Origin of the sequence: Enterococcus sp. AZ089 (assembly GCF_050547225.1) — a bacterium.
Lineage (GTDB): Bacteria > Bacillota > Bacilli > Lactobacillales > Enterococcaceae > Enterococcus_D > Enterococcus_D entomosocium.
The window spans coordinates 1-57671 of the sequence record NZ_CP172954.1 but is presented as its reverse complement, the minus strand read 5'-3'; the positions used below and the strand labels follow the sequence as shown (position 1 = coordinate 57671).

The 57671-nt window shown below is 44.1% G+C and carries 53 protein-coding genes and 1 other annotated feature (1 of these 54 running past the window's edge); of the genes, 14 read left to right on the top strand and 39 right to left on the bottom strand.

Annotation, left to right across the window (positions count from 1 at the left end):
* On the bottom strand, positions 1 to 816 hold the 5' portion of the coding sequence (locus IGJ01_RS00265) for an extracellular solute-binding protein (protein ID WP_430601281.1). Its footprint begins 855 nt before the window's first position; 816 of the gene's 1671 nt are visible here — the first part of the coding sequence; its start codon is at positions 814 to 816; its stop codon lies beyond the left edge, outside the window.
* Positions 817 to 1021: 205 nt separating this feature from the next.
* Between IGJ01_RS00265 and IGJ01_RS00260 the strand changes: the two genes are divergently transcribed.
* Both IGJ01_RS00260 and IGJ01_RS00255 read left to right on the top strand, forming a co-directional pair.
* Positions 1022 to 2527, top strand: coding sequence for a response regulator transcription factor (locus IGJ01_RS00260; protein WP_430601280.1), 1506 nt, complete (start codon positions 1022 to 1024; stop codon positions 2525 to 2527).
* A complete protein-coding gene (locus IGJ01_RS00255; protein WP_430601279.1) occupies positions 2521 to 4224 on the top strand; it encodes a sensor histidine kinase in 1704 nt (567 codons plus the stop codon). The genes IGJ01_RS00260 and IGJ01_RS00255 overlap by 7 nt, the downstream gene beginning before the upstream one ends.
* A 74-nt stretch (positions 4225 to 4298) precedes the next feature.
* On the opposite strand, the gene IGJ01_RS00250 is transcribed toward IGJ01_RS00255, so the two are convergent.
* The gene (locus tag IGJ01_RS00250) at positions 4299 to 5000 is read right to left on the bottom strand and encodes a TetR/AcrR family transcriptional regulator (RefSeq protein WP_430601278.1); all 702 of its coding nucleotides are present in this window, start codon (positions 4998 to 5000) and stop codon (positions 4299 to 4301) included.
* A 225-nt stretch (positions 5001 to 5225) separates the two neighbouring features.
* Here IGJ01_RS00250 and IGJ01_RS00245 point away from each other — a divergent pair, with 225 nt between their 5' ends.
* Genes IGJ01_RS00245 through IGJ01_RS00235 form a run of 3 tightly spaced genes read left to right on the top strand, consistent with a single transcriptional unit; the run spans position 5226 to position 6290 of the window.
* Positions 5226 to 5552 (top strand): PadR family transcriptional regulator, encoded by a 327-nt coding sequence (locus IGJ01_RS00245; RefSeq protein WP_005232883.1) that lies wholly within the window; start codon positions 5226 to 5228, stop codon positions 5550 to 5552.
* Positions 5539 to 6129 carry a DUF1700 domain-containing protein gene (locus IGJ01_RS00240; protein WP_005232884.1) on the top strand — a complete coding sequence of 197 codons (591 nt, stop codon included), beginning with the start codon at positions 5539 to 5541 and terminating at the stop codon, positions 6127 to 6129. The genes IGJ01_RS00245 and IGJ01_RS00240 overlap by 14 nt, the downstream gene beginning before the upstream one ends.
* The gene (locus IGJ01_RS00235) at positions 6126 to 6290 is read left to right on the top strand and encodes a hypothetical protein (RefSeq protein WP_005232885.1); all 165 of its coding nucleotides are present in this window, start codon (positions 6126 to 6128) and stop codon (positions 6288 to 6290) included. The genes IGJ01_RS00240 and IGJ01_RS00235 overlap by 4 nt, the downstream gene beginning before the upstream one ends.
* 292 nt (positions 6291 to 6582) lie before the next feature.
* On the opposite strand, the gene IGJ01_RS00230 is transcribed toward IGJ01_RS00235, so the two are convergent.
* Entirely contained in the window at positions 6583 to 7068 is a 486-nt protein-coding gene (locus IGJ01_RS00230) for a hypothetical protein (protein WP_005226468.1), read from the bottom strand.
* 259 nt (positions 7069 to 7327) lie between these two features.
* On the opposite strand from IGJ01_RS00230, the gene IGJ01_RS00225 reads away from it, so the two are divergent.
* Positions 7328 to 8701: an MFS transporter gene (locus IGJ01_RS00225; protein ID WP_008376728.1), complete on the top strand. Its 1374-nt coding sequence runs from the start codon at positions 7328 to 7330 to the stop codon at positions 8699 to 8701.
* A gap of 124 nt (positions 8702 to 8825) precedes the next feature.
* Here IGJ01_RS00225 and treP read toward each other — a convergent pair whose 3' ends face one another.
* Complete coding sequence (treP, locus tag IGJ01_RS00220; RefSeq protein ID WP_008376729.1) at positions 8826 to 10805, bottom strand: PTS system trehalose-specific EIIBC component; 1980 nt, start codon at positions 10803 to 10805, stop codon at positions 8826 to 8828.
* Positions 10806 to 11141: 336 nt separating this feature from the next.
* On the opposite strand from treP, the gene IGJ01_RS00215 reads away from it, so the two are divergent.
* The 3 genes from IGJ01_RS00215 to treR are packed head-to-tail and all read left to right on the top strand — an operon-like array spanning position 11142 to position 15205.
* Positions 11142 to 13769: a glycoside hydrolase family 65 protein gene (locus IGJ01_RS00215; protein WP_430601277.1), complete on the top strand. Its 2628-nt coding sequence runs from the start codon at positions 11142 to 11144 to the stop codon at positions 13767 to 13769.
* Between the two features lie 14 nt (positions 13770 to 13783).
* Positions 13784 to 14434: a beta-phosphoglucomutase gene (pgmB, locus tag IGJ01_RS00210; RefSeq protein ID WP_005232889.1), complete on the top strand. Its 651-nt coding sequence runs from the start codon at positions 13784 to 13786 to the stop codon at positions 14432 to 14434.
* A 54-nt stretch (positions 14435 to 14488) separates the two neighbouring features.
* Complete coding sequence (treR, locus tag IGJ01_RS00205) at positions 14489 to 15205, top strand: trehalose operon repressor (protein ID WP_005226457.1); 717 nt, start codon at positions 14489 to 14491, stop codon at positions 15203 to 15205.
* Between the two features lie 301 nt (positions 15206 to 15506).
* On the opposite strand, the gene rny is transcribed toward treR, so the two are convergent.
* The 7 genes from rny to yfmF all read right to left on the bottom strand — a co-directional run bounded on the left by rny (position 15507) and on the right by yfmF (position 24476).
* Complete coding sequence (rny, locus tag IGJ01_RS00200; protein WP_005232891.1) at positions 15507 to 17081, bottom strand: ribonuclease Y; 1575 nt, start codon at positions 17079 to 17081, stop codon at positions 15507 to 15509.
* Positions 17082 to 17323: 242 nt separating this feature from the next.
* Positions 17324 to 18367 carry a recombinase RecA gene (recA, locus tag IGJ01_RS00195; RefSeq protein ID WP_008376737.1) on the bottom strand — a complete coding sequence of 348 codons (1044 nt, stop codon included), beginning with the start codon at positions 18365 to 18367 and terminating at the stop codon, positions 17324 to 17326.
* 102 nt (positions 18368 to 18469) lie between these two features.
* Positions 18470 to 19708: a competence/damage-inducible protein A gene (locus IGJ01_RS00190; protein WP_016611658.1), complete on the bottom strand. Its 1239-nt coding sequence runs from the start codon at positions 19706 to 19708 to the stop codon at positions 18470 to 18472.
* A gap of 127 nt (positions 19709 to 19835) precedes the next feature.
* Entirely contained in the window at positions 19836 to 20417 is a 582-nt protein-coding gene (pgsA, locus tag IGJ01_RS00185) for a CDP-diacylglycerol--glycerol-3-phosphate 3-phosphatidyltransferase (protein ID WP_005232894.1), read from the bottom strand.
* A 132-nt stretch (positions 20418 to 20549) separates the two neighbouring features.
* Positions 20550 to 21452: a helix-turn-helix domain-containing protein gene (locus IGJ01_RS00180; RefSeq protein ID WP_005232895.1), complete on the bottom strand. Its 903-nt coding sequence runs from the start codon at positions 21450 to 21452 to the stop codon at positions 20550 to 20552.
* A gap of 464 nt (positions 21453 to 21916) precedes the next feature.
* The gene (gene yfmH / locus IGJ01_RS00175; protein WP_005232896.1) at positions 21917 to 23215 is read right to left on the bottom strand and encodes an EF-P 5-aminopentanol modification-associated protein YfmH; all 1299 of its coding nucleotides are present in this window, start codon (positions 23213 to 23215) and stop codon (positions 21917 to 21919) included.
* Positions 23208 to 24476, bottom strand: coding sequence for an EF-P 5-aminopentanol modification-associated protein YfmF (yfmF, locus tag IGJ01_RS00170; protein ID WP_016611660.1), 1269 nt, complete (start codon positions 24474 to 24476; stop codon positions 23208 to 23210). The genes yfmH and yfmF overlap by 8 nt, the downstream gene beginning before the upstream one ends.
* A gap of 161 nt (positions 24477 to 24637) precedes the next feature.
* Here yfmF and mscL point away from each other — a divergent pair, with 161 nt between their 5' ends.
* Positions 24638 to 25084 (top strand): large conductance mechanosensitive channel protein MscL, encoded by a 447-nt coding sequence (gene mscL, locus IGJ01_RS00165; RefSeq protein WP_005232898.1) that lies wholly within the window; start codon positions 24638 to 24640, stop codon positions 25082 to 25084.
* A gap of 96 nt (positions 25085 to 25180) precedes the next feature.
* Here mscL and IGJ01_RS00160 read toward each other — a convergent pair whose 3' ends face one another.
* The 12 genes from IGJ01_RS00160 to IGJ01_RS00105 form a co-directional block, all read right to left on the bottom strand.
* Entirely contained in the window at positions 25181 to 25633 is a 453-nt protein-coding gene (locus IGJ01_RS00160) for a GNAT family N-acetyltransferase (RefSeq protein ID WP_016611661.1), read from the bottom strand.
* A 61-nt stretch (positions 25634 to 25694) separates the two neighbouring features.
* Positions 25695 to 25940, bottom strand: a complete 246-nt coding sequence (locus tag IGJ01_RS00155; RefSeq protein WP_005226417.1) for a Veg family protein — start codon at positions 25938 to 25940, stop codon at positions 25695 to 25697.
* Between the two features lie 87 nt (positions 25941 to 26027).
* Positions 26028 to 26591 (bottom strand): sigma-70 family RNA polymerase sigma factor, encoded by a 564-nt coding sequence (locus tag IGJ01_RS00150; RefSeq protein ID WP_005232901.1) that lies wholly within the window; start codon positions 26589 to 26591, stop codon positions 26028 to 26030.
* 95 nt (positions 26592 to 26686) lie between these two features.
* The gene (locus tag IGJ01_RS00145; RefSeq protein WP_005232902.1) at positions 26687 to 27205 is read right to left on the bottom strand and encodes an NYN domain-containing protein; all 519 of its coding nucleotides are present in this window, start codon (positions 27203 to 27205) and stop codon (positions 26687 to 26689) included.
* Positions 27202 to 28041 (bottom strand): 23S rRNA (guanosine(2251)-2'-O)-methyltransferase RlmB, encoded by an 840-nt coding sequence (gene rlmB / locus IGJ01_RS00140; protein ID WP_005232903.1) that lies wholly within the window; start codon positions 28039 to 28041, stop codon positions 27202 to 27204. The genes IGJ01_RS00145 and rlmB overlap by 4 nt, the downstream gene beginning before the upstream one ends.
* Positions 28007 to 28429, bottom strand: a complete 423-nt coding sequence (locus IGJ01_RS00135; RefSeq protein WP_005232904.1) for a Mini-ribonuclease 3 — start codon at positions 28427 to 28429, stop codon at positions 28007 to 28009. Before IGJ01_RS00135 ends, rlmB begins: the two co-directional genes overlap by 35 nt.
* Complete coding sequence (gene cysS / locus IGJ01_RS00130; RefSeq protein ID WP_005232905.1) at positions 28426 to 29838, bottom strand: cysteine--tRNA ligase; 1413 nt, start codon at positions 29836 to 29838, stop codon at positions 28426 to 28428. Before cysS ends, IGJ01_RS00135 begins: the two co-directional genes overlap by 4 nt.
* Entirely contained in the window at positions 29831 to 30367 is a 537-nt protein-coding gene (gene epsC / locus IGJ01_RS00125; RefSeq protein WP_034872105.1) for a serine O-acetyltransferase EpsC, read from the bottom strand. Before epsC ends, cysS begins: the two co-directional genes overlap by 8 nt.
* Before the next feature lie 65 nt (positions 30368 to 30432).
* Positions 30433 to 30631 (bottom strand) — a binding site (T-box leader).
* Positions 30628 to 32085, bottom strand: coding sequence for a glutamate--tRNA ligase (gene gltX, locus IGJ01_RS00120; protein WP_005232907.1), 1458 nt, complete (start codon positions 32083 to 32085; stop codon positions 30628 to 30630). Its footprint overlaps the feature before it by 4 nt.
* A gap of 169 nt (positions 32086 to 32254) precedes the next feature.
* A complete protein-coding gene (locus IGJ01_RS00115) occupies positions 32255 to 33394 on the bottom strand; it encodes a PIN/TRAM domain-containing protein (protein ID WP_005232908.1) in 1140 nt (379 codons plus the stop codon).
* Positions 33395 to 33557: 163 nt separating this feature from the next.
* Positions 33558 to 34928 carry a DNA repair protein RadA gene (gene radA, locus IGJ01_RS00110; RefSeq protein WP_005226394.1) on the bottom strand — a complete coding sequence of 457 codons (1371 nt, stop codon included), beginning with the start codon at positions 34926 to 34928 and terminating at the stop codon, positions 33558 to 33560.
* A gap of 44 nt (positions 34929 to 34972) precedes the next feature.
* Positions 34973 to 35482 carry a dUTP diphosphatase gene (locus IGJ01_RS00105; RefSeq protein WP_005232909.1) on the bottom strand — a complete coding sequence of 170 codons (510 nt, stop codon included), beginning with the start codon at positions 35480 to 35482 and terminating at the stop codon, positions 34973 to 34975.
* 188 nt (positions 35483 to 35670) lie between these two features.
* Between IGJ01_RS00105 and proB the strand changes: the two genes are divergently transcribed.
* Positions 35671 to 36486: a glutamate 5-kinase gene (gene proB / locus IGJ01_RS00100; RefSeq protein ID WP_008376761.1), complete on the top strand. Its 816-nt coding sequence runs from the start codon at positions 35671 to 35673 to the stop codon at positions 36484 to 36486.
* Positions 36483 to 37727: a glutamate-5-semialdehyde dehydrogenase gene (locus IGJ01_RS00095; RefSeq protein WP_430601276.1), complete on the top strand. Its 1245-nt coding sequence runs from the start codon at positions 36483 to 36485 to the stop codon at positions 37725 to 37727. The genes proB and IGJ01_RS00095 overlap by 4 nt, the downstream gene beginning before the upstream one ends.
* Before the next feature lie 106 nt (positions 37728 to 37833).
* On the opposite strand, the gene IGJ01_RS00090 is transcribed toward IGJ01_RS00095, so the two are convergent.
* Positions 37834 to 38235 carry a DUF4809 family protein gene (locus IGJ01_RS00090; protein ID WP_016611671.1) on the bottom strand — a complete coding sequence of 134 codons (402 nt, stop codon included), beginning with the start codon at positions 38233 to 38235 and terminating at the stop codon, positions 37834 to 37836.
* 151 nt (positions 38236 to 38386) lie between these two features.
* Here IGJ01_RS00090 and IGJ01_RS00085 point away from each other — a divergent pair, with 151 nt between their 5' ends.
* Positions 38387 to 38590, top strand: coding sequence for a hypothetical protein (locus IGJ01_RS00085; RefSeq protein WP_008376766.1), 204 nt, complete (start codon positions 38387 to 38389; stop codon positions 38588 to 38590).
* Positions 38591 to 38647: 57 nt separating this feature from the next.
* Here IGJ01_RS00085 and IGJ01_RS00080 read toward each other — a convergent pair whose 3' ends face one another.
* Complete coding sequence (locus tag IGJ01_RS00080; protein WP_005232914.1) at positions 38648 to 39466, bottom strand: ZIP family metal transporter; 819 nt, start codon at positions 39464 to 39466, stop codon at positions 38648 to 38650.
* 208 nt (positions 39467 to 39674) lie between these two features.
* On the opposite strand from IGJ01_RS00080, the gene IGJ01_RS00075 reads away from it, so the two are divergent.
* Positions 39675 to 41297: an ABC-F family ATP-binding cassette domain-containing protein gene (locus IGJ01_RS00075; protein ID WP_005226380.1), complete on the top strand. Its 1623-nt coding sequence runs from the start codon at positions 39675 to 39677 to the stop codon at positions 41295 to 41297.
* 99 nt (positions 41298 to 41396) lie between these two features.
* Here IGJ01_RS00075 and IGJ01_RS00070 read toward each other — a convergent pair whose 3' ends face one another.
* From IGJ01_RS00070 to dnaA, 14 genes are all read right to left on the bottom strand, one after another.
* A complete protein-coding gene (locus IGJ01_RS00070; RefSeq protein ID WP_008376769.1) occupies positions 41397 to 42272 on the bottom strand; it encodes a DegV family protein in 876 nt (291 codons plus the stop codon).
* A 140-nt stretch (positions 42273 to 42412) separates the two neighbouring features.
* Positions 42413 to 43705, bottom strand: coding sequence for an adenylosuccinate synthase (locus IGJ01_RS00065; RefSeq protein WP_005232916.1), 1293 nt, complete (start codon positions 43703 to 43705; stop codon positions 42413 to 42415).
* 247 nt (positions 43706 to 43952) lie between these two features.
* Positions 43953 to 45323, bottom strand: coding sequence for a replicative DNA helicase (gene dnaB, locus IGJ01_RS00060; protein ID WP_005226374.1), 1371 nt, complete (start codon positions 45321 to 45323; stop codon positions 43953 to 43955).
* A 108-nt stretch (positions 45324 to 45431) separates the two neighbouring features.
* Positions 45432 to 45884, bottom strand: a complete 453-nt coding sequence (rplI, locus tag IGJ01_RS00055; protein ID WP_005226371.1) for a 50S ribosomal protein L9 — start codon at positions 45882 to 45884, stop codon at positions 45432 to 45434.
* A 15-nt stretch (positions 45885 to 45899) separates the two neighbouring features.
* Entirely contained in the window at positions 45900 to 47348 is a 1449-nt protein-coding gene (locus tag IGJ01_RS00050) for a DHH family phosphoesterase (RefSeq protein ID WP_430601275.1), read from the bottom strand.
* 239 nt (positions 47349 to 47587) lie between these two features.
* Positions 47588 to 47824, bottom strand: coding sequence for a 30S ribosomal protein S18 (gene rpsR / locus IGJ01_RS00045; RefSeq protein WP_005226367.1), 237 nt, complete (start codon positions 47822 to 47824; stop codon positions 47588 to 47590).
* Positions 47825 to 47847: 23 nt separating this feature from the next.
* Entirely contained in the window at positions 47848 to 48372 is a 525-nt protein-coding gene (gene ssb / locus IGJ01_RS00040; protein WP_005232920.1) for a single-stranded DNA-binding protein, read from the bottom strand.
* A gap of 43 nt (positions 48373 to 48415) precedes the next feature.
* A complete protein-coding gene (rpsF, locus tag IGJ01_RS00035) occupies positions 48416 to 48715 on the bottom strand; it encodes a 30S ribosomal protein S6 (protein WP_005226363.1) in 300 nt (99 codons plus the stop codon).
* A gap of 263 nt (positions 48716 to 48978) precedes the next feature.
* Complete coding sequence (gyrA, locus tag IGJ01_RS00030) at positions 48979 to 51504, bottom strand: DNA gyrase subunit A (protein WP_008376777.1); 2526 nt, start codon at positions 51502 to 51504, stop codon at positions 48979 to 48981.
* 23 nt (positions 51505 to 51527) lie between these two features.
* On the bottom strand, positions 51528 to 53477 hold the full coding sequence (gyrB, locus tag IGJ01_RS00025) for a DNA topoisomerase (ATP-hydrolyzing) subunit B (RefSeq protein ID WP_005232922.1): 1950 nt from the start codon (positions 53475 to 53477) through the stop codon (positions 51528 to 51530).
* A 5-nt stretch (positions 53478 to 53482) separates the two neighbouring features.
* Complete coding sequence (gene recF, locus IGJ01_RS00020; protein WP_005232923.1) at positions 53483 to 54595, bottom strand: DNA replication/repair protein RecF; 1113 nt, start codon at positions 54593 to 54595, stop codon at positions 53483 to 53485.
* A complete protein-coding gene (yaaA, locus tag IGJ01_RS00015) occupies positions 54582 to 54821 on the bottom strand; it encodes a S4 domain-containing protein YaaA (protein WP_008376781.1) in 240 nt (79 codons plus the stop codon). The genes recF and yaaA overlap by 14 nt, the downstream gene beginning before the upstream one ends.
* 222 nt (positions 54822 to 55043) lie before the next feature.
* Positions 55044 to 56174, bottom strand: coding sequence for a DNA polymerase III subunit beta (gene dnaN, locus IGJ01_RS00010; RefSeq protein ID WP_194187794.1), 1131 nt, complete (start codon positions 56172 to 56174; stop codon positions 55044 to 55046).
* A gap of 159 nt (positions 56175 to 56333) precedes the next feature.
* Positions 56334 to 57671, bottom strand: coding sequence for a chromosomal replication initiator protein DnaA (gene dnaA / locus IGJ01_RS00005; RefSeq protein ID WP_005232925.1), 1338 nt, complete (start codon positions 57669 to 57671; stop codon positions 56334 to 56336).

Sequence of the window (57671 nt, the reverse complement as noted above, 5' to 3'; positions counted from 1 at the left end):
CAGTAGCGTTAGTGCTTCTTTCATTTCTGGCGTATTGGATCCATAAAACATCTGCCCATTCTCATCTTGGAGATACGATTTTGGGTAGGCTCCAAACGCATTCATGATGGCTGTTCCGGTATATGCCGTGCCGCCATGATTTGGCGAAGACAACCAGAAGGCCAATGGCAAACCAACTGCTTTTCCGGTATTGGCTAAATCATTTTCTTGAAAAGCAATCGCTGTTTCCTTCAACTCATCCAATGTAATTGAGCGATTGCCATCTTTATCCAGTTCAATACCTAGCTCATCTAGCCAGTCCTGGCGCAACCAGACAAGATTGGGCCCGAAGTCATCGCTAGTAGATGGGATCGCCATCAAGCGATCATCAAACGTGGCTGCTTCTAACTGAATCCCATCAAACGAATCATAGATGTCTTTTAGAAAATCGTTGGCATGCTCCTCAAATACTTCGGTTAAGTCTTCCACTAAATCATTGTTAACTAATTCTTCCAATTCATCTCTTGATCCGACGATCATCGTATCCGGTAGTTCCCCTGAAGCGATCGCTAGCGATACTTGACGATCATAGTCTTCCCCATGGGCTTCAAAGGCACTCTCCAGCTCGATGCCCAAGCGTTCTTGAATCAATCGAGTATATGCGTTATTGCTGTAAGAATCCCCCTCAGGCAGTTTCGAGTTCGGTGCGGTCTGGCGTCCGATCGTAATCACGGTATCCCCATTTTCATTGGTCTTTGCTTCTTCTGAACTGCATCCTGTCATAATAAGTGCTGAAGCAACTGCTGTTAACATTGCTGTCCCCCGCCTAAATTTCATTGTTTTCCTCCTCAAACTTTTTTGATATCCTTATTATACGCAATCGCTTCCACAGAAAATATAGCACTTTTTTCAGATTCATAGCACGATTTCCAGAAAAATAAAACGTTTACAAATTCGCTCTGTTGCTTTTTTTGTTTATCGCTTACTATAGAAAGAAGAAGCGACTGCGTAATTTTCTCTATACGAAAGGACGGCGAAAACCATGTACCGACTGCTGCTTGCTGATGACAGCTACGATCAAAGAGAAGTGATCAAATACTTCTTGAGTCAGCATGAAAAAGAATGGCTGATCGAAGAAGCCAAAAATGGCCGCGAAGCCTGGCAACTTTTTCAGAAACAGCCCTTTGACTTGATAATTACCGACGTAAAGATGCCCTTTATGGATGGACATGCCCTCGTAGCGAGAATCAAAGAAGCAGTTCCTGAAATTCCTGTGATGTTTATCAGCGGCTTTGAAGATTTTCATTATGTAAAAAAAGCCATACAGTTACAAGCGGTTGACTACCTCTTAAAACCAATCGACCCTGATGATTTTTATGAACAAATAAATAAAATCATTCTTTTTATTGATCAACAAAAGCAGCGCGCTTACACAAAAACAATCGCACAAACCCATTACTTGAAAGAGATTTTGAGTAAACTTTTTTATGGCTATCCTTGGCATTCACTGCCGAAGGAAGAGCAATCGATTGCACAAGATTTTTTTAAGACTCATCCCTCTTTTTTTCTCGTTACTTGGCCGCTGGATTCTTGGAATGCGCCGGATTTTGTCCCTTCGCTATCTGCTGCATTTCCTGAAATGTTCAGTTTGTTTTTAGCTCCAGCACAACTGCTCTTTTTTAACGAACCTTTGCCAAAAAGGGAAATCGAAGAGCGAAAAAACAACTTAACTACCTATTTTTCCAAACAGTTTCAGCAAAAAATAACACTTTTTGACAGCGGACCAGTTCCCCACCATTCAGGGGTGTATGGCACCTATCATGACTTACTGAGAACCAGTCAGCGGTCTTTTTATCAGCAAAACAAAGGGAAAATCTGCCAGCTGCTTCCGGGAGATCACTACATCGTCAAGAAAGCGCTTTTTGAAAAAACCGTTTCGTATGTGAATCAATACGAAAGTAAAAAAGCCCACGCGCTTGTGAAAACAGTTTTCGACTGCTTTGAAACAAATGGACGTGAGGAACCAACCAATGCCAAGTTTTATTTTGCGACCTTTTATCAAACAATCCTCGATCAGTGCACGATCACTTTTGATGCGGAGTATGGCGCTAATCAGATTGGAAAAATACTGGAAGCGCCAAGTCTGCAACTAATTGCGGATATTTTTGATGCCCTCTTCCATTATATCTATGATGCCTTGCTTCAAATCAACGGGAGCCAGTCAAATGACTATGTGCGCCAAGTAAAATCCTATATATTCGCTCATTTTCACCAAGAGTTGAGCTTGGAGCGGTTAGCAAAGGAAGTCAATATCAATCCTAACTACCTAAGCGAATTATTCAGTACTTCTGAAGGCATGGGTATCACCAAATACATCAAGTCTTACCGTATCAAACAGGCTCAGAAGCGTTTAAAGAACTCGAACTGCAGCATTCGAACTATCTCCAAACAAGTTGGCTTTAATCATTATTCCTATTTTTGCAAAACGTTCCGAGAAATTGTCGGAATGACGCCGGATGCGTATAGAAAGAGAGGTCCCTCTTGTTAAGAAAAGTCCACGATTGTTTTAAAAATTTTCGTTTTCAAAAAAAGATCGTCCTTATTTCAATTCTTTCAAGCATTGTTCCTCTGATCGTTTTGACCTTTGTCGGGGTATCTATCATCCGAGCCTTTATCCAACAGCAGGAAAAAAGTGCTTACTCCGATAATCTCAAAAGTATCAGCTATCAGTTAGAAAGCAAGATCCACACCTATCGGGACAGCCTGCTCTTTTTAGCCAACAATACCGCCTTGACGCAAGAGCTTTCTAGTCAACGCTTCTCAAACTTTGATCAATACAATCTCTTTCAAAATACGATCGTGCCTTTGTTTCACAGTGTTCGTTTTCCGCAAGCAGATATTAAAGGCATCACGCTATACACCACGATCGATCTTTATGATCATGGGCAATACGTCAAAAAAATCACGGCTGATACAGCACTGCCTTTTCTAAAAGAAAAACCTTCGACCGAGATTCGAACGTATTTTGACAAAGAACGGGAGGAACTTTCTTTTTATACCAACCTTTTTTTAAAAGGCCATACCGCAGATTCCTTAAACTACATCGTTTTAACCATCGATCGAGCAGCATTGTTCACGAATCTTGATGCAGTCACTGAGGAACCTTACGATTTGACGATCCAGTCAGAGACCGGGCAGACGCTTTACCGTATTGATTATTTGACGAAGCAGCAGCGTACTCAAAAACAGTGGTTGGTTGGAAGCGCAGTTATTGAAGAAGCCCCTGTACTGCTGGATAATCATTGGCAAATCGTTTTTGTTAAAACCGCACAGTCATTTTTCAGCAGTCTACTGTATCTAGTTGGTGCGGCATTCATTATCTTTGGTTTTGTATTAGTGATATTGGTTTTATCCAGCTGGTGGCTAGCAAAAACCGTGGTACAGCCGATCAATTCTTTGGCCCAGCAAATGGCTTCTTTATCAATGGATCAATTCAAAATCCAGCACACATATTCTTCAAAAGATGAAGTCGGACAGTTATACACCAATTTTCAAAAAATGCTAGATAAAATCGCTGAGCTGATCAATGAAGTATATGAAGCCGAATTGAAACAAAAAGAATACGAATTGCGGGCTCTGCAAGCCCAGATCAATCCGCATTTCTTTTATAATTCCTTAGCACTGATCAGCAATACTGCCACACTAAACGGCAATCACGAGATCCGTGAGATGGCTCAGCTGCTGTCTCGATTCTACCGTCTCAGCCTAAACCAAGGATCCAACCGGCTATCCGTCAGCAAAGAACTCGATCTGACGATCACCTATGCTAAAATTCAGCAAAAAATGCATCACCATTCCTTTGATTTAGTCCTCGAAATTGACTCAAATATCGATGAATATCCGATGATCAATCTACTCTTGCAGCCGTTTGTCGAAAATGCCGTCTTTCATGGGCTTGATCATATTGAAGATGACCGCAGAGGGGTATTGACGATCCGCTGCCTCAAAGAAGGACAATGGCTACGGTTTGAGATTCAAGACAATGGTCCCGGGATTGATCCTGAACAGCTAAAACAACTGGAGGAACCTTCTGATCAACATTATGGTATCAACAATGTACGCCAGCGGCTAGCATTGTACTATGGCACGCAAGCTTCCTTATCGATTCAATCAGTAAAAGGTGAAAACACCACAATTGTTCTACTCATACCGCAAGACTTACCTCCTCAAAAAAACCGTCAGTGAAGAATGTTTAATCACTAACGGTTTTTTGGTGTCAAAATATTCAGATATTTATTTTAATGCTTGATTTCAAGTACCTATTCCTCTACAGCAAACGCACCAACCTCTAATAATCCTTGCCGACCCTGGTCTCGCGTCACGCCTTTTGCTTTCTTTAACATTCGTTCCCAATACTCCATGGTATCTTTTATAAAATCCTTGTTGCCGTCAGTACACCCTTCACGAATAAACAGCAATACCAACCCACTAAAAAAAATCAAGGCTTCTTCATGGTATTTCCTCAGATCGTTTTCTTGCTCACATTGAAAAACAGTTGATTCAGCGATTGCTTCTTGAAAATATGCAAAAGAACACTCTTTTATGTAGGGACCACAACCAATATCATTTAAAAATAATGCAAAAAAGAGGGCTCGATTGCGACTGGCGAACACGTAATAGTCATGCCAAAAACAGTATAGAGGATCCAGTGTCATCACCGTCTCTTTTTTTGCTTCATGAATGTCATGGAAGACATCATCGACCATTGCCTGTTTATAATTTTGCATGTTTGAAAAATTCAAATAGATTGGTTGGGTCGATGTTCGTGCATATTTAGCAATGTCGCGGACAGTGATTGGCCGATAAAGATATTCCACCAGATATTTTTTTAAACAGTTGATCAAATATTTTTTCGTAATCGTTGCTTTTCTCATAATACCCCTTCCTTTCTTGAGGCGATCAGCTCTCGCTAACGCTCCTCTACTCTCACTTGCTTTCTTCCAGTGAAACACCACCAACACCCAATTTTCTTACTGAAAGTAATCTGCATACTTCTACTTTAACAAAAAAGAGAACGTTAACATATACTTTCTGCCGAATTTCTTAATTTTGTTTTATATTTTTGACCATTTTTCTGAAAAACTTCCCTGTTTTCCTCGGCTAAGTCTTAAGACTGATTTTTTTGATACTACTTGTGAAATGATACTATGTAATGTATAGTATGGATATGAACAGGAGGAGAGCCTTTGGATGCCCAATTAAAAAAAGGATTATTGGAAATTTGTGTTTTAGCCTATTTGCAGCACGGGGACTCTTATGGCTATGAATTAGTCAAAAATATTTCTCCTTTACTACCAATCTCAGAATCCACCCTCTACCCTATCTTGAAGCGCTTAGAAGCCAGCCGAGCGGTTGAGACTTACAACAAGAGTCATCAAGGACGGACCCGAAAATATTACCGCTTGACCAAACTTGGCAAACAGCGGATCGACGATTTTTTAACCAACGACTGGCCCCAATTGACATTGATCCAGCGATTTATTAAAGGAGGAACACTAGATGAACAGAGTTGATTTTATCAAGGCATTGGCTGCAGAATTATCTGAAAAAGTCAGACCTAGCGAGATTCATCAGCTGATCAACTATTATGACGAGATGATCGAAGATTTGATGGAAGAAGGATACACTGAAGAAGAAGCCGTGGCACGCCTTGGCTCCCCAAAAGAACTGATCCAAACAGTCACAGAAACAGAAGAGGTCGTGGTAGAGATTCCCCGCCGCTTTCATCCCTTTTTGCTCTTGATCTTAGTGCTAGGCTTTCCATTGTGGGGTAGCTTATTGTTAAGTGCCGCTTTGCTGATCCTAAGCTTTTTAATAATCATCTGGTGTGTGCCTTTCACCACTGGCATGATTGGTGTCACTACGTTTATCGGTGGGATTGCTAGCGTTGTCTTAAGTCCAATGCTGATGGCGGATGGTTTCTATCTCTTTTTAAGTCAGTTAGGCGTGGGGATTTTCTTATTTGGTTTAGGGCTTCTTTGTCTGATCGCCACTTATAGTATGAGCCGACCTTTTTCACGTCTTACCCACTCCCTTGTCGTTTGGCCAAAATCATTTGTTCAAAACTATCGAAAGAAGGCAGTCCTATGATCAAAATCAATAAGCGCTTTTTCGTTTTTCTCAGTCTGTTGTTTATTATTCTCGGACTGGTCATCACCTTTATCGGTTTTTCAATGTCAGGGTACTCACCTGATGCCTACCATATTGAGCATCGTCGTTGGTATCAACTGATTGGTTTCTACACAGACTAATCGGCAAAAACAATTATAAGTTGTTTTTTTCGTCAGAAAAACTAGCAATTTGCATTAATTTCATGTATTGATGAAAAAATTGAACTTTCCTTTTTAACCTCACCATATTACTATATAGGTACATCCTGTATCCTATTTCATAGGGTAACCAGAAAAACCCATACCATCCTATGGGTTTTTTTGTTGTTTATAAAAGCAAAAAAGCGTGCCGCAAGTCCAGTTATCGCCAAGCCAGCTATTTTTAGCTAACCTTGGTAGAGCCTGTCTGCAGTACGTTTTTTCTACTGATCGATTATTCCCCTAGTACTGGCTGTTCTTGCACAGTGCCAATAGGAAACAAGGCGCGAAACACCCGGCGAACGATTGGGCCTGCAATGAACAATTGCAATGGCAATGCGACAATCACATTTTTCCCAATGTTGCTTAGCCAATTGACGAACACCGAGTGATCAGGGTTTGGATGCATCAACGCACCAAAGAGTGACATACAGATCACCATGCCGGCGATCATCAATGAAGAAATCAAACCGATTTTTTTCCAAGTAGCTGATTGATGGTCCAAAAATCGAAATGCCAAACCTTTTGCTGGACCCGAAACAATGAACCAATCCAAAATAAAGGCGACACAAAGAGCTAATGGCAATTCATTCCACGCCAATTGGAATGCCAATGCAGAAACACCGACTTGGAACATGAGGTTGTAAACACTCATAAAATACACCATGAAAATACACATAAGTGTCGTATAGATCAAACTTTCTTTTTTGTTGATGGGCATGTAACAACTTCCTTTCTCTTTTTCGTACTCGACTATTCTAGCAGAAGAAAATTTTTCGTGTAAGTAAAAGTTTGAAAACTTTCAAAAAAGTTTTTTGCTATTTTTTTATCCACTTCTCTTGACACTTTCTTATGAAGTCAGTAGAATAGCGATAGATTAAATCGTACAGATAACAAGCGGGTTCGCTTGTCGAGAGAGAGGCGGTTTCTATGAGAATAGAAACGGTCTCTTTTTTTGCGAATTTTTTAGAGGTGAGAATATGGAAAACAACAAAAAACTCGTGGGGGCGATCCTCGCAACCGGATTGATGTCATTTGCAGGCGTGCTGATTGAAACAGCCATGAATGTAACGTTTCCGACATTGATCGATCAATTTACGCTTTCAACATCCGATGTTCAATGGGTGACGACCATCTACTTACTGGTCATCTCCATCATTGTCCCAATATCGACCTACCTTTTGAAACGCTTCTCATTGAGAACCTTGTTTCTAGCTGCCAACGCCTTTTTCCTTGTTGGCTTGGTGATCGACTTTTTATCGCCGACGTTTGCCATTTTGCTGATTGGCCGCTTTTTCCAAGGTGCCAGCACAGGGATCGCACTGCCTTTGATGTTCCACATCATTTTGACTTACTCCCCCTTTGAAAAACGGGGAGCGGCAATCGGCTTAGGGAATTTGACCACTTCCATCGCTCCAGCGATCGGACCGACATATGGGGGCTTATTGACCGCCCATTGGTCTTGGAATGCGATCTTTCTTTTCTTGATCCCAGTCTTGCTGATCTCCCTAGTACTCGGCCTTTACTCGATCCCTAAAACGGCTGGGGCAAAAGACACTTCCCTGGATTTACTGAGTGTATTAGGAATCGTCTTGATGTTCAGCGGCTTCTTATTGTTCTTGAATCAAGTAGGCACCTTAGCGAGTCTACTGCCGCTGCTTTTCGGTTTCATTGGTGCTGGCTTGTTTTATCAACGCTCAAAAGGCCCGAACCCTTTGATTCGTTTGGCTGTTTTGAAAAACCGTAGCTTCAGTTTGTTTCTGTTTGGCTTTCTTGTTTGTCAGTTCCTTTTACTGGGCATTTCCTTTGTCTTGCCGAACTTTGTCCAACTCGCTTTGGGAAAAGATGCCTTTACTGCAGGATTAGTTATGCTGCCCGGGGCGGCCATCGGGGCGATCCTTGCGCCGATCTCTGGTCGGTTGCTGGATAAAGTTGGACCGAAAAAACCGATCCTGTCTGGTTTGACGTTGATTGCCATCGGTTGGCTTGCCTTAGCCCTCGTTTTGCGTTCGCCTTTCATTTGGAGCCTAGTTGCTGGACATGTCTTTTACATGATCGGGATCGGCTTAGCCTACAGCAATATGATGACCACCGGCTTAAACAAGCTGACTCCTGCGTTGTACGCGGACGGTAATGCGATCTTTAATACGCTACAGCAATTTTCTGGTGCAGTGGCGACGGCTGTGGTGGCGACCATTATCAATTTGGCACAAAATGCGGCGACCGATTACACCCAAGGGACGGTCATCGGCTCTCAAATCGCCTTATTCTTTTTGTGGGCCTTGGTCTTACTGACTTTCCTATTAACGATTAACTACTTCCGCAAAAACACCGACAAAAAAGCTGTCAGCTAACTGCGGCTTTGCCAATTGAAAAACAACGAAAAAAAGCCGCCCTCCCTTGAGGACGGCCCATAAAAAAATCCGCTTCCGATTCCCCTTCTTAGTCAAAGGGCGCTCTCGGAAACGGATTATTTTTTTAGTTTAATTCAGCTGAACCAACCGCTGTTTTGGCTGTCACTGTGCCTGTAGTCGTCAATGAAAGCTGACGCACTTTTTCGGCATTCGTGATGACCGTCAAAACATCTGTCTGTTTGCCAGCTGCGATAACGGCATCTAGATCCATCACTGCAAGCTTCGTTTCTGGTGTGACCGTATCACCTTCAGAAACAAGAACCTCAAATGGCGCACCTTTTAGTTCTACAGTATCCAAGCCCATGTGGACGAGAACTTCCGCGCCACCAGGCGTTAAAATCCCGATTGCATGTTTCGTTTCAAAAATGCTAGAGATCGTACCTGCAACAGGAGCATAAATCGTTCCGTTCGTTGGCTGAACAGCAAAGCCGTCACCCATCATTTTTTGAGAAAAGACAGGGTCAGAAACTTCAGTGATGGCAACTACTTTCCCATCAGCTGGAGCATAAAGGGTTTCTTCTGAAACTTGTGTTGCTTCTGGTGCTGCAGTTGTCGGTGCAGCAGTCGTTGGTGCAACAGCCGCTGCTGCAGCTGTATCAGCAGCCAATTGCGGTTCTAATTTATTTAAGAAGGTAACTTTTCTAAAGACGATAGTGCAAACAAAAGTGATCGCAATCGTCACCGCCATTGAGATGAAGACCATTGGATAGTTTTCAATTTTAAATGATAAGAAGCCAGGCAGTCCCCCTACACCAATACCTAATGCACGGGTATTCGTTGCAGTGATCAGCATTCCACCGAAGGCAGAACCTACCATTGCTGCGACAAATGGGTAAACATATTTCAAATTGATCCCGAACATCGCTGGTTCAGTAACCCCCATGTAAGCAGAAATCGTTGCTGGAACAGAGACTTGTTCTTCTTTTTTATTGCCACGGTGAAGGAACCAAATCGCCAATACTGCCGTACCTTGCGCAATATTTGACAGCATGATCATTGGCCAAAGGTTTGTTGTCCCAAAATCCGCTACTAATTGAGAGTCGATCGCTAGCGTTGTATGATGCAATCCGGTAATAACCAAAGGCGCATACAAGCCACCGAAAATGAAACCAAATAACCAGTTTAATGGTGAGGTCAAGCCAGCATTTACGACCCAAGAAATGCCTGATCCGATTTGCCAACCGATTGGACCTAATACCATGTGAGCTGCTAAAATAGTTGGCAGCAATGAGAACAATGGAACGAAGATCATTGAAACCGCTTCTGGAATCCATTTCCGGAAGAATCTTTCAAGATAAACCAATAAGAAACCTGCCAGCATTGCTGGGATCACTTGTGCTTGATACCCAATTTTATCAATAGTGAAGAACCCGAAGTCCCACGTATAATTTTGGGCGATTTCTGCAGCAGAAGTTGAACTTACTGAATAAGCATTTAATAATTGCGGTGAAACCAATGTAATCCCTAAAACAATCCCTAATATTTGCGTGGTTCCCATCTTACGTGTAATACTCCAGGTAATCCCTACTGGTAGAAAGTGAAAGATCGCTTCACAGGGCAGCCATAAAAAGCCGTTGACACCGTTCCAAAAAGTAGAAGCTTGCGTAATGGTTTGTCCACCTAGAGCTTCTAACGGTACACCTTCTAAGAAATTTCTCAGCCCTAGCATCAAACCACCGACAATAATCGCTGGTAATAACGGGGTAAAGATCTCAGCTAACGTAGCAATCGCTCGTTGCACGATATTTTGATTGTTTTTTGCAATCGCTTTGCTTTGTTCTTTAGAAACACCTTCTATTCCTGATACATCGGTAAAATCATTGTAAAACGTTGAGACATCATTGCCGATAATGACTTGGAATTGTCCCGCATTCGTAAACATCCCTTTGACACTTGGAATTTCTTCAATTGCCTTTTCGTTTGCTTTTGTCTGATCGTTCAAAACAAAACGCATCCGTGTCGCGCAATGTGTTACTGCGGCGATATTTTCTTTGCCGCCAACATATTCCAGCAGCTTCTCAGCATCATCACGATACTTTCCCATAATTAATAAACCCCTTTCATATCCACTTGTATATATATGTTTTAATTACGCACTAATCATAACTTGATAGTTTTGATATTGCAAGCGTTTCAAACCAATTTTTTTCACTTTTTCTACAAACAATACAAGTGAATAGAAAAGGTACCGTATTAAAACCTTAATAAATAAACGTTTTTTAAAATATTTGATTAATATAAAATAATATTGCCAATGACTTTATTTACTGTTTATTTAACAAAAAAGAATAAAAAAACAGGTGAGATAAATTGAAATAGCTTACAAATTACGTTATAATCATCTTGCATGTATAGACAAGTTTAAAGGAGGACAACTATTGTGAATACGATTATATTGTCTAAGGAAGAATGGCTGTTAACGGATCAAACCGGTACGACCTATCCGTTTTCTGGGACAGACAGTGAACGAGTTGCTGCACTGACCGCGCAGCTGCAGAAAATGGAAGGTGGCGGGATCGTCTCTGAATCGCTGGTGTTTACGAATGAAGAAGGGACTTTTTCACTGGACCAATGGTTGACAGAAAAATTGAATCGTCCCTTTGTTTGCACCACGAAAGAACAGTATGAAGAAAAAAGTGCTGAAATTCCTTGGAACCTCGAATACTATGGCTACACCCCTGGTAAAGATGAATACTCGGTGGAGTCACTTTTAACCGTCGGCAACGGCTATCTAGGGCTGCGAGGCACGACGCCTGAGATGACCATTTGTGAAGCGAACTATCCAGGGCTGTATTTAGCAAGTCTTTACAATACGGTAGAATCGGATGTTTCTGGTCATACCATCAGCAATGAAGACTTCGTCAATGCACCGAATCTGCAAAAAATGTACGTGAAGATCGATGATGAAGTGATCGACATTGCCAACAATCAGCTTCTTTCCTTTAAACGGACATTAGATCTGAAGACCGGCTTGTTCCAATCAGTGGCAGAAATTGAAACAAAAAAACAAAAGCGTCTGCGAATCGAAACGAAGAAAATCGCCAATATGCAAGACGTTCACCAATATAGCTTGGTCTATCAGTTTACCCCGCTGAACTTTTCCGGCACCGTTACTTTCGTCAGTGAAGCCGACGGATCGGTCTATAACTATAACGTCGCTCGTTACCGTAGCTTAACCAACCAGCATTTGACCGTGAAAGAGACAGCAGCTGAACAAAACAAAGCGCATTTAGTGGTCACCACTAACCAATCACAGATTACCGTTGTCCAATCCTCTGAACTGTTTTCAAAGGACCTGCCATTGGCTGAGTTGCACGCTGAAACAAACGACCAGCTCGTCCGTCAGCAAGTAGCCCTTGAGGTGACGGAGGGACAAACTTATCGGGTCGAAAAATCAGTCACTGCTGCCGCTTATCGGCAAGAGGATCCGCAACCGGCATTTACGTTTTCTTCCTTAGCATTACCTGATTTTGCGACGATGTATACCGCCTCAAAACAAGCCTGGGCTGAATTATGGGCGAAAGCGGCCATCGAAGTCACTGGTGACTTGATGTCGCAAAAAATGCTGAATCTGCATACGTATCATCTGCTGGTCTCCGCAGCACCGAATGCTTATCAGGAGTCCTTAGATGCCAGTATCACTGCCCGTGGCCTACATGGTGAAGCCTATCGCGGTCATATTTTCTGGGATGAACTGTTTATCTTACCCTTTTACATTCTACATTTTCCTGACACCGCCAAAGAAATTTTGCTGTATCGCTACCGCCGCTTAGCTGCTGCCAAAAAAGACGCCCAAAAAGCCGGTTACCAAGGCGCCATGTTCCCATGGCAATCAGGCTTGGATGGCAGTGAGCAATCCCAAGAACTGCATTTGAATCCTATCAGCGGCGAATGGAAAGAAGACCACAGTCGCTTGCAGCGCCACGTCTCCTTAGCGATCGCTTATAACATTTGGCAATATTGGCACAACACACAAGACCGTCCCTTTATGGAACAATATGGATTAGAATTGATGTTAGAAGTCGCCCATTTCTGGCAAAGTGCTGCCACCTGGGATGATACTGCTCAACGTTACTTTATCGATAAAGTCATGGGACCAGATGAATTTCATGAAAGCTACCCAAATAGTGAACAAGGCGGCTTGAAAAACAACGCCTATACCAATATGATGGTAGTATGGTTGTTTGAAGAGATCGAGAACCTCCAACAACAACTATCAGCAGAGAGCTTCCAAGCAGTATTGGAGAAAACGGCTTTAACCCCAGCGGATATTGCTGCTATGGCAGATATTCGTACCAAATTAGGCTTAGAGATCGATCACGAAGGCATCATCGCACAGTTTGAAGGGTACTTCCAGTTGGAAGATCTGGATTGGGCCCATTATAAAGAGAAATATGGCAACATTTATCGGATGGATCGCATCCTAAACGCTGAAGGCAAGAGTGCTGACAGCTACAAAGTCGCGAAACAAGCCGATAGTTTGATGATTTTCTATAATTTCTCAAAAGAGCAAGTCAATCAAATTTTGGCGGATCTTTCTTACCAACTGCCAACAGACTATATTGAAAAAAATCTCCATTATTATTTGGCTCGCACCTCCCACGGCTCGACTTTGTCGCGGATCGTTCACGCTCAGTTAGCGGCAATGGTGGATGATCAGGAATTGGCTTGGTCGTTATACCAAGAAGCCCTCTCTTCTGATTATCGTGATATCCAAGGCGGGACCACGGCAGAAGGCATTCACGCCGGTGTCATGGCCGCTACGTTGTTTATTCCGTTAACCACTTTTGCTGGGATTGATATTCGAGAAGAGCAACTGCAGATCACACCAAACTTGCCAAAAGCTTGGGACAGCTTAGCCTTTCAGCTAGAAGTTCGCGGCACCCGCTTTGCATTGAATGTTACACATGAAACATTGACGATCACCGCTGATCAGCCAGTCACGATCTTAGTGAATGGGCAGCAAGTTTCTCTAGAAGCAAAGAAAGAAGCAACGATTACTTACTAAAAGGAGTGTTACACATGAAAAAAGGATTTGTTTTTGATTTAGACGGCGTTATCACGGATACAGCTAAATACCACTACATCGCATGGAAAGAATTAGCTGCGGAGATTGGGATCGAGATCGATTTGAAATTCAATGAGCAGTTAAAAGGCATTAGCCGCATGGATTCTTTAGAGCGAATCTTAACACTAGGCAACAAAAATGATGCCTACACAGAAGTCGAAAAAGAAGCCTTAGCGACAAAGAAAAATACCCACTATGTACAATTATTACAAAGCTTGACTCCTGATGATCTATTGCCGGGGGTAAAGACGTTCCTTGATGAAGCCAAAGCAAAAAATATTCCTTGTGCCATCGCTTCGGCATCCAAGAATGCGCCGTTTATTTTGGACAAACTAGGTGTCATGCAAGACTTTGATACGATCGTTGACCCAGCAACCTTGAAAAAAGGCAAACCAGATCCAGAAATCTTTATCCAAGCAGCGCTAGCACTAGGCATTGAACCGGCAGAAGCAGTTGGGTTTGAAGATGCTCAAGCAGGGATCGACGGCATCAAAGCTGCTGGTATGTACGCGGTAGGCGTTTATTCAGGAGAAGAACTACACGGTGCAGATGTGATCGTTGAAAAATTGACGGATCTAAACATTGACGAACTTTTGGCGAAATAGTCGATTGCATTTCCAAATTGGCCTCGCTATAATAGCCAAAGAGGGGGCAATCCGATGAACAAGTTCAAAGAGATATTTTTAGATTTAGAACAAAAAATTCTAGCAAACGAATACCCTCCGCATTCTTTGCTGCCTAGCGAAAACCAATTGATCAAAACTTATGGTGTCTCCCGCGAGACTGTCCGTAAGGCATTGAATTTATTGCGGGATGCTGGTTATATCCAAAAGAAACAAGGGAAAGGTTCGATCGTTTTAGACTTGAATCGCTTTGATTTCCCGATTTCTGGCTTGACGAGTTTTCGTGAGCTGCAAGATACCCAACGCATTCCTAGTGAAACAAAGGTTGTCGAGATCCGTAAGATCGCCGTTTCGCCAAAGCTGCACGAGACCACTGGTTGGCCTGTCGCTTCTGAGGCATGGAAACTGATCCGTCAGCGGAGAATCGATGGAGAAGTGGTGATTTTGGATAAAGATTACCTTGATGCTTCTATCATCGAAGAGTTGCCAGAAAACCGAGCGAAAGTATCGATTTTTGATTACTTTGAAAATGATCTTGGCCTTGAGATCGCTTATGCACAAAAAGAAATCACTGTTGACCCCGTCAACAAAGAATTGCGGGATCTAATGGATCTGCGTCCTGAAGATCAGCATGTCGTTACGGTTCGCAGCCTCGTGTATCTAGAAGACACGCGCTGTTTTGAATACACCGAATCGATCCACCGACTGGATAAATTCCGCTTTGTGGACTTTGCCCGTCGACGCAAGATTTGATGGACGTATAGACGTGAAAAAGACAAAACAGACCTAGACTTCACCGAGAAGTCTGGGTCTGTTTTATGTTTCAATCCCCCCCTCTCGAGATGATGCTGGATCGATCCTTCCTCTTTTCGCCTCTGTCGCTAACGATTCATCCTTTTGCTTTCCCGGCGTTTGGCTGCCGACGAACAAAAAAGCTCAATCATTTATGGGACTGATGAAAAGCACAGTTGATTTTGAACAACTCAGTCGTCCTTATTAACAGTCAGCCACACAAAAAAAGCAGTACCCTCTGAGAGGATACTGCTTTTGCTTGCTATTTGGCGTAATCCGTTGCGCGGGTCTCGCGAATAACGGTTACTTTGATATGACCTGGGTAATCCAAATCGTCTTCGATCTTCTTGCGGATGTCGCGAACCAATCGTACAGCATCCAAATCAGAAATCTCTTCTGGTTTGACCATTACACGGACTTCACGTCCGGCTTGGACGGCAAAACTGGAATCGACACCTTTGAAGCCGTTGGCGATATTTTCTAGGTTTTGCAAGCGGCGAATATAATTTTCCAATGATTCGCTGCGGGCACCTGGACGGGCTGCTGACAAGGCATCTGCGGCTGCAACTAAAACAGAGATAACCGATGTTGCTTCAACATCTCCATGGTGAGAAGCGATCGCATTGATCACCACACCATTTTCTTTGTATTTGGCAGCTAACTCAGCCCCGATCTCAACGTGAGAGCCTTCGATTTCATGGTCAAGGGCTTTCCCAATATCATGCAAGAGTCCGGCACGTTTGGCTAACTGGATATCTTCACCTAATTCTGCGGCAAGAACACCGGTTAGTTTTGCGACTTCGATCGAGTGGTTCAAGACGTTTTGTCCGTAGCTGGTACGGAAACGCAAACGACCTAAAATCTTGATCAAGTCTGGATGAAGGGTGTGAGCACCGACTTCAAAGGCTGCTTGTTCCCCATATTCACGAATATGCTCATCCATTTCTTTCCGAGATTTTTCGACCATTTCTTCAATTCGAGCTGGATGGATCCGGCCGTCTTGAATCAGTTTTTCAAGGGTCATACGAGCAATTTCACGGCGAATCGGATCAAATCCTGATAAGACGACTGCTTCTGGCGTGTCATCGATGATCAAATCGATCCCTGTCAATGTTTCAAGGGTCCGAATGTTCCGACCTTCTCTTCCGATGATTCGACCTTTCATCTCATCATTTGGTAATGATACGACCGATACCGTGGTTTCAGACACTTGGTCTGCGGCACAACGTTGGATTGCTAGGGACAAGAGATTTTTTGCTTTTCGATCTGCTTCTTCCTTCGCACGCTGTTCAGATTCTTTGACCATGATCGTTAATTCATGGTTCAATTCCTCTTCCGTTGATTTCATGATCAACTCTTTTGCTTCATCTCTAGACAGCGCGGCGATGCGCTCTAATTCTTTCTGTTGTCCATCGATTAAGTTTTCTACTTCTTTTTCTCGCTCGTCAATTAATTGTTGTTTCTCACTAAGTCTGCCTTCTTTATCTTCAAGTGAGCGTTCTCGTTTTTCCAAAGAATCGTCCTTACGATCAAGTACTTGTTCTCTTTGGAGTAAACGATTTTCTTGTGATTTTAAATCAAGTTTGCTTTCTTTCAACTCACTTTCAATCTCTGACCGATACTTCTGATTTTCTTCCTTAGCTTCTAACAATGCTTCTTTTTTAAGAGTTTCTGCTTCTTTCTTAGCGCTTTCGATAATTCCAGCTGCAGAATTTTGGGCGCCGTTGATTTCTTTCTCATGACGAGATTTCGTCACATAAACTCCTAATCCAAGACCGACAATTAAACCGATGATAGCGAGGAGAATGTAAAGTAGTTCCAATGAATCCACCTCCATACTATCTTTTTAAATATTTTGTAATTTTGATTAACAAAGGATAACAAAATTATCAATTCGCTACTTCTTATGTGGAAATCCACATACGTTTATTCTAATGTTTGAACACAAGAGTGTCAACTTTAAATAATAAAGTAAACTTTCGCAACCCTTCCTTTTTACGGATGTTTTTTCAACAATAGATGAATCTAGCAAAAAGCCACAAAAAAGCCAAACAACCTCGTTGTTTGGCTTTTCAAGACTTATTCGTCTAATGGTAATTCTTCTTGCGCTTCCTCGAGGGTTACGGTCTCTCCTGTTCCAATCCCGTAAGCATCGCGGACGCGAGCAGAAACTTCTAGCATCATTTCTTGGTGTTCACGCATATAGTTTTTGGCGTTTTCACGACCTTGACCGATGCGATCCCCTTTATAGGCATACCACGCACCGCTTTTATCAACGATGTCTTGTTCCACGGCCATATCCAATAATTCACCTTCTTGTGAAATACCTAGACCATACATCATGTCGACTTCCGCTACTTTAAATGGTGGCGCTACTTTGTTTTTGACTACTTTGATCTTCGTGCGGTTCCCGATGATATCTGTACCGGATTTCAATTGCTCAGCACGACGTACTTCCAAACGGATGGTTGAATAGAATTTCAACGCACGTCCACCAGGTGTCGTTTCTGGATTCCCAAACATGATCCCAACTTTTTCGCGAATTTGGTTGATAAAGATCGCGATCGTTTTCGTTTTGTTGATGGAACCAGAAAGTTTCCGTAATGCTTGTGACATCAAACGAGCTTGCAAACCAACGTGGGTATCACCCATTTCACCATCGATCTCCGCTCGTGGGACTAAAGCTGCTACCGAGTCAATAACTACGATATCAACCGCACCACTTGAAACTAAGGCGTCAGCGATCTCTAATCCTTGTTCCCCTGTATCTGGTTGTGATAACAAAAGATCATCGATATTTACACCTAATTTTTGCGCATACTGCGGATCTAACGCATGTTCGGCATCGATAAATGCTGCTGTTCCGCCATTTTTTTGGACTTCCGCAATGGCATGTAAAGCAACTGTCGTTTTACCAGAACTCTCTGGGCCGTAAACTTCTACGATCCGTCCTCGTGGGTAACCACCTACACCTAATGCAACATCCAAGGCCAATGAACCACTTGGGATCGTTGAAATTTGTTGATCAACTTTTTCGCCAAGCTTCATGATGGCACCTTTACCATAGTTCTTTTCAATCTTCTTTAGTGCAGCATCTAAGGCTGCTTTACGATCATCTGCCAAACGGATAATCCTCCTTATATTCATCACTTTCGTGTGTCGTTCATAAGATAATAATAGTCCTTCTGAAGGGAAATTGCAAGAAAAAACGAACAAACATTCGCATTAATTTAATAATTCCTTACGTATTTGATTTAAGCCTGCCATGACAGCACTATGCCGAATATAGGCGCGGTCGCGGTTGAAGTGATACAGCTGGCTTGAGACGCCTTTGTCAGAAGCTAAGGCGATCCAAACAGTGCCTTTGGGCTGGCCTTCTAGTTCGTCTGGACCAGCAACACCGGTGAAGGCCACCGCATAATCGGTCTCTGCTTGTTTGCGGGCATAGACGGCCATTGCTTCCGCACACTCCTGACTAACAGTCCCATAGCTTTCTAAAAGCGCTGAATCGATGCCTAAGAGCTTGCTTTTTGTTCCAGCAGAATATGTCACGAACCCACCGGAAAACACCTCAGAGACGCCAGGAATCCCTCCTAGGGTCGCTTGAAACAAACCAGCGGTCAAACTTTCCGCTGCGGTGACGGTTTTCTTTTTCTCGATTAGTAGATCGACGACTGTTTCTGCCAGCGAATTTTGTTCCCCATATCCATAGAAATACGCACCGACCCGTGCTTGGACGGTTTCTTCTAATGCATCCAATTGTTCGATTCCTTGCGCCTCATCTGCGGTTTTGACCGTCAGACGCAATGTGACCTCATTGGGTTTGGCATAAGGGGCGATGGTGGGATTGACTTGGTTCTCGATCAAATCGGCCAATTCTGTGACCAACGCCGATTCCCCGATCCCGTAATAGCGCAAAACGCGAGAAAGCAAGACTTCTTCTTGGGGAAACTGCTCTAACAGAAGTGGTTTTGCGTGGGTAAGAAACATCGCCTGCAGTTCACTTGGCGGTCCTGGCAGCAGCAAATAACTGGTAGCGGCTGTCTGATAAAAAATCCCGATCGCTAGTCCATTGGGATTTGGCAAAGACACACCGTCTTTGAAGACTAAGGTCTGCCGCAAATTGTTTTCCGTCATCCTCCGTTGACTGTTTTCAAAGAAGGCTTTCAATTGGTGATAACCTGGTTCATCTCGCACTAATTCCTGTCCCACATGGCGCGCAGTGACTTGTTTCGTCAAGTCATCGTCGGTGGGCCCTAAGCCGCCGCACAGCACGATCAAGTCGCTGCGTTTGTCGGCGATCGTCAGCAATTCCTCTAAGCGATTGGGGTTGTCCCCGACAACACTATGATAAAAAACATCGATCCCTAGACTTGCCAGTTCTTCTGACAAGAAGGTCGCGTTCGTATTCACCACCTGTCCTAAAAGTAATTCGGTCCCGACTGCAATAATTTCTGCTTTCATTCTTTTACTCCTTCATTTATCAGATACGTAAAAGTCTTTCATATTGACAAAAAAAGTCCAGAAAACTTCTGAACTTTCGTGACTTGTATCCTTGTTTTTATCGCTTCTTTATCTAGATCTAGAAATTTTACATAGAATCTTTAAAAACATTCGTATTTTTTATGAAATAATCGACCCCGGAATAGATCGTAAAGATCAAGCATAGATACAACATGATTTGATCGACAGGTAAACCGATCATTGAAAAGGGAATGTTGTTCAAGAACAAGAAAATGATCGCAACCATTTGTGTCGCGGTTTTGATTTTCCCCGGCCACGCAGCAGCCATGACTTCGCCACTTTGTTCCACTAACAACAAGCGTAAACCTGTCACTGCCAACTCACGGCAAACGATGATCGAAACTACCCAGCCTGGGGCTTTGTCTAATTCGACCAGCATGATAAAAGCCGTCATGACGAGCATTTTATCTGCTAACGGGTCAGCAAACTTCCCGAAGTTGGTAACAAGGCCTCTGGAACGAGCGATCTTGCCATCTAGCCAGTCCGTAATGCTGGCTGCCGCAAAAAGGATCGCTGCAATAAGGTGCGTGTTTTCTAATTGTGTCGTACCAACGGTCATCGTGCCAAGATCGATTGGCAAAACCAAGACCAAAATAAAGATGGGGATCATAATGATCCGTAATACAGTTAATTGATTGGGTAAATTCACGAAATAGACTCCTCTCTGCCGACTATTGTACGAAATAACGGCAAATCATGCCACTACTTCTGCTTTTCACCAGTCGGGTGCAACAGATAACTTTTTAGCTAATGATACCTCAATAAGGCGCATTTGTCAGATTTATGCCGCATCGTCTTGGTATTCAATCACGAGACGGACCGTCTTTTGTAACAATTCAAATTGCGGATCAGAAAAGTCCACTTCCTGTCCATTGGCCTTGATGGAGATATTTTGGCTTGCTCCCAGGGTCAAAGTTGCATTCGTGGCGCCTTCTGGCAGCGTCATCGATTGCGTTTCCCCCGCTTGTAGAGTGTATTGGTACACATAAGCGTTGTCAACTTGTACACCGACCCAACAAGAAGCATCTAGCCCAGTAAATGCCAATTCAATAGGGTTTTCCGCATCTTTCATCGTGATCGTGATCGACGATTGCGTCGAATCACTGGCAGTCATCGTCATTTTCGCTTCGCTGGATTCCGTCGTACTTGATGACTCCGTCGCTTCACTCGAAGTACTGGTTTCTTCCGTACTTGTCGTGGTGGAAGCTGTAGACGCCGAATTTTCTACCACGAGAGAAGAACTCCCTTGGATCATCGGTGTTGTATTACGGTCTTGCCAAGCCATGTAGCCCACGATACTCACGATCGTAATGGCCACCAGGCCTAATAGAATCATCGGCAAATAGCGGACGACAAATGAGCCGCTTTTTTCTTCTACGTGCTGTGCTTTTCGTGAGCCGCTGACGGTTTCAGGCTGCGGTCTTTTTGGTAAGGGAGCGTCTAACGTATCTTTGCCATCAAAAACGGCCACCAATTTGTCGCCGTCTTCTCCAACCGCTGCTGCATATTGGCGAATAAACGCGCGGACATAAAAAGTGCCTGGCAATTGATCAAAACGCTCCGCTTCAATTGCTTCTAAATAGCGTTTTTGGATCTTTGTCATTTGTTGTAATTCAATCAATGAAATGTTCTTATCTAAACGGGCTTGCCGTAATTTTGCTCCAATCGTTGTTTCGTTGGCCACTCGATCATCTACTCCAGTCTTTTATTCATCTTTAAAAAAAGCCCTAAAATCGCTTCGCTGCTTGTCGTAAGGTCAGCAAAGCTGCTCTATCATTTTAAAACAGGGGTTCCCTGTATCAGTCAATAAAAAAAACTCCGTCACGCCGATTTCCATCTGGGCGCGCCGTCTACTAAATATAACATCTTTTCCGTGATTTTTTGCAAAAAAACAAAAAAAGATTTTGCTTCAATAATTAAAGAATACCATAAAAGAAAAAGTCTGAGGATAGCCTAACCACAACTCGCAAACAAATTTTAATACTTTTCGCCAAATTGGCATCAAAATGCAAGAAAAAACCACCCTTTGACGCAAAAAGAAAACACTGAATGATCTAGGAGGTGGGCAGCCCTTGAGCTGTTGGGCCTTCCTCCTTGAATCATTCAGTGTCGCTTAAATGACAGCTGTTTGACAAAACCAGCCTTCGCTTAGGCTTTTTCCGTTGGATACATGTAAAAACGGCTAAACGCTTTAGGATCGATAAAGGAACGAGCCGCTTGCTGAACATCTTCTAAAGTGATCGATTGGATCACCTCCGGTAGATCAAAGAGCGTCGTTTCACCGAATAAGCTTTGGGTAAACTGGTTTGCAATAAACTCCAATGAGTTCAGTGATTGGAAATATTTCCCTAGCATTTTCTTCTTCAATAACGTCAAGTTTTCTTCATTAATCTCTGGGTCGTGCTGGAAATTCATTAAGATCGCTTCGATCTCTGCCAACATTTCTTTTGGCTCTTCAGAATCCCCCGAGAAATCGGCAAAGTAAAAGCCGCGATCCAAGTTCACTTCAAATCCAAACGTGTCATCGATGATGCCTTGATCATACAGACGCAAATAATTGGCGGAAGTATTGCCCAAAACCAATTGGCAGAAAAGGTTCAACGCATTTTTGAAGCGTAAGAGCTCTCTTCCTGATTCCGGCAGTTTGTTCAAGTCCCCTTTGATCCCTAACACGCCTTTAGCACGTGTCACTGGCATGGTAAGGCTTGATTCTGCTTGAATATCGGCAAAGGTTTCTTCAGGAAACTGGCGAATGATCGCTTGCGTTTCTGGAAAGGTCTTGGCCGCTTGATTGGTCCGAATCCACGCCATCGTTTCTTCCGGATCGATGTTGCCTACCACAAAAAGTGTCATGTTGCTTGGGTGATAGAAGGTATTGTAGCAAAGATACAAGTCTTCTGCGGTGATCTGCGCAATGCTTTCCACCGTACCAGCGATATCGATATGCAGGGGGTGCTTCGGATACAAATTTTTGATGATGCCGAAAAACTGCTGCCAGTTCGGATCGTCATCATACATTTGGATTTCTTGGCCAATGATCCCTTTTTCTTTTTCGACGGTTTCTTCTGTGAAATACGGGGCTTGAACGAAATCGATCAACGTTTCAAGGTTCAGCTTGATTTGATCGGTTGCCGAAAAAAGGTAGCTGGTTTTCGTGAAACTGGTAAAGGCATTGGCAGAAGCCCCCTGCTGACCAAAGGTTTGAAAGACATCGCCGTCTTCTTTTTCAAACAGTTTGTGCTCTAGAAAATGGGCAATGCCATCTGGAACTTGATGCAATGCTTCGGGTGAAAACCCGAAATGATTGTCGACAGAGCCATAGTTCGTACTGAAAAGTCCGTAAGTTTTATGGAAATCGGCTTTTGGCAGCAAATAAACTTTCAAGCCGTTTGGCAATACTTCTTCATAAAGGGTCTCATTGATTTGCTGATAGACTTTTTTATTCATGGGTCGTCTCCTTATCCAGGAAGAATACAGCTTGCAAGGACACGTTTTTGGCCAATGCTTGGACATCTGCTACGGTCACTTGAGCCAATTTCTGCATAAATTCATCTTCCGTCATTTTCGTATTCGGTACCCACTGATTCAGATAGGCTGTTTCGATCAGTGCTTGTGGGTTATCCAACGAAAGCAAGTACTGGTTTTTCAACATCGCTTTTGTTTGTGCCAGTTCTTCCGCTGTGACTTCGCCACGCTGCAAGCTTTGCAGCTGTTGTTCGATCAATTTGAAGACCTTGTTGCGGTTTTTGCCGTCGATTCCTGTTTGGACCGACAAGTACCCGCGAAACGTATCGATACTGCTGGAAGCATAATAAGCCAAACTTTCTTTCTCTCGGACATTCATAAACAGTTTTGAATGAGGGAATCCGCCAAACAACCCGTTGAAGACCATAAAGGCGATCCGCTCGGCTTGGTCATAATACACGCCAGTATGATAGCCTAAGTTCAATTTGGCTTGAATGATTGGTTCCCGCAAGATTTTCTCGCGAATGATATTTTCCGCCGCTTGCTGATAAAAGACCGGTATTGCTTGGTCTGGCCGATCGGTAAAGGCCATGTTCTGGAAAATCTCCGCGACTTCTGCTTCAACCACATCGCCGATCACAAAAAGATCGATTTGGTCATTGTCCATCATTGAGCGATAGGTTTGGTAAAGCTCTTTTGCGGTCACAGCTTCTAAGTCTTGGGGACGGCCAAAGCTCGGATACTTCTGATTCTGATCGTTTTCGAAATACAACTCTTGCAGCCCTAAAGAAGCCAATGCTTGCTTATCTTCTGCCACGCTGTTCATATAGGCGATCAAGTTGTGCTTTTCGATGGTAAAGTTCTTTTCCTCAAATTGCTCCTCGTGGGCATTCGGATGGAACAAAACTTCTGCTAAAAAAGCGGCTGCTTGCGGCAAGACTGCTTCATCTGACACATACTTCCCGTTGACAAAGGACATCGCTGCATTGATTTGATGCAGATTGCCCCGTTTGTTGACATTCATTCCGAAGCTGGCACCGTAAAGCTCCGCCAGTTGACTGCTAAATGCGGTCTGCGTCGGATAAGCCAAACTAGTCGTTTCTAATAAACTAGTCAATAAAGTCCGTTTGGCGGTCATTTCGGCCTGCAATGGTGCAGTGAACCGAACGAAAAAACGGATCGTTTTATACTTTTTGGTCGGCAGCACCGTTAACCGAACACCTTTTTTTAATTCAATAGACATGTGACACCCCTTCTAGAAGCAAAATTATCTCTTCAATTATAGCATAGCTGACAAACTTTCTCCTTGGCTCATTGATCAAACCTGCTGCAGCGAGCGTTTTTTTTTATAAATCTTGCATTTTTCGCTATACTGTCAGTAAGATTTAGAAGGGAGGATACAGGATGATTAAAGAATTTAAAGAATTTATTTTACGAGGAAACGTCATTGACTTGGCGATCGGGGTCGTAATCGGGAGTGCCTTCACCGCAATCGTCACTAGTTTAGTTGAAGGATTGCTGACACCATTGGTTTCATGGATCTTATCACTCTTCGGTAACGCCGATGCCTTTTCTGGCTTGGTCTTTGAACCCGCCAAAAATGTAGTCTTTGATTTTGGCCGCGTCATCACTGCCATTATTACGTTCTTGATTACCGCATTTGTCTTGTTCTTGATTGTCAAAGCAGTGAACAAATTACGCAATCTGAAACAACAACCTGAGGAAGACGAAGTACCAGAAATCACTGCAGAGGATTATTTAGAAGAGATTCGTGATCTTTTAAAAGCGCAAACGCCTACTGCCAACACCGTTGATCCACGTCCAACATCATTGGACGATACGATCAGATAAGAAACCGGCTCTTTGTCATTAAGGACAAAAGAAGCAATTCGGATTCATCCGATCCATCAATCATAGCGCTAAAAGAAGCAAGCACGGCGAACCTCTCTAGAGAGTCGCTGTGCTTGCTTCTTTTTTCATCCCGACATGCAGGATCCCGTCTTCATAAAAAGGCGGTGTAATGGTTTTAAAGCCATACTGGCCGTAGAATTTTTCTAAGTGGGCTTGTGCTTCGATCTCAATAGGCAAAGCCGGATAACACTGCTCAATGCGATGCAAAACTTCTTTGATCAGACGATGGCCTTCTTTTTGCCCCCGGTATGCCGGTGCCACAATGACCCGACCAAAATGCACCGTTTGTTCCTGCTGGAAAATACGGGCATACGAAACGACCTGCCCGTCCTCATCAAGGGCCCATAAATGTTTGGCCTGTGCATCGATCGCATCGATCTCCTGATACGCACACGCTTGTTCCACCACAAAAACTGCCGTGCGCAAACGGGCAAGTTGATAAAACTCCACCCCAGTCATTTCCCCTAACTCTTTTAGAAAAAACGCCATCCCATCACTCCTTATCTTGTTGAACCAAAAAAGAGTCAACAAATTGTCAACTCTTCTTGTTTCAAACAGCTTCCGATAAAAATTCAATCTCAACAGTTCTGGTTAAAATATCTGAATAACTATAAGAAACCCGCTCGAATGAATTCTCGTTTGGATCCAAATCTACAACAAAAACTGAAGGATAAGTTTCTGTCAAAACGCCGCGACGTTCAGTTTGACGCTTACGTCCAGTCTGAGCAACTAGCATAATCTCACTACCGATACGGCCTTCTAAATCTTTCTTGATTGTAGCTAAAGTTGTTGGCATCGCATTCACCTCGAGCATCATTATACCACGAAATGCAGAAAATTTCAAGTTTACCATAAAATAATTCTACTTTCAATAAGATTTTTGTTAAACGTCTTTGATAAGCGCTATCAATTTTGTCCTACCGCGACTGAAAGCGCTTTTTATTTTTTCGTAAGACAGCTTTTCTTGCGCGGCAATCTGATCAAGTTCTAATCCTTTTAAATAATTCATTATAACCATTCTTTCTAAAGACGATAAACTTTTCGGATACTCTACCAACGATTCATTAACAAACAAATAGGTCTCTGCAGTTTCCGCACAGCGATTATGATCGGTCAAAAACCGATTGCCTTCCTGTGAAAGCTTTTCTTCCAGCGAGCAGGCATCGACTTGGGCTTTGCGTTTTTGGGCATGCTGCGCCCGCAACAAGCTGCAGATACGGTTTTCAAAGGATCGCTTAAACAAGATACCCAGCGTCGTTCCTTTGTCCTGATCGTAAGTCTTTAGACACTTATTAAAAACGATCCGGCCTTCTTGCAGCCAATCATCTAAGTCATAATCCCGCAGATAATATTTTTTATGCAAAATCTCAACGATCGGTCGATATTTTCTGAACAACTCTTCAAATCTATCAGAAGGGTGTGATACTTGTCCTTCTTCCCTGCGCATCGATATCACTCCTTTTGTTTTTGCTTCATTTGCTACAAAAGGAGCGTATCATAAATGGCTGGGACATCTTCTAATTTACCAGACCAACTTTGTCCCTAACTAAGGTCGCGCAATTTCTTTTCAAGTTCAGCTAATTGTTCCGGTGACCAAGGGGAATTGCGCCGGAAATTTTCAAACCGCAAATCGGTTTGATGCTCGTGGATGTCTTTTTCCGTTTTTTCCACGCTTTTGTACAATTCCCGTGCCGAAGTTCGTAAGGCACCTTGAGAGAAGATCACCCACTGTTCGGCTAAATCGCTGGTAGCGACGGTGACTTGCGTCAATCGATTGTTTAATTCACCAGCGATTCGTTCAATGTAGCTATCGGCGGTCTCTCCTTCTTCGGTAAAAATAACTTCCAGCTGATATTTGGTGTAACTTTGTGTCACACCAGGCACCAGTTGGGCATCAAAAACAACGATGATTCTCAAGCCTTCATATTTTGCATAATTCGATAGCCGGTTCAGCAAAGCTTCTCTCGCATCTTCTAAACGGTCCTGATTTTTCAAAAGAACCAGCTCCGGCCAAGCGCCAATCATATTGTAGCCATCCACGATCAGCAAAGGGGTTTTCATTGGGATGCCCCATTTCGGCTAGTAAAGGCCTGATACATCAACAAGCCTGCCGCCACACTGGCGTTCAAGCTCTGCACGTGCCCGGTCATTGGGATCGTCAGCATTTGATCCACTTCTTTTTTCAAACCTTCCCCCATGCCGCGACCTTCGTTACCGATGATCAAACCGACCGCCCCTTGGGCATTCCATGTACGGTAATCACTGCCACTCATATCAGTACCGAAGATCCAAAAACCAGCTTTTTTCAGCTGCTGGACTGCTTGGGTCAAGTTGGTCACTCGAGCCACAGGGATATGTTCCACTGCGCCGGTCGATGTTTTCACCACGATCGGCGTGATCCCCACCGCACGGTGTTTCGGAATGATGATCCCGTCTACGCCGCTGGCATCAGCGGTTCGCATGATGGAGCCGAAATTATGGGGATCTTCTAGATTATCTAAAATCAGATACAGCGGCTGTTCTTTCGTTTGGGCCAACAATTCATCCAAGGTCAAATACTGGTAAGGGGTGATCGCCAAGATCATGCCTTGATGGACCCCTTGGTCACTCATCGTATCCAGCTTTTGTTTTGGCACCCATTTGACAGGAACTGCCTGTTCCCGTGCCATTTCTTTCAGACGATCGATCTTTTCTCCCCTTGCCTCTTCAGAAAGAAACAGCTTGTTGCCTCGCCCTTCTTTCAAGGCTTCAGCAACCGCATGATAGCCAAAGACAAAATTATCTTCGATGGCTTCTCCCTCGGCTTCTTTGCGGCGATCCGGTCTATTTTCTTTTCTGGCTTCTGATTGGCCAGCTGTTTTTTTATTTGGACGCTTTCTTTGCGGTTTTTCTCGCATCTTCTTCTCCTACTTTCTTTATACACCAGTCTACCAGCTCGTCTAAGCGTTCTTTTTGCTGCGTGAGGTGCAAATACCCGATCAACGATTCAAAGCCAGTAGCGATGCGATACGTCGTGACATCGGCATTTTTGGCACCCGTATGACTTTTACTATTACGGCCGCGGCGATAAAAATCATGTTCTTCTTCGGTCAGGATCTCTTCATCCAACATCTTTTGGATCAACGCCGCTTGGGCTTTGGCAGATACATAGTGGGTCGCCATATGGTGCAGTTGGTTTGGTCGGGTTTGGCCTTGGGCGACTAAATAATCGCGAATATAGACTTCATAGACCGCATCCCCCACATAGGCCAATGCCAAACCATTCAATTGTTTATAATCTCTCATACTTCTCGTCTCCATCGGGTTCCTTGCGGGGTATCTTCTAAGATGATCCCTTGTTCTTTCAACTCATCACGGATTTGGTCGCTGCGGGCAAAATCTTTGGCTTTGCGGGCGGCGATTCGTTCATTAATCAGCTGTTCGATTTCTTCATCTAGCAATTCTTCTGATACAAAATAAATCCCGAAAATCGTCAGCCATTCGCTGAACTTGGCTAATCCAGCGGTTAATAAAGCCAAGTCTGTTTCTGGGTCTTCGCTAGCTAAGTTCAGCCACTTCGCCAATTCATAGACCACTGTGATCCCATTAGCCGCGTTGAAATCATCGTCCATTTCTTTGATGAAACGTTCTTCAAATTCTTCCAGAACCGGTGCATTGACTTCCTCATCGCTGGCTTGATAGTGACTGCTATTCAAGCGGAATTTGGCATTTTCATAGGTCGTACGCAATTTTTGCAGATTGGTTTGTGCTTCATGCAAGGTAGTCTCGCTGTATTTGATTGGTCGGCGGTACTGAGTCGTTGCCAAAAAGAAACGCAGCACCTGTGGATCAACTTTTTTGACCATCTCATGCACCGTGACGAAGTTGCCCAGCGACTTACTCATTTTTTCTTCGTCTTCACCGATCGTCACATAGCCATTATGCATCCAATAGTTGGCAAAGGTCTTGCCGGTTTTTGCCTCGCTTTGGGCGATCTCATTTTCATGATGAGGGAAGGTCAAGTCTTGTCCGCCTCCATGAATATCGATGGTCTCGCCTAGGTGTTTGGTCGCCATCACTGAGCATTCGATATGCCAGCCGGGACGGCCGGCTCCCCAAGGAGATTCCCAAGCGATCTCATCGCCTTTTGCCGCTTTCCACAAAGCAAAATCCAACGGATCTTCCTTGATTTTTTGTTCTTCACCGGTTCGCTGGCTTGCGCCGACTTCCAGCTCGTCGATGGATTGGTCGCTTAATTGCCCATAGTGAGCAAATTTACGGGTACGGTAATAAACATCGCCATTGACTGGATAGGCATAGCCTTTTTCTACAAGAGCAGCAATAAAGGCAATGATGTCTTCAATATGATCCATCACACGAGGATTCATCGTAGCAGGTTTGACATTCAGCGCTGCAGTATCTTCATTGAAGGCGTTGATAAAACGCTCTGCCACTTCTGGGGCCGTCGTACCTAATTCTTTTGCTGCACGAATGATTTTATCATCGACATCGGTAAAATTCATCAAATAGTCCACTGTATAGCCGCGGTATTCGAAATAACGACGTACGGTATCAAATGAAACAGTACTGCGGCCATTCCCGATATGGATATAGTTATAGACGGTGGGTCCGCAAACATACATTTTTACTTTCTTTTCTTCCAATGGCTGAAACACTTCTTTTTCTCGTGTCAGCGTATTATAGATTTTAATCATCGTGGGTAACCTTCTTTCCTTTGATTCGAACGATCTTTGCCGGGATGCCGACAGCAGTTGCTTCTGCGGGGATATCCTTCAAAACCACTGCATTGGCGCCGATCTTTGCATATTCACCGATCGTGACAGGACCTAAGATCTGCGCATGGGCTGAGAGAAACGCACCGGTTTTAACCGTGGGATGACGCTTGCCCCGCTCTTTGCCGGTTCCCCCCAGGGTGACTCCGTGAAACAAGACGACATCATCTTCAATGATCGCCGTTTCCCCAATCACGACCCCCATCCCATGATCGATAAAGACCCCTTGGCCGATCTGGGCACCAGGATGAATCTCGATCCCGGTCAAGAAACGCCAAAACTGGGCCGTCAGTTTTGCCAAAAAATACCAGCGATGCTGAAACAAAAAGTGCGCCCAACGATGCCAAAATAAGGCATGGAATCCCGGATACGTGATGATGATCTCCAACGTTGATCGCACCGACGGATCGTGTTTTTTTGTTGCCGCAATTGCTTTTTTGAACCAAGTCATCTTCTCACCTGCTTTATCCAAACTTCTTGATACGAAAAAAGCGTCTTTCAAATAAGTTTCCTTATTCAAAAGACGCTTTTTTGCGTGGTCCCACTTTTGTTCGCAGTTCGGCACTGCCTTCAAGCGGGTAACGTCCGCTGCTTCGTCTTTGACTTGCGCCAAAGCCACTCCTAGGTGCATTTCCTAGCCTTTTTTGACCACTCTCACCTTCCGTGGCCTCTCTGAAAAAAATCGGCTAGTACTTCGTCTATTCGCTGTGTTTATAACACGTTATTCAAATGATCAAGGGCTTTTTCTTTCCCTAATAATTCAACGGTATCCGGTAGTTCTGGTCCATGGGTTTGGCCTGAGACTGCCACTCGGATCGGCATGAATAAATTCTTGCCTTTGATGCCTGTTTCTTTTTGGATCTCCTTGATAGCTGCTTTGACTGCTGCAGCTTCAACGACTGGCATCGCCAGCAATTTTTCTTTAAAGGCTGTTAAAACCGTCGGTACGGTTTCCCCTGCCAAGACTTCTTTGGCTGCATCATCTAATTCAGGATGTTCTTCGAAGAACAATTCCGAAAGATCGACGATTTGAGCCGCAAAACTCATTTGTGGTTGATACAAGGATACGATTTTTTTCAACCAAGCAGCTTTTTCTTCGGTCAATGTTTCTTCGATGCGGCCAGCTTTTACCAAGTAAGGAACGCACATTGCCGTCAATTCATCCAAATCCATTTGTTTCATGTATTGGTTATTGACCCATTCCAATTTCTTGGCATCGAAGGCAGCTGGTGATTTGCTCAACCGTTCAGGATCAAAGATTTTGATCAATTCTTCTTGAGAGAAAATTTCTTCCTCCCCAACTGGTGACCAGCCTAAAAGTGCAATAAAATTGAACATAGCATCTGGCAAATAGCCCAATTCACGGTATTGCTCGATGAATTGCAGAATCGATTCGTCCCGTTTGCTTAATTTTTTCCCAGTTTCGCTATTGATGATCAATGTCATGTGACCGAATTCCGGTGCTTGCCAGCCAAATGCTTCATAGATCATCAACTGTTTTGGTGTGTTGGCGATGTGGTCATCTCCACGCAACACATGGGTGATTTTCATATGATGGTCATCGACTGCTACTGCAAAGTTGTAGGTCGGCATGCCATCACGTTTTTGGATGACAAAATCGCCACCGACATTATCTGATTCAAAAACGATCTCGCCTTTGACCATGTCATGGAATTTGTATTCAGTATTGCGAGAGACACGGAAACGAATCACTGGTTTCAAGCCTTGTGCTTCTTTTTCGGCTTGCTCTTCCGGTGTTAAGTTGGCACATTTCCCTGCATAATGAGGCATTTCGCCGCGCGTTCTTTGGCCTTCGCGTTCGGCTTCCAACTCTTCTTCCGTACAATAACACTTATACGCACGATTGCTTGCGAGCAATTGATCGATCAGTGGTTGGTAGATATCGCCGCGTTCTGATTGACGATACGGCCCATATTCCCCTGGATTTTCAGGTGATTCGTCCCAATCCATCCCTAACCATTGCAAGTTTTCAAGCTGGCTTTTTTCACCATCTTCAATGTTTCTTTTTTGATCGGTGTCTTCGATTCGGATAATAAATTCACCGTCATTGTGACGAGCAAACAAATAATTGAATAAAGCCGTCCGAGCATTCCCGATGTGTAAATGTCCTGTTGGACTTGGCGCGTAACGTACACGTACTTTTGTCATTGTTTTCCTCTTCCTTCATCTGATTTCCAAGCCAGCCAAGCTGCTTGGGGCTTATTGTTCAGTTTAGTGGGAAAGACCCGCGTAAAAAACAGAACCCTCAAGTTGAATTGTACAATCAATAACCCAATTAGTAAAGGCAGCTGGCATATTTTACGCCAGCTGCCGAGGATTATTTCTCTGATTTTGATCCTTCTTTGTTGTCGATGCCGCGACCAGAATGGGCTGGTTTGGCAAAAATCATCCGCCCAGCTGCCGTTTGCAAGGCGCTGGTGACGATCACTTCGATGTGTTCGTTCATGTAATGCTGGCCATCTTCCACCACGACCATCGTCCCGTCATCTAGATAAGCGACCCCTTGCTGCCGCTCCGTGCCAGCTTTCACTACTAAGACGTGCATGCTTTCTCCTGGAATCACCACTGGTTTGACCGCATTGGCCAACGCATTGATATTCAAGACCGGCACATTTTGAAATTCAGAAACTTTGTTTAAATTGTAGTCATTAGTCACAACGACACCATCCAGCAATTTCGCTAACTTGATCAGCTTGCTGTCGACTTCGGAAATGTCTTCAAAATCGCCTTCGTACATCTCAACTGCGATGCCTTCTTCTTTTTGCAAAGCATTCAAAATATCCAAGCCGCGACGGCCCCGGACCCGTTTCAAACTATCGCCAGAATCTGCGATGTATTGCAATTCATACAAAACGAAATTCGGGATCAGCAGGACGCCTTCCAAAAAGCCGGTTTTGGCAATATCATAGATCCGGCCATCAATGATCACGCTGGTATCCAAAATTTTGTATTTGTGGAAATGGTCCGCAATTTTTCTTTCTAGCATCTGCTGTTCATCTTGCTCTTGAGGCTCTGCCTTTTTGTTTTTCGGGGCAAAGACTTTTTTCCATTCATCGATCCGTGTCGTCCCGATCTGAAAACCGAGATACCCTAACAGGACCATCACTAAAATTGGGGCGATCCCGTTGATAAAAGGAATATCCCAATTGTAAAAAGGAATCGACACGATCACACCAATCATCAGACCGATGATCGAACCAATTGCGCCAAACAAGAGATAGGTTAAGCTCAATTCACTTAGTTTTTCTTCAATTTTGCGAATACCGGCTGCAATATATTTCGCTAATAGTAAAGATAATAAAAAGAAAATAAGGGCTCCAAGCAAACTATTAGTGATGTTATTATTCAGCCATTCATTTTGGGTTTGCCCAATGGCTTGCCATGCGATGGGCATCAGTGAGATCCCTAGACTTGCTCCGGCAAGTACCATTAGTGCGGTAATGACTCGTTTCTGCATACATGTTCCTCCATACTCCAGTAGGTTTCTTTTGTTCAAAAATCCGTGCTGCCAAACTGACTCCTTCCACCAGTCAGCGGCTGTCGGTTGGTTCAATGAATGAACCAGCAGCGTCAGGGCAAGAGGAAGGGAGATTGCCCCTTGCTCTTGCAGTGACTCCACTTTAACGGAAGACTTTCCGTAAGGTTTCGGCTAAGGTAGACACGCCTTCGACTTCGATGCCTTTTGGCGGCTGCCAACCAGTCAGATTGTTTTTAGGCAAATAAACTTTTGTAAAGCCCAGTTTCTGCACCTCTTTGACCCGTTGTTCGATCGCATTGACTCGGCGAATCTCACCCGTCAAGCCAATTTCACCGATAAAACACTCCGTCGGGCTGGTGCCTTTTTCTTTATAGCTGGAGGCGATACTAACAGCGATTGCTAGATCGATCGCGGGTTCATTTAATTTGACCCCGCCGGCTGCTTTTAAGTAGGCATCTTGATTTTGCAGCAGCAAACCTGCCCGTTTTTCTAAAACCGCCATGATCAGCGAGACCCGGTTGAAGTCTAGCCCCGTCGTCGTGCGTTTGGCATTGCCGAACATCGTTGGCGTGACCAGTGCTTGGATCTCCACCAAGATTGGCCGACTGCCTTCCATTGCCACTACGATCGCCGATCCGGTTGCGCCTTCTAAGCGTTCTTCCAAAAAGACTTGTGACGGATTAGCGACTTCTTTCAACCCGCCTTCTTCCATTTCAAAAATCCCGATCTCATTAGTGGACCCAAAGCGGTTTTTGACGGCCCGCAAAATCCGAAAGCTGTGGTGCTTTTCGCCTTCGAAATACAAGACGGTATCCACCATGTGCTCCAGCATCCGCGGTCCTGCGATCGAGCCTTCCTTCGTCACGTGGCCAACGATAAAGATGGCGATGCCATTGGTTTTAGCGATTTTCAGCAATTCTGCGGTCGTTTCTCGCACTTGGCTGACACTGCCTGCCACACTGGTGATATCCGGTTGGGTCATGGTTTGGATCGAATCGATGATCACATAATCTGGGCGGATGTTTTCGATCGCTTTACTGATCTCTGACATGTCCGTTTCCCCATAGAGATAAAATTCCGTGTCGATGGCGCCTAAGCGCTGCGCCCGCATTTTGATCTGCTCGGCACTTTCTTCTCCTGACACATACAAGACCGTTCCGCCGATCGCTGCTAATTGCTGGGAAACTTGCAAGAGCAGCGTCGATTTTCCGATCCCGGGATCCCCACCGATCAAAATTAAGGAACCTGGGACCACGCCGCCGCCTAAGACGCGATTCAACTCAGCGAGTTTCGTTTGGACCCGCGGTTCTTTTTTCGGTACGACATCGGCAATTTTCGTCGGCTGCATCTTTTGCCCCGTCAATGTCGTACGTACACGACGATCAGCGGTTTCTTGGATCACTTCTTCTACCATTGAATTCCAGCTGCCGCAATTGGGGCATTTTCCTAAATATTTAGGGGAACTATACCCGCAATTTTGACAGACAAATTGACTTTTTGCTTTTTTTGCCATTGATCTCCTCCACTACTTCTATCAAACAGACCCCCAGGCAGGATTTACTGATTCGAGGAGCCAAAGCCGCCGGTTCGGCTGGCAGTGGTTGTATCTTGATCAGCTTTTAAGAACGGCAAGAAAATTCCTTGGCCGATCCGCTCGCCTTTTTTAATGACGACATCTGTGGGGCCGAAATTAGTAAACTGGAACATAATATGCCCTTCATTATCTGGATTGTCATAGTAATCGCTGTCGATGACGCCGACACCATTCGTCAAGACTAAGAAACGTTTCAAAGGATTGCTGGAACGATTTGTCAGCTGCAAATACTCGTCTTCCCCCATATAGGCTTTGATCCCAGTGGGAATCAAGGTTGGCTTCAACTGTTTTGCGGTCTCTTTCGCAAAAAGCGCTTTGACCCCATCGATCACGCCCGCTTTCCAAATGCTTGGCACCACGATTTCTTCCGCGGCTTCAAAGTCATAACCAGCCGCATGATGGGTGGCACGTTGAGGCAAGGTGATGCTTTTTTCTTTATATGATGTAATAATTTCAAATCCTCGTAATTTCATGGGTTCCTCCAATAATAAAACATATAGCTATTTTAGCATAGGAAGAACTATTTTCTTCATGGAAAACACAATTATCGAAAAGTCTTTACAATTTCTTCGTTTAAAATAGCTCAAAAAGAAAAAAGAGCATGACGAAACGCCCGTTTGCGAGTACAATAGAAAAAATATCAAAAAATAGGCGGTGGCATATGCGCGCAGATCTTTCAAACAAAAACCGAATCGTTGTAAAAATCGGCACCAGCTCGTTGATTTATCCCAATGGTGCCATCAATCTAGCTGGCATCGATGAATTAGCCTTTGTCTTAGCAGCTTTGCAAAACCAAGGCAAAGAAATCATCTTAGTTTCTTCCGGGGCGATCGGTGTTGGCATGAACAAGTTAAATTTGAAAGAACGACCCGTGGAGATCCCACAGCAGCAAGCCGTGGCAGCCGTTGGCCAATCGGAACTGATGACGATCTACAACCAGCGTTTTCAAAGCTATAGCCAGCAGACTGCACAAATTCTGCTGACCAGAGACATCATCGAATTTCCCCAAAGCCGTCAAAACGTTAGCAACACCTTAGAGCAACTACTTACGATGGGGATCATCCCGATCATTAATGAAAACGACACGGTGGCAGTAGATGAATTGGACCATCTCACCAAATTTGGCGACAATGATCAGTTGTCAGCGATCGTCGCTCAGTTGACGAAAGCCGAGCTTTTGATCATGCTTTCTGATATCGATGGCTTTTATTCCGCCAATCCGCTGAATGATCCTGATGCCGTTTTGTATTCCGAGATCAATGAAATCACCCCGGAACTTTTAGAACAAGCTACGGGAAAAGGCAGTCCTTATGGAACCGGCGGTATGACCAGTAAACTAAAAGCCGCCCAACGCATCTTAGACTTGAACAGTCACATGCTGCTCGCTAACGGCAAGCAGCCGAAAATTATTTTTGACTTGCTCGCAGGGGAACCTGTCGGCACCCACTTTTATCAACGAACGGAGGATGAGCAATGAGCAACTTGCAAACGATCGGTCAACAAGCTCAAGCAAGCGCCCAGACATTAAGCTTACTGAGTGCCAGTGAAAAAAATCACCTACTGGTAGCGATGGCCGATGCTTTAGAAAAAGCTACTGAGATGATTTTAGCTGCTAATCAACAAGACCTAGCTGCCGCAAAAGCCAAAGGAACCAGCCAAACGATGCTGGATCGACTGTTGCTGACAGAACAACGGATCACAGAGATGGCTAACGGCATCCGAGAAGTCGCCCAATTGTCCGATCCAATCGGTGCCGTGGATAAAATGTGGCGCAATGCTGACGATCTTTTGATTGGTCAACAGCGGGTGCCCTTAGGGGTCATCGGCATCATCTACGAAGCTCGTCCTAATGTCACCACTGACGCCGCTAGTCTGTGTTTCAAATCAGGAAATGCCGTGATTTTGCGTGGTGGAAAAGAAGCCTTCCACTCCAATCAAGTACTCGTGACTATTTTACAAGAGGCATTAGCTGCCAATGGACACTCCCGCCATGCGATCCAGTTTATCGAAGACACGAGCCACGAAACAGCGGCTGAACTAATGCGTCTGACGGATTACTTGGATGTTTTGATCCCCCGTGGGGGCGCCGGCTTGATTCGTCGCGTCAAAGAGACCGCCACAGTACCAGTGATCGAAACCGGCACCGGCAACAATCATATCTACATCGATCAAGCCGCCCAGCTGCCGATGGCACTGGCGATCGTCACGAATGCAAAAACGCAACGCCCTTCTGTCTGCAATGCCATCGAAACGATCCTCGTCCATAAAGCAGTGGCAGCGGAATTTTTGCCAATGGTAGAACAGCAATTTGCCGATCAAGTCGAATTGCGAGGAGATGAAAAAGCGTTGGCGTTTTTGAACAATGCACAGCTTGCCACTGAAGAGGACTGGGCAACCGAGTTTTTAGACTATATCTTAGCGATCAAAGTGGTGGCTTCGCTAGAAGAAGCCATTGCCCACATCAATCGCTACAATACGAAGCACTCCGAAGCGATCATCACTGATGATTATTTCGCTTCCCAACGCTTCTTGAAAGAAGTTGATGCGGCGGCGGTTTACGTCAATGCCTCGACCCGTTTCACGGATGGCTTTATGTTTGGCTTTGGTGCCGAGATCGGCATCTCGACGCAAAAACTACATGCCCGTGGGCCAATGGGGTTAGAAGCACTGACTTCCACCAAATACATTATTTATGGCGAAGGACAGATCCGTAAGTAACGATATGCAAAAACAGCCCCCTGCTGTAGTGTCCCCCAAAAAGTTCGATCAAAAGCGAACTTTTGGAGGTCGGTACACCCGTGCAAGGGGTTGTTTTTGTGTCTTCTTATGCTTGTGCAGCCCGCAAAACGAAGGAAAGCGGGTCGATGCCAAACAATTCTGTCAGCACCCGATTGGTTGTGGCAAAAACGTCTGCTTCACAACTCTTTTTCGGACAAGCAATCGTCTGTCCTTTGCTGGAAAACGTATCCTGGCGGCTGCCTTCTACGAAAATCACTTCTTGTGTTCCCTTGCGATAGATCAGCCCTTCGTCTTCTTCCAATAATAAGCGAGTTTGCCACTGATTGATTTGGGCGATGGGCATCACCAAGGAAGCAACATCCAAGTTTTCTAACGAAAAACAACGACCATCTGGCAGCTGCAGCATGAAGGTATTGAGTTCATAAGGCAAACAAGCATTGCACCCTCCTTCTGTGATGACTTGGCTCGTGAGGATTTCTACGTTCATTCGTTTCGTCTCCTTTCATGAATGCTTCATGTTTAGTTTATCACAAAACCTATGGCCCACGGCGGAGCAATTATTCCGCCTTAAGTTGGATGTTTTTCTTCTTCCTTCTTGCTATGCTAAGGATAAGAAAAAAAGTCTAGGAGGAGTCGCTATGAATACAGAAAGTTTATTAGGAAGAATCGTTACTGTCGTGGCAGTTTTAATCGCAGCATCTCTTGTTTTATCTGTCGTATTAGGCATTGTTGGTGGGTTGATCGGATTGATCTTCCGTTTCGGGATTCCTTTACTGCTGGCCGTTTTGATCGTTCGCTGGTTAACCTCGATTCGCCAAAAACCAAGAAAATATTATCGTTAATTGCAGGAAAACCAAAACCACCTGACTTTCCAACAGTCAGGTGGTTTTTTCTATCCATCAGCCTAATGCGACATCTAGAACCATCATTAAGATAAAGCCTAACATGACGCCAAAAACCGCAAAATGGCGGCGACTCGTCAAGGTTTGCTGCGCTTCTGGAATCAATTCTTCCACCACCACATAAATCATAGCACCCGCTGCAAAAGCCAACGCATACGGCAAGACAGCGGACATACTCGTTACCAACAAAGCCCCGATCACACCCGCGATCGGTTCAACGATCCCAGATGCTTGCCCATACATAAAGGCTTTGGTTCGGCTTAACCCTTCTTGGCGCAAGGGGATCGAAACGGCTGCGCCTTCTGGAAAATTCTGAATCCCGATCCCGATCGCTACCGAAAGCGCCGCTAAGATCGCTGCTCGCGGATCATCGGCACTAGCCGCCGCCCCAAACGCTACCCCTACCGCCAAGCCTTCTGGGATATTATGTAGTGTGATGGAAAAAACCAGCAAGATCGTTCGCTTCAAATGACTGGGCAATCCTTCTGTTTCATGATTCGGACCAAAATGCATATGCGGGAGCGTCTTATCTGCTGCATAAAGAAACAAACCGCCCAAACCAAACCCGATACTGACCACCAGCCACGGAATATCGCCATTTTCTTCGGCTCGTGCGATCGCAGGATCTAATAACGACCAGAAACTAGCGGCGATCATCACTCCAGAGGCAAATCCCAGCATTGTATTCAGGACATTTTTATTGATTTCTTTGAAGAAAAAGACTAGCGCTGCCCCAAGCGCCGTCATACCATACGTAAAGATTGTCCCCGCCAGCGCTTGCTGCCATGGCGACAATCCAACCAACCAATCCACCATTCGTCTGCTCCTTTGTCTAACTATTCTACCAATACTCTAGCATAGGAAGCCGTCAGGTTCTACTAGGAAGGCAGCAGCAGCCAAAATTTTTCTTTCACCAGCCCTAAGCCTTTCCCGATGAAATCCTCGGCTTTACTTGAAAGTTTCAACATTCATCGCTATAATGCTAGGAGACTCCATGTCAATTTATATAAAGTGAGGAAAAGAATTGATTACAGTAAGTGATGTAAGTTTGCATTTTTCAGACCGCAAACTGTTTGATGATGTTAATATTAAGTTTACGCCTGGTAATTGTTATGGTTTGATTGGTGCAAATGGTGCTGGTAAATCAACTTTTTTAAAAATTTTATCTGGTGAGATCCAACCTTCGACCGGGAACGTTTCTTTAGGTCCTGATGAACGGATGGCTGTCTTGAAACAGAACCACTATGATTACGAAGAGTTTCCAGTGATCGAAACGGTCATCATGGGCCATAAACGTCTCTACGAAGTGATGAAAGAAAAAGACGCGATCTACATGAAGGAAGACTTTTCTGATGAAGATGGAATTCGTGCCGCCGAACTAGAAGGCGAATTTGCGGAACTTGATGGTTGGGAAGCAGAGCCAGAAGCAGCCGTTCTTTTGCAAGGCCTGAACATTCCCGATGAATTGCATCATGTCTTGATGAAAGATCTAACTGCTGGTCAACGGGTAAAAGTCTTACTCGCACAAGCCCTTTTCGGTAAGCCAGACGTCTTGCTCCTAGATGAGCCTACCAACGGATTGGATATCCAATCTATCAACTGGTTAGAAGAATTTCTAATCAACTTTGACAACACTGTCATCGTTGTTTCCCATGACCGCCACTTCTTAAATAAAGTTTGTACCCATATGGCCGATCTAGACTTCGGCAAAATCAAATTGTTTGTCGGCAACTATGATTTCTGGTTGGAATCAAGCCAATTAGCGGCGAAATTACAATCACAATCAAATGCCAAAAAAGAAGAGCAGATCAAAGAACTGCAAGACTTTATCGCACGCTTTAGTGCCAATGCATCAAAATCCAAACAAGCAACGTCTCGGAAAAAAATGTTGGATAAAATCACCCTTGATGATATTCAACCTTCGTCCCGCCGCTATCCGTTTGTTGGTTTTAAACCAGAACGTGAAATCGGGAATGACTTGCTGCAAGTCGACAATGTCAGTGTGACGATCGACGGCAAAAAGATTTTAGACAATATCTCTTTCACCTTGAATAAAGACGACAAAGTCGCTTTTGTTGCCAATAGCGATATCACCACCACGACGCTATTCAAAGTCATCATGGGGGAAATCACTCCTGATACAGGTAGTGTTCGTTGGGGCGTCACCACGCAGCATGCCTACTTGCCAAAAGATACGACCAGCGAATTCGATACGGATACACCGATCGTTGATTGGCTGCGTCAATACGCAAGCAAAGAAGAAGACGACAATACCTTCTTGCGCAGCTTCCTAGGTCGCATGTTATTCTCTGGTGATGAAGTATTAAAACCCGTCAACGTTCTTTCCGGGGGCGAAAAAGTTCGCTGTATGTTGTCGAAAATGATGCTTTCAAAAGCCAACGTATTGGTGTTGGATGATCCAACCAATCACTTGGACTTAGAATCGATCACCGCATTAAACGATGGTTTGATGGCCTTCACCGGCTCATTGTTGTTTGCTTCTCATGACCACCAATTTATTCAAACCCTTGCGAACCGTATCATTGCGGTCTCTAGCAAAGGCGTGGTGGATCGTGCCGAAACGACCTACGATGAATTCTTAGAAAACAAAGATGTCCAAAAACGCGTAGCAGAAATGAATCAATAATCTGCTTCTACAAAAAAGAACGCTCCAGTTGCCTGCCACCAAGGCTGCAACTGGAGCGTTCTTTTTATTTTGTCTAATACTTCGGGCATGTTGGGCAGGTTACGCTTGTTCTAAACGGGCTTTGCCGAATGAAAACAGCGCCAAGCAGCCGTAGCCGGTATGACTGGAGATCGTTGGACCTAATGGATAATGATGAATAATAATGTCAGGAACTTTTTCGGTCAAACGCTTGATGAGTTTCTCCGCTGCTTCGGCATCGCCAGCATTGGCAAAATAAACCGTATTGGTTTTTGATTCGTGAAGATTGGCGATGGTTTGATCCACGATTTTTTGGATCGCTTTGTTGCGTCCCCGCACTCGATCAACGCTACGTAATTTTCCCGCGGTATCTACGGTAATGATTGGTTTCACATTCAACAATCCACCGATCGCTGCGGCTGTTTTAGAGATTCTGCCGCCGCGTTCCAATTGTTTTAAATCATCGACGGTGACCCATGAATCTAAACGCAGTTTATTTTCTTCTACCCATTGGCTGACTTCCAGCAACGAACGCCCTTGGGCTTTTTGTTGGGCTGCTTCAGCCACTAAGAAGCCTTCGCCTAAACTAGCAGAGCGCGTATCGATCAAGGTGATCGCGACTTCTTTGTATTCTTCTTTTAGTAAGGCTACGGCTTGGACGGCACTTTGGAATGAGCCGCTCATTCCTGAAGAAAAACCTAAATAAAGGACCGGTGTGCCCGCTTCGACATATGGCCGAAAATATTCCATATAACGTCCGACATTGATTTGAGAAGTCGTCGGTTGCGCATGCTCTTTTAGTTTTCCTAAAAACCATTCCGTATCAAATTCTTTGCCCATATCATCGATATATTCTTTGCCATCTAATTCAATCAGCATTGGAATATAGGCGACATCTAGCTCCGCTAATCTTGCTGCTGGTAAATCACAGCAGGAATCTGTCATGATTTGAAACATGGTTTCACCCCTCTCGTTACCCCCTATTATAGCAAAAAAAGAACAAGACAGAAGAAATTCTCATCAAAAGCAGCCAAACTTATCGTTGACCGCTTCTGACACAGAAGTTCTTTGTCTTGTTCTGATGCTTTCGCGTCAGGTTAAATTTGCGCCCAAACACTTTCTAAGATGTTGGTTTGGCTGCGGTCTGGCCCTACCGAGAAGGTCGAAATGCGGACACCGACTAATTCAGAGATGCGGTGAACGTAATTGCGTGCATTTTCTGGCAGATCTGCCAATGTTTTGCAGCCAGTAATGTCTTCAGACCAGCCAGGAAGTTCTTCGTAGACTGGTTTGCAGCGGTTCAACTCTTTCAAGCTTGCTGGATAATGATAGATCAATTCGCCGTCTAGTTCATAAGCGGTACAGATTTTCACGGTTTCTAGGCCGCTCAAGACATCGATCGAGTTAAGGGATAGGTTCGTGATCCCTGAGACCCGTTTTGAATGGCGCATCACGACGGTATCAAACCAGCCCACACGACGAGGTCGTCCTGTCGTTGTCCCGTATTCACGACCGATCTTACGAATTTGTTCACCTGTTTCATCAAACAGTTCCGTTGGGAATGGACCATCTCCTACCCGAGAGGTGTAGGCTTTGCAGACACCAACGACTTTGTTGATTTTTGAAGGGCCCACACCACTACCGATGGTGACACCTCCAGCAACGGGGTTGGATGACGTTACGAAAGGATAGGTTCCTTGGTCGATATCCAGCATCACGCCTTGTGCCCCTTCAAATAAAACTCGTTTGCCTTCATCTAAGGCATCGTTAAGGATCACCGAAGTATCCGTCACATATTTTTTGATTTGTTGGCCATATTCGTAATACTCTTCAAAAATATCTTCAAAGGCGATTGGCTCTGCATCAAACATTTTCACGAATTGACGATTTTTTTCTTCTAAGTTGATACGCAGACGTTCTTCAAAAATTTCTTTGTCTAAAAGATCAGCGATCCGAATGCCGACTCTGGCCGCTTTATCCATATAGGCTGGTCCGATCCCTTTGATTGTCGTACCGATCTTGTTGTCACCTTTGGCATCTTCTTGCAGCTGATCCAAATGGATATGGTAAGGTAAAATAACATGTGCACGATCAGAGATCTTCAAGTTTTCTGTTATTATATTGTTTTCTTTCAAGTATGCTAATTCTTTAACTAATGATTTCGGGTTCACAACGACCCCGTTTCCAATGACACTGATTTTATCTGCATAAAAGATCCCTGAAGGAATCAAATGCAGTTTATAGGTCACACCGTCAAATTTAATCGTATGGCCGGCATTGTCTCCACCTTGATAACGTGCAATGACTTCCGCGTTTTCACTCAAAAAGTCCGTAATCTTTCCTTTACCTTCATCGCCCCATTGTGTACCTACTACTACTACAGATGACATATAATGACCTCTTTCTTTAATTAGTGCATTCCTTAAGTATTGTAACAAGATTCGCAAGCTCTTTCAATCTAAAATCGAATAATCGTTTTAAATTCTCATTTTTCAGGGGTAAAAAACGAACTATTTTCTTTGGAATAATTATTTATACACGTAAAAACGAATAAAGTCGGCACATAAAAAAAGCCCTACTACCATCAGCGCGATGCAGACGGCAGCAGGAGCCTTTGTTTCTCAAATCATTGGTGCCTTACCCGAACTCTTCTCGTGGCGAGACCGAGGAGAACTTATTGTATTCTTTGATGAATAGAAGTTCGACGGTCCCTCGGGCACCACTCCGGTTTTTCTCAATAATGACTTCGATCACATTGTTGTTTTGTTGTTCTTCTGGTTCATCGTCATCGTCGCCTTCACTGCGGTAGTAGTCATCCCGATACAAGAAAGCAACGATATCGGCATCCTGCTCGATCGACCCTGATTCCCGGATATCACTTAAAACAGGACGTTTGTCTTGTCGCTGTTCCACACCCCGAGAAAGCTGAGACAGTGCAATCACCGGCACTTTCAATTCCTTCGCCAGTTTCTTTAATTGGCGAGAGATCTCAGAGACTTCTTGTTGGCGGTTTTCGCGACCCGTTCCTTCAATCAACTGCAAATAGTCGATCAATATCAAGCCGAGATTGCCTTTTTCTTGCGCGAGTTTCCGACAACGTGCCCGAATCTCAGAGATCTTGATCCCGGGGGTATCATCGATATAGATATTGGCGTTAGAAAGACTGCCCATGGCAACGATCAAATTCCGCCACTCTTCTTCTGAGAGCTGCCCCGTCCGCAAGTGACTGGCCTCAATCGAGCCTTCCGCACAAAGCATCCGGTTGACCAATGATTCAGCCCCCATTTCCAGACTAAAGATCGCCACGGAACGATCGGTTTTCGTTCCGACATTTTGTGCGATATTCAAGGCAAATGCGGTTTTCCCTACCGCGGGACGGGCAGCCAGAATAATCAGCTCTTCTTTTTGCAGTCCCGCCGTCATTTTGTCTAAAGCTGCATAACCCGTAGGTAATCCGGTGATTTCTTCGTTGTTTTGCGCCAGCTGATCGATCGTTTCGATCGTCCGATTCAAGACTTCCGCTATCGATTGGAAGCCATTGCTGTTGCGCTTTTCGGATACTTCTAAAATACTTTTTTCTGCTTGATCAATGATCGATTGTACATCTTCATCTTGTTCAAAGCCTTTGGTTACGATACGGCTCGCTGTTTGGATTAGATTGCGCAGCGTGGCTTTGTCGTCAACGATCTTCGCATAATAAGCAATACTTGCTGCTGATGGTGAAGCTTGACTCAGTTCAGTCAGATACGTCAGACCGCCAACATCTTCAAGACTGTTGCTTTTTTCAATTTCTGCTTTCAACGTAATCAAGTCGATCGATTCACTACGGTCGTTCAACTGGATCATTGCTTGAAAAATTATTTGATGGCTGCGGCGATAAAAATCTTCTGGGGCGATTACTTCCATTGCATCGATGATCGCATCGGCATCTAAAAAGACTGCCCCTAGGACCGCTTGTTCCGCTTCAATATCTTGTGGGGGAACTTGATTTTGCCAAACTTCATTCATGCCATTCGCTCCTTCGTCCATTCATTCTACAAGATTCCCATCCAAAGTACAAGATTGCTTGGACGTTTGCCGAAAAAAACCCCAACATGTGACTGTTGGGAGTAATGCTTATTCTTGAATGGTATGAACATTGATCGTTGCTGTTACTTGTGGGTGCAATTTTACAGGTACTTGCGTAAACCCTAATGCACGAATCGGCTGATCCAATTCGATTTTGCGTTTGTCGATCTTAATTTTGTATTGCTTGTTCAAGGCATCGGCAATTTGTTTTGATGGGATCGAACCGAACAAGCGGCCATCTTCCCCTGCTTTGGCATTGATCTTCACGACGGTTTCTTCTTTTTCAAGAAGTGCTTTTAGCTCTTTCGCTTCTGCTAAGACTTCCGCATCTTGTTTTTCTTTGGCTTTTTGTTTGCCTTTTAATTCTGCCATGCTTTCATTGTTGGCAGGTTTGGCTAAGTTGTTTTTGATCAGGAAGTTTTGTGCGTAGCCATTAGGGACTTCCTTGATATCGCCTTTTTTGCCTTTGCCTTTGACATCTTGTAAGAAAATAACTTTCATCTTGGTCACTCCTTGTTATTGTTCATTTTTCGTTAATTCCGCTCGCAACTGGTTTTCTACATCGCCAATGCTGCTGTTTTTTATTTGCGTGGCTGCGTTGGTAAAATGTCCGCCGCCGCCTAATGCCTCCATCAAGGTTTGTACATTGACTTTTCCGGTACTTCTAGCACTAATACCGATCAAATCTCCTGGCTGTTTCGTAATGACAAACGCGGCATGGATCCCATTGATCGATAGCAGAGTATCGGCCGCTTTTGCAACGGTGACACTATCGTACACCCGATCTTCATCCGCTGCAGCAATCACGATATCTTCTCGGAAATGCTGGCTGCGAGAAACCAGTTCACTGATCATCAAATAGGAATCTAAATCCGTACTCAACATGTATTGAACCAATGACGTATCTGCGCCTTGATTTTTCAAATAGCCAGCAATATCAAAGGTCCGACCAGTGGTTCGCACCGTGAAGTTCTTCGTATCCACGTAAATTCCCGCTAATAAAGAAGTCGTAATAAATTTAGGGACTTGCGATCTGCGAGAAGCGCGATACTGGATCAATTCTGCTACCAGTTCCGATGCTGAAGACGCGGAAGATTCAATATACGTCAATAATGGCTTATCGGGAAACTCATCCCCGCGACGATGGTGATCGATCACTGCGATTTTGTCAAATTCATCATAGACCGCTTGCGAGATCGACATCGACGGCTTATGGTAATCTACCATCACTAAGACACTTTCTTCATTTGATAAATTGACTGCTTCTTCCCCAGTGATCACAAATCGTTCCAGCTCGGGGTATTTTTTCAATTCTTCCAATGCCCGCTGAATGTCGGCGGTGATCTCTTTCGGATTTAAAATGATGTAGCATTCTTTGTCGCTCATCATCGCCATGTAAGCCATCCCAAAAGCCGAACCTAAAGCATCCATGTCCGGGTAACGATGTCCCATGATAAAGATCCGCTGGTTTTCAGCAAAAATCTTTCTCAACGCCGTACTCATGGCACGAGAACGAACACGCGTTCTCTTCGGCGTACCATCCGTATTACCGCCAAAGAATTGCGGTTTTGCTTCTTCTTTGGCTTCTTTTAAAACGACTTGATCGCCGCCACGAACTAACGCAATGTCGAGATTGTTTTGTGCCACTTCACCAATCTCTTCAAAAGACTCTTCCCCATAGGAGATTCCCATACTGATCGTTAATGCCAGATCATTTTTTTCCGCAACTTGCCGTACTCTAGTCAAAAATTGGAATTTTTCTTCCTTCATCCGCTCAATATCTGAATACTTCGCGACGAAAAGAAACCGCTCGGAATTGATTCGTTTGTAAAAAACATGATTCTCACTTGCCCAATCAGAAATCAGTGTCGTGATCAGCGAGTTCAAATAAGAAACTTGTTTGTCGTCTTTTTTCTCAATCAAATCATCGTAATTATCAATTGAAATCAACCCAATTGCTGCCATCTTTTTTACCCCTCAATGTATCATCCCATTTTTTTGAAGCTTTGTTCCTTATTTTACCACAAAACAATCAAATAGGCGATTGATGCAAAAAGTTCCACGTGAAACTTTTTTGGTGAGATAATCATGGGAAAATTTCTGTCACTCGTTATTTTATCTGTATATAAAATAACAAGTATTTCTTCAGTAGATAAAAAAATTGACAAGCTTCAAAAGAAACTTGTCAATGAAAATCATTCGATTTATTCTTCGCCTACGAATGGAAGTAATCCCATAATACGCGCACGTTTGATTGCAATGGTAAGTTTGCGTTGGTTTTTCGCACCAGTACCAGTTACACGACGTGGTAAAATTTTACCGCGTTCTGAAATGAAACGTTTTAGTAATTCAATATCTTTATAATCGATATGTTCAATATGGTTTGCAGCAATGTAGTCTACTTTACGACGTTTGCGTCCGCCTCTTCTTTGTTGTGCCATCCTATTTCCCTCCTATCAATTTCTTAGAATGGTAAATCATCGTCTGAAATGTCGATTGATGAGTTTCCGAATGGATCGGAGTTGTCTCGATCAAAATTAGGCATTCCTGATGGTTGAGAGGATTGAGTTTGATTTGAGTTATTGTTACCAAATCCAGAAGAACTATTTGAGTTATACGTATTGCTGCTGCCAGATCCGCTATCAGTTGTGCGTCTTTGCTCGGAAGCATTTCGCGATTCTAATAATTGGAAGTTGTCAGCAACGACTTCTGTTACATAAACACGTTGGCCTTGTTGGTTGTCGTATGAACGGGTTTGAATACGTCCAGTAACCCCTAATAAAGTTCCTTTGCGTGCATAGTTTGCTAATGTTTCCGCTGGTTTTCTCCAAATAACACAGTTGATGAAATCAGCTTCGCGCTCTCCACTTTGGTTGGTAAAATTGCGATTTACCGCCAAGGTAAAGGTTGCGACACCAGTGCCATTAGAAGTGTAACGTAAATCAGGATCTTTGGTTAGTCTTCCTACTAGTACAACATTATTAATCAAAGTTCATCATCTCCTCATCGCTTTTGTTTCATGTGAAACAATATTATGCTTCTTCTTTGACAATCATGTGACGGATAATGTCATCATTGATTTTCGCAAGACGGTCAAACTCGTTGATTGCACTTGCAGTTGTTGAAGAAGAAACTTTAACGATGTGATAGATACCCTCACGGAATCCATCCATTTCATACGCTAGACGGCGTTTTTGCCAATCTTTTGATTCGATAACTTCAGCGCCGTTATCAGTTAAGATTGAGTCAAAACGAGCGATCAATGCGGCTTTTGCTTCTTCATCAATGTTTGGACGAATGATATATAAGATCTCATATTTCGTGTTTTCCATTGATTTTTCACCTCCCTGTGGACTTTGGCCCCTAGTTTTCTAGGAGCAGAGAGAGTGGTCTAATTAGACTACTCACAAATAATTATTATACACTTTTTTCGTCCCTACTGCAAGCTATTTTTTTGCGTCCCTGCATCTACCCATCACTGCAAACAATCGCTTACACTGATAAATACGTCAGCTGCTGCCGATTTTTTGAAAAAGAGTAAAAAGACAGCAAGCTGCAGGTTCGCAGGTTGCTGTCTTCCTAGAAAATGTATTGCTTATTCTTGTGTATCCGTGGTGTCTTCCGTTGTTTCTTCCACAACTGGCACGTCTTGTCCCGCTGTTTCTTCGGCAGTCGTTAGTTCTTCTTCGACTTCCGGTTCAACCGTTGCCATCGTCACTACTTTGGCATTGTTTTCCATCTTCATCAAACGAACCCCTAAGGTTGCCCGACCAGTTTGGGAAACAGTCGCTACATTGAAACGAATCAAGACGCCTTTATTGGTGATCACCATGATGTCTTCCTCACCGCTGACCGTCGTCAAGCCGGCTAATGGACCGTTTTTCGCCGTAATGTTGGCTGTTTTGATCCCTTTTCCGCCACGACCTTTGATTGGGTATTCAGAGCCTTTGGTGCGTTTGCCATAGCCGTTCTCAGTGATGACCAAGACTTCACTGTCTTCTGTGATCACAGCGGCACCTACGACGTAGTCTCCATCTCTTAGACGAATGCCTCGCACACCAGCAGCTGTTCGGCCCATATCCCGCACAAGGGCTTCTTTGAAAGTCACAGAGTAGCCATCGTGGGTGCCGATGATCACGACATCTTCGCCATGGGTTTCGATCACGTTAACCAACTCATCATTTTCCCGAAGACCGATCGCAATCAGACCATTGGCACGGATATTTGAAAAGGCCGTCACTGAGGTCCGTTTGACCACACCTAGACGCGTCGTGAAGAACAAGTAGCGTCCTTCTTGAGGCCCACCAGAAGCCGAAATGATCGCTTCGATCCGTTCGCTAGAATCGATCCCTAGCAGATTGATCACAGGGATACCTTTGGCTGCCCGACCATACTCAGGAATTTCATAGCCTTTGGCTTTGTAAACTTTCCCTTTATTGGTGAAGAACAGTAATGTGTCGTGAGTCGAACAAGAAATCAACGTCTTCACGAAGTCTTCATCGTGGATCCCCATTCCTTGAACGCCACGTCCGCCGCGACGTTGTGCACGGAATTCAGACTTAGCTACTCGTTTGATGTATCCATTGTTCGTCAAAGTAATGACGATTTCTTCTTCTTCGATCAAGTCTTCATCTTCAAGACTTAAGACTTCCCCAACCAATAATTCAGTCCGGCGATCATCGCCAAAGCGTTGGCCTAATTCTTGCAACTCCGTTTGGATGATCTCTAGGACTCGTTGTGGATTTGCTAAAATGTCTGTCAAATCAGCGATAAATTCTAACAAACCTTGGTACTCGTTTTCGATCTTGTCGCGTTCCAAACCGGTCAAGCGACGCAAACGCATATCTAAAATTGCTTGCGCTTGGCGATCGGACAATTTGAAGCGCTCCATCATGCTATTTTTTGCTTCATCATCAGAATTTGATGCCCGGATCAAAGCAATGATCTCATCGATATGATCCAATGCGATCCGTAACCCTTCTAAGATGTGGGCACGGGCTTCTGCTTTGTTTTTATCAAACTGTGTCCGACGAGTTACCACTTCTTGTTGATGCTCGATGTAATTTTCTAAAATTCGTTTCAAACTCAAAATCTTCGGCACGCCTTTTTCAATGGCTAACATATTAAAGCCAAAAGAAGATTGCAGTGCAGTCATTTTGTAGAGATTGTTTAAGATCACCGACGCACTGACGTCGCGACGAACGTCGATAACGATCCGCATGCCTTCACGAGACGATTCATCCCGCAGATCGGTGATTCCTTCGATCCGTTTGTCACGGTGCAGCTCAGAGATCCGCTCGATCAACTTCGCTTTATTGACCATATACGGCAATTCAGTCACTAAGATCCGTTCTTTACCGTTGGGCATTTCAGTCACTTCGACTTTTCCGCGAACAGTGATCGAACCTTTCCCTGTTTCATAGGCACGGCGAATACCGGATTTTCCCATAACGATCCCGCCGGTTGGGAAATCTGGTCCCGGCAGGACTTCCATCAATTCACTTGTCGTGACTTCTGGATTTTCCATCAATAGATCGATGGCTGCAATAACTTCATTCAAGTTATGAGGTGGGATATTGGTCGCCATCCCAACAGCGATCCCCGTCGTCCCGTTGACCAAAAGGTTCGGGAAGCGTGCTGGTAATACCGCTGGTTCTCGTTCTGTATCATCATAATTGCTTTGGAAATCAACAGTATCTTTGTTGATGTCCCGCAGCATCTCCATCGCCAGTTTGCTCATGCGGGCTTCGGTATACCGCATCGCAGCGGCACCGTCACCATCGACTGAGCCAAAGTTTCCGTGGCCATCGACTAACATGTAGCGATAGCTGAAGGGCTGTGCCATCCGCACCATTGATTCATAGATCGCACTGTCACCATGGGGATGGTATTTCCCCATGACATCGCCGACGATCCGGGCTGATTTTTTATGGGGCTTGTCTGGTGTGACCCCTAATTCATTCATTCCATATAAAATTCGGCGGTGAACCGGCTTTAAGCCATCCCGCACATCTGGTAAAGCCCTAGCAACAATTACACTCATTGCATAATCGATAAAGGACTCGCGCATTTCACTGGTCAGATTGACGTCATGAATATTTTGTTTTGCTTCTTCACTCAAGCTGTTTCCTCCTCTACGATTGGCTAGATGTCAAGATTTTTCACGTAGTGCGCGTTTTCTTCGATAAAGGCCCGTCTTGGTTCGACGCGATCCCCCATCAGCATTTCAAAAATTTGATCGGCTTCAATGGCATCATCTACGCTGACCCGCAGCATCATCCGATTGTCAGGATCCATCGTGGTTTCCCATAACTGGTGGTCATCCATTTCCCCTAGACCTTTGTATCGTTGAACTGTTGGTTTTGGTGTCGCAGGTAGTGATTCAATCGTATTTTTCAAATCTTGTTCGGCATTCTTGCCGGGTTGGATATAATGGATATTTTTCCCTTGTTTGACACCGTACAATGGCGGTTGTGCGATATAGACATAACCGGCCTCAACGATGGGACGCATATAACGATAGAACAGCGTCAAGAGTAGGGTCCGGATATGGGCACCATCGACATCGGCATCGGTCATGATGACTAGCTTGTGGTAACGGGCTTTTGCTACATCAAAATCAGCACCAAACCCGGTACCCATTGCTGTAAACAATGAACGGATCTCTTCGTTTGCTAAGATTTTGTCCATGCTGGCTTTTTCGACATTTAAAATCTTCCCACGGATCGGTAAGATTGCTTGGAATTCCCGACTGCGGCCTTGTTTTGCTGAACCGCCGGCAGAATCTCCTTCGACGATAAACAATTCGCATTTTTCTGGATCATTACTGGAACAGTCGGCTAATTTCCCAGGTAAGTTACTGATTTCTAACGCACCTTTTCGGCGAGTCATTTCCCGGGCACGTTTGGCTGCTTGACGGGCTTTTGATGCCAAAAGTCCTTTTTCCACGACTTGACGACCCACATTCGGGTTTTCCATCAAGAATTTCGTGAAATGTTCGGAAAAGAGACGATCAGTGACTGTCCGCACTTCGGAATTTCCTAATTTGGTTTTCGTTTGTCCCTCAAACTGAGGATCTGGGTGCTTGATGGAGATAACCGCCGTTAATCCTTCCCGAACATCTTCTCCGGTCAGGTTTTCGTCGTTTTCTTTCATCAATTTTGACTTGCGGGCGTAATCATTGATCACCCGGGTCAAGGCAGTCTTAAACCCGAATTCATGGGTTCCGCCTTCATAGGTATGGATGTTGTTGGCAAAACTTAGCAGGTTGCTATGGTAGCTATCGGTATATTGCATGGAGACTTCAACCGTGATTCCTTGTTGTTCTCCTTCTAAATAGATCGGATCTGGGAAAATCACTGTTTTACTCGCATTCAAATGCTCCACATAGCTCTTGATCCCGCCGTCGTAATGATATTCTTTCAAAACGGGTTTTTCTTCCCGTTTGTCTTCGATCGAGATTTTTAAACCACGGTTCAAGAAGGCTAATTCCCGAACCCGCGTCGCTAATTTATCAAAATTGAATTCCGTTGTTTCCGTAAAGATCTCTGGATCTGGAACAAAGTGGACGGTCGTTCCGTGGCGGTCGGTTTCATCAATCACTTTTAAGTCATCAACGACTGCTCCACGATGGTATTCTTGATAATACACTTTGCCTTCTTTATAGACTTTTACGTCTAAAGTCGTGGACAACGCATTAACGACGGAGGAACCTACCCCGTGTAGTCCACCAGATACTTTGTAGCCGCCGCCGCCAAATTTCCCGCCGGCATGCAGGATCGTAAAGACGGTTTCTACCGCTGGACGGCCTGTCTTGGCTTGGATATCAACGGGGATCCCCCGACCGTCATCGACGACCGTAATACTATTATCTGGTTCAATGATCACTTGAATACTTGAGGCAAAGCCTGCTAGTGCTTCGTCGATCGAGTTATCGACGATTTCCCATACTAAGTGGTGCAAACCTTCTGAACTGGTAGAACCAATGTACATCCCAGGTCGTTTGCGGACGGCTTCTAGTCCTTCCAACACTTGGATCTGACTGGCATCATAGGCTTTCGCACGTTCAACTAAGCTTTTTTCTTCTTCTGTCATTCAGTCTATTCTCCTTTAATATGTCCTTGCTCTACATAAAAAATCTCTGCTTCCACAGACATTTTGTCTTTCACATGTTCTAATGTCGTCGTTGTCAGAAAGGTCTGAACTTTTCCTTCAATGGTTTCCAATAAATGCAGTTGTCGGGAATCATCCAGCTCACTCATGACGTCATCTAATAAAAGGACGGGATATTCCCCTGTTTCTTCTTTCATCAAATCGATTTCTGCCAATTTGACACTTAGGGCCGTTGTTCGCTGCTGTCCTTGCGAACCAAAGGTCTGAACATTTTTCTCATTGATCAAAAAATCCAGATCGTCTCGATGAGGGCCTGCCAACGTGACTTGCCGAAATCGTTCACGGTCTTTGACTTGTGCCAAGGCTTTGACAAATTGCTGTTGGATCTCCTCCAGCGAGGTCGCCTCACCGGGCACATTTGATAAATAGTCGATCTGCAAGGTTTCTTTTCCTTGGCTGATCTTTTGGTGCAGCTGATTTGCCCAATACGCCAAGCGCTGAACAAACCGTTGTCTGGCTAAAATGATTTTACTGCCGAAAGCCACCAGCTGTTCCGTCAAAACATCTAAATAGATCTCATCGGTCTGTTTTTTTTCATTCAGCTGTTTTAAGTATTGATTGCGCTGTTTCAAAACGGATTGGTATTGAACGAGATCATAGAGATAAATTGGATCGATCTGCCCAATTTCCATATCGAGAAATTTGCGGCGGACTTGGGGACTTCCTTTTACAAGGGAGAGGTCTTCTGGAGCAAATAAAATGACATTCAGCTGCCCTATGTAACTACTGAGCTTTTTTTGCTCAATGTGGTTTACTTTCGTTTTTCGTCCTTTTTTTGACAAAAACAGTTCTAACGGGATCGTTGAGCGTCCCCGACTGACACTGCCAGAGATCCGCGCACCTTCCGTGTCCCAACGGATAAGTTCTTGCTCGCTGGAGGTGCGGTGGCTTTTGGTCATCGCCAATACATAGATACTTTCTAAAATATTGGTTTTTCCTTGCGCATTTTCGCCTAAAAAAATGACCAGACCTTTCTCAAAAGTCAGTGTCAGCGAATCATAGTTCCGATAATTGCTTAAATGCAACTCATTCAGCCGCATCTGCGTCTTCCTTCTTCACCATAAAAAAAGTACCTTCATCAGGTAGCTCAACACGCATTCCCGCATACAATTTGCGCCCTCGTCGATTTTCCGGCTCGCCGTCGACAAAAACGGTGTGCTCTGCAAGGTACCATTTCGCTTGGCCGCCGCTGCTGATCACACTGACTTCTTTGAGCATTTGTCCAAGTGTCATATATTCCGTTTCTAACGGTATTTGCATTTTCATAATTCCCCTCAATTCTATCAAAGAGCGTTTAGCTCTATTATACTCTTTTTTTGCCAAGAAAACAAATTCATCGGCATATTTTTCATTCTCAGAAGACTTACTGCTTTTAGACAAAAAAGAAGCCAAAATAGAAAAAAGGGCTTAAAAACGATTTTAAGCCCTTTTAACTCATTTATTCATTTTCAGATGATTGTTTCAACTTTTTTCAAAAGACATGAAAAACTAGTTGGTGCGCACCGGTGTAATCAGCTGGATAAAGCTGCCTTTGCTCTCTGTTGGCTCCAACGTAAAGGGACGGATCGCTGAGATAAAGCGGATCACGATGCTGGTGTCACCAAATGCTCGTAGTGCAGCTTTCATATAATCAGGATTGAAAGAGATCTCTAATGGGTCGCCGGTCACTTTTTCAAAAGAAAGGTCTTCTTCCACTTTCCCGATTTCTGGTGAGTTTCCATATAAGACAACAGCTTCCTCGGAGATCGCCAAACGAACGATGTTGTTTCGGCCTTCATGGGAAAGCAATGACGCCCGTTCGATAGCCTGTAACAATTCTGGCACAGAAAATTCAATTTCAGTATTGAAGCTTGAAGGGATCAGACGGTTGGTATCTGGGTAAGTTCCTTCCAATAAACGAGAATAGAATTTCATAGTTTTCGTTTGGAACAACACTTGGTTATCCATAATGCTGATTTGGATCGCTTCTTCTTCATCCGTTAAGGAACGAGAAAGTTCCGTTAGGCTTTTGCCGGGAATCACGATATTGAAGGCTGTTTCCCCGCTTTCCAAGGGAATCACCCGTTGGCTCAAACGGTGTGAGTCCGTTGCAACAGCTAATAATTTTTGATTTTCTAAGACAAAGTGGACCCCAGTTAAGATTGGACGGCTTTCGTGTTGCGAAACCGCAAAGACCGTTTCACTAACAACCTTATTCAACACGTGCGCTGGAATCACGATCGAATCTTGACTTTCGACAACTGGTAAATGTGGATAACTATCGGCATCCAAGCCGTTGACGGTAAAGTTGGCTTTTCCAGAAGTGATCGCTACTTGATTATTGTCTAAAACTTCTAACGTTAAGGTACTTTCAGGCAAACGACGAACGATTTCGCTGAAGAAACGTGCTTGTAAAACGATTGCTCCTGTTTTTTCGATTTGCATTTGCGCTTTTTCGTTTTCCACACTTAAAAAAGTTTCAATGGAAATATCGGCATTGCTCCCAGTCATGGTCAATCCTTTTTCTGAAAGGGACAATTTTACTCCGGTTAAGATCGGGATGGTGGTTTTGGTTGAAATCGCCCGTTGGACAGTTTGTAATTCTTGCATGAACTCTGTTCGGTTTAAAGTTAGCTTCATAGCGATACTCCTTTAATTTATAGTTATTAAATAAAAGTAATAGTAGTAATAGGCTTGTTAGTAATGTGGATAACTCGAGAAAAGAGTGATTAGACTAACGAAAATGCCTGTGAATAACTTGTGGACAACTTTTTTGGTTCTTCTTTTCTTATCCACAGATCAGCTGAAGAGGATTTGTTTGATTTCAGCGATCTCATTTTTGATCGTGGGATCTGTTTCGACTAAATGCTGAATTTTTTCATGGGCATGAATGACCGTGGTATGGTCTTTGCCACCAAATTCGCCGCCGATTTTTGGTAAAGAACTATCGGTCAATTCTCGAGAGAGATACATCGCGATCTGCCGTGGGACAACGATGCCTTTGACCCGTTTTTTCCCTTTTAGATCATTGACATGAATGTGATAGTATTTTGCGACTTCTTCTTGGATCTGCAAAATCGAAACTTGGGTCGAGCCATGGCTTGATTTCAAGGCTTTGATGGCTTCAGCTGCCAAGCTCGTTGTAATGTCTGAGTTTTGCATCGTAGCAAAAGCTTGCACCCGCACGAGTGCTCCTTCAAGTTCCCGGATATTTGAATCGATCTGTCCAGCGATATAACTTAGCGTATCGTCGGGGATCTCCAAGCGTTCGGCTTCGGCTTTTTTCCGCAAAATCGCAGTCCGCGTCTCTAGATCCGGCGGGGTGATATCAACGGACAAGCCCCAAGCAAAACGGGAAACCAAACGTTCTGGTAAAGTCGGGATCTCATTTGGCAAACGATCACTTGTGAGGACGATCTGTTTATTATTGCGATACAGTTCTTCGAAGGTATTAAAGAATTCTTCTTGGGTTCCTTCTTTATTGACTAAGAATTGAATATCATCCACTAGCAAAAGATCAACATTGCGGTATTCGTTTCGAAAATCTTCCATTTTGTTCTTTTGAATAGAAGTAATGAAATCATTGGTGAAATTTTCACTACTAACATACTTGATTTTGGCATTGGGACGTTTCAGCAACATTTGATGACCGATCGCATGCATCAAGTGGGTTTTCCCTAAACCAACGCCACCATAGAAGAACAGCGGATTATAAATAGACCCAGGATCTTCTGCAACAACTAAAGCAGCAGCGTGGGCCATCTGATTGCCTTTCCCGATGACAAAGGTATCAAATGTGTATTTTTCATTTAAGATCGATTTCGGCGGCCGCTCGTTTTCTTTTGCAGCTGTTTGAATAGTAGAAGGGGCTGTTTTTAAAGCTTCTGCTTCTTCGACAGTCACAAAACTAGGAATCAATTCTTCACCAGTTTTCATAAATCCCATTTCAACAATTTTGGCAGCTAGATTTTTTTCCCAATAAGATTTATGAAGATCGCTGGGTACTTCGATCAGCAGCTGATTTTTTTCAAACGACAAGACATTGGCAGTCTCGATCCAAGCACTATAACTGGCCGGATTCAGCTCTTCTTTAAAGGAACGTTGAAGATCTTGCCAAATAGAATCAGCAGATGGCAT

Excerpts from the sequence above, each read along its gene's own strand:
- IGJ01_RS00260 (WP_430601280.1), top strand. The coding sequence starts at position 1,022 with ATGTACCGACTGCTGCTTGCTGATGACAGCTACGATCAAAGAGAAGTG.
- IGJ01_RS00240 (WP_005232884.1), top strand. The coding sequence starts at position 5,539 with ATGAACAGAGTTGATTTTATCAAGGCATTGGCTGCAGAATTATCTGAA.
- IGJ01_RS00235 (WP_005232885.1), top strand. The coding sequence starts at position 6,126 with ATGATCAAAATCAATAAGCGCTTTTTCGTTTTTCTCAGTCTGTTGTTT.
- IGJ01_RS00230 (WP_005226468.1), bottom strand. The coding sequence starts at position 7,068 with ATGCCCATCAACAAAAAAGAAAGTTTGATCTATACGACACTTATGTGT.
- IGJ01_RS00225 (WP_008376728.1), top strand. The coding sequence starts at position 7,328 with ATGGAAAACAACAAAAAACTCGTGGGGGCGATCCTCGCAACCGGATTG.
- treP (WP_008376729.1), bottom strand. The coding sequence starts at position 10,805 with ATGGGAAAGTATCGTGATGATGCTGAGAAGCTGCTGGAATATGTTGGC.
- pgmB (WP_005232889.1), top strand. The coding sequence starts at position 13,784 with ATGAAAAAAGGATTTGTTTTTGATTTAGACGGCGTTATCACGGATACA.
- treR (WP_005226457.1), top strand. The coding sequence starts at position 14,489 with ATGAACAAGTTCAAAGAGATATTTTTAGATTTAGAACAAAAAATTCTA.
- rny (WP_005232891.1), bottom strand. The coding sequence starts at position 17,081 with ATGGAGGTGGATTCATTGGAACTACTTTACATTCTCCTCGCTATCATC.
- IGJ01_RS00190 (WP_016611658.1), bottom strand. The coding sequence starts at position 19,708 with ATGAAAGCAGAAATTATTGCAGTCGGGACCGAATTACTTTTAGGACAG.
- yfmH (WP_005232896.1), bottom strand. The coding sequence starts at position 23,215 with ATGAATAAAAAAGTCTATCAGCAAATCAATGAGACCCTTTATGAAGAA.
- yfmF (WP_016611660.1), bottom strand. The coding sequence starts at position 24,476 with ATGTCTATTGAATTAAAAAAAGGTGTTCGGTTAACGGTGCTGCCGACC.
- mscL (WP_005232898.1), top strand. The coding sequence starts at position 24,638 with ATGATTAAAGAATTTAAAGAATTTATTTTACGAGGAAACGTCATTGAC.
- IGJ01_RS00160 (WP_016611661.1), bottom strand. The coding sequence starts at position 25,633 with ATGGCGTTTTTTCTAAAAGAGTTAGGGGAAATGACTGGGGTGGAGTTT.
- IGJ01_RS00155 (WP_005226417.1), bottom strand. The coding sequence starts at position 25,940 with ATGCCAACAACTTTAGCTACAATCAAGAAAGATTTAGAAGGCCGTATC.
- IGJ01_RS00150 (WP_005232901.1), bottom strand. The coding sequence starts at position 26,591 with ATGCGCAGGGAAGAAGGACAAGTATCACACCCTTCTGATAGATTTGAA.
- IGJ01_RS00145 (WP_005232902.1), bottom strand. The coding sequence starts at position 27,205 with ATGAAAACCCCTTTGCTGATCGTGGATGGCTACAATATGATTGGCGCT.
- rlmB (WP_005232903.1), bottom strand. The coding sequence starts at position 28,041 with ATGCGAGAAAAACCGCAAAGAAAGCGTCCAAATAAAAAAACAGCTGGC.
- IGJ01_RS00135 (WP_005232904.1), bottom strand. The coding sequence starts at position 28,429 with ATGAGAGATTATAAACAATTGAATGGTTTGGCATTGGCCTATGTGGGG.
- cysS (WP_005232905.1), bottom strand. The coding sequence starts at position 29,838 with ATGATTAAAATCTATAATACGCTGACACGAGAAAAAGAAGTGTTTCAG.
- epsC (WP_034872105.1), bottom strand. The coding sequence starts at position 30,367 with ATGACTTGGTTCAAAAAAGCAATTGCGGCAACAAAAAAACACGATCCG.
- gltX (WP_005232907.1), bottom strand. The coding sequence starts at position 32,085 with ATGACAAAAGTACGTGTACGTTACGCGCCAAGTCCAACAGGACATTTA.
- IGJ01_RS00115 (WP_005232908.1), bottom strand. The coding sequence starts at position 33,394 with ATGCAGAAACGAGTCATTACCGCACTAATGGTACTTGCCGGAGCAAGT.
- radA (WP_005226394.1), bottom strand. The coding sequence starts at position 34,928 with ATGGCAAAAAAAGCAAAAAGTCAATTTGTCTGTCAAAATTGCGGGTAT.
- IGJ01_RS00105 (WP_005232909.1), bottom strand. The coding sequence starts at position 35,482 with ATGAAATTACGAGGATTTGAAATTATTACATCATATAAAGAAAAAAGC.
- proB (WP_008376761.1), top strand. The coding sequence starts at position 35,671 with ATGCGCGCAGATCTTTCAAACAAAAACCGAATCGTTGTAAAAATCGGC.
- IGJ01_RS00095 (WP_430601276.1), top strand. The coding sequence starts at position 36,483 with ATGAGCAACTTGCAAACGATCGGTCAACAAGCTCAAGCAAGCGCCCAG.
- IGJ01_RS00090 (WP_016611671.1), bottom strand. The coding sequence starts at position 38,235 with ATGAACGTAGAAATCCTCACGAGCCAAGTCATCACAGAAGGAGGGTGC.
- IGJ01_RS00085 (WP_008376766.1), top strand. The coding sequence starts at position 38,387 with ATGAATACAGAAAGTTTATTAGGAAGAATCGTTACTGTCGTGGCAGTT.
- IGJ01_RS00080 (WP_005232914.1), bottom strand. The coding sequence starts at position 39,466 with ATGGTGGATTGGTTGGTTGGATTGTCGCCATGGCAGCAAGCGCTGGCG.
- IGJ01_RS00070 (WP_008376769.1), bottom strand. The coding sequence starts at position 42,272 with ATGTTTCAAATCATGACAGATTCCTGCTGTGATTTACCAGCAGCAAGA.
- IGJ01_RS00065 (WP_005232916.1), bottom strand. The coding sequence starts at position 43,705 with ATGTCATCTGTAGTAGTAGTAGGTACACAATGGGGCGATGAAGGTAAA.
- dnaB (WP_005226374.1), bottom strand. The coding sequence starts at position 45,323 with ATGAATGAAGTTTGGCAAAATCAAGTTCCCCCACAAGATATTGAAGCG.
- rplI (WP_005226371.1), bottom strand. The coding sequence starts at position 45,884 with ATGAAAGTTATTTTCTTACAAGATGTCAAAGGCAAAGGCAAAAAAGGC.
- IGJ01_RS00050 (WP_430601275.1), bottom strand. The coding sequence starts at position 47,348 with ATGGCAGCAATTGGGTTGATTTCAATTGATAATTACGATGATTTGATT.
- rpsR (WP_005226367.1), bottom strand. The coding sequence starts at position 47,824 with ATGGCACAACAAAGAAGAGGCGGACGCAAACGTCGTAAAGTAGACTAC.
- rpsF (WP_005226363.1), bottom strand. The coding sequence starts at position 48,715 with ATGGAAAACACGAAATATGAGATCTTATATATCATTCGTCCAAACATT.
- gyrB (WP_005232922.1), bottom strand. The coding sequence starts at position 53,477 with ATGACAGAAGAAGAAAAAAGCTTAGTTGAACGTGCGAAAGCCTATGAT.
- recF (WP_005232923.1), bottom strand. The coding sequence starts at position 54,595 with ATGCGGCTGAATGAGTTGCATTTAAGCAATTATCGGAACTATGATTCG.
- yaaA (WP_008376781.1), bottom strand. The coding sequence starts at position 54,821 with ATGAAAATGCAAATACCGTTAGAAACGGAATATATGACACTTGGACAA.
- dnaN (WP_194187794.1), bottom strand. The coding sequence starts at position 56,174 with ATGAAGCTAACTTTAAACCGAACAGAGTTCATGCAAGAATTACAAACT.
- dnaA (WP_005232925.1), bottom strand. The coding sequence starts at position 57,671 with ATGCCATCTGCTGATTCTATTTGGCAAGATCTTCAACGTTCCTTTAAA.